Raw genomic sequence first — 56,468 nt, forward strand, 5'->3', positions numbered from 1 at the left:
ATTCCGAATTCCGGCTCCGCCGGAATCCTTGGCCAACTCCGTTGGCCAAGGCCCGAATTCGCTCCGCGATTCGGGACCGAGAGGGATTCGCTCCGCGAATCCCTCAAGCCAGCTGCGAGAAGGGGTGGCACCGGATTTGCTAACGGATTGCCAAGTCTATATAGCTCAAGGCAAGTTGCAGGTTCTCGGATTCTCCTGCTCACCCCAAAAACCTCAGCAACCTTCACTACCAACCAGCATCCCACCCTGGGTACATCCGCTCCCCCACCAGGAGAACCCGACGCCAAACAACTCGCACGCCACTGAATACCCGGCGCCGGACATCAGCCAGCCCCTGACTCTGCCTCACATCCGCACAACACCACCAGATCCCCGCGACCCGACCCCACACACCCCCGCGGCGGCCCCCGGCCGACGCGCAAACCAACGAACGAGACGCCCGATCCCCGAGGCCGCCACACCACCCGCCACCCGCCCATTCCTCACTCATCCTTCAACCAGCGCGGGAACGTGGCAACAGAGGGGATGTCAGTGATCCGACCACCTGTCCGCAGGCCGTTGACCAGGGGTTAGCCGCAAGCCGGCCGTCGGCCAGCGCAACCACCGGCGCAACACCTGACGCGACATCAGGCGCAGCCCCCCGAGCGCAACATGGTGCGCAACAGGGCTTCCATTCGCTCGGCACATCCACTATTATTTGAAGTGTTCGGAGGGGGCGACCTCCGACAACCGCAGAAGACCAACGAAGGGGAAAACGTGGAGATCCAGATCCTTGACGGCATCGTCCGCCGGGTACGTGGCGGCGTGGACGCCCCCATGGGTGGCCTTGCCATTCAGGCCCGCACCGTCGCCAACTTCCTGCCGCTCATCTGCCAGCGTGCGGGCGCGAAGATCGTGCACAACTCCGACGCCAACTACACCGGAATCCGGTTCGACACCAAGGTTGGGCCGGTGGTGCTGGAAATGCCGATGGGTGACCAGCCTTATCGGCTCGTGCACGAATTCATCGAGCCGGACGACCAGGGCCGAATGGAAGTCGAAATGCGGCGATTCCCGCAGATCTACAAGCCCCAGGGGATCGCGCACCTGACGGCCGAGTTCCTCCGTTCGCGCGGATTCCTCAACTAATCCGCTCGGGGTTGGGGGCGTTCAAAGTGAGCGCCCCCAACCCACACGGCGCACCGGAAGGGATAGGGAGCCATGGAGAGCACACGAATTGCACAGCAGGCCGAAGACGTGGGGGTACCTCTCACGGTGGCGGAGCAGGAGCAGGCGGCTTACGCGCTGCGGGAGTTGGCGCGTAGCGCGGGTGACCCGGAAGCGCTGCGGGTGCCGTCGGAGCAGTTGGAGATGGTGCAGCCGTTCTTCGAGCTGGGTTGGGCCATGGGGGTGCGCACCGGGCATACAGGGTTGGCTATGGCCGGTGTCCCTGTGGACCGCTCGACGGTCGCTCGTGCGTTCGTCCTGCTGCTGGCTGAGCGGATGGCGGACCCGATGGTGATCGCGGTCGCGCGGAGTCTGGATCCGCAGCATGTTGGGCCGGTGCTGTGGCAGAAGGTCGACTATCACGGCAGTCTGACGCAGCGGCATGGGACGTACTGGGTGTGCGCCATCCACGCGTTCGCGGACCCGTTCGGCGGGGAGGCGGAGTTGCGGTACGACCTGTGCGAGATGCACGGCGTGACCGCCGTGCCGGTGGTCACGCGGGTGCGGCGTGCAAGTCTGACGGCGTTGCCGGAGTACCGCACCACAGTCTAAGTGTGCTGGTCAGGGGTGGGTTCACACACCCCTGGAACACACTATTATTGAAGTTGTTCGGGGGGCGGTGGCCCCGCCCCCGAACCGCAGAAGCCAACAGAAGGGGAGAACACCGCATGACTCAGCAGTTCGCCGAGCGCGCCACGAACGTGGCCCCCACTGGAGCCCGTAACGCCGACCTCTCCGACCTGGTCCGCATCCTGGAGGACCAGAACCGGCGCAAGCTGGACGTGATCGCCCCCGCCGCCGCCCTGCGATTCCATGACGGCAACCTGCACGTCGAGGGCATCGAGTCCCTGATCACCGAGGACGGGGTCACGAACGTCGACGGCATCTACCGGCCCACCGGTGTGGCCGACGAGGGGATCTCCGACAAGCTCCGCATCCCCCTCGCCTACCTGCGCCGCATGCGCGCTGAGAACGTCTCGCTGCTGGACGAGAACGTCAACGCATGGCTGCGAGAGGACCCGGAGCGCCGTTTCATGCTCCGCGCGTTCCGGGGCGACAGCGGCCCCGGCATGCCGCCGGCCGAGGGCGTGGCCCGCGCGCTGCTGTCCGACAGTTACAAGCTCATGGACAACCTCGACATGCTGCTGGCCGCCCTGGACGGGGTGCGGCAGTCCGGCCACCCCACCCGCGTCACGGGGTGCGACCTGACCGACCGGCGCATGTATGTGCGCGTGGAGTCCGACGCGGTCGCCGTCCAGGCCCGCGAGCTGCTGCGCGGCTACCGCTCGCCGTTCGACGGCCGCAGCGGCGACGAACTGCCCATGATCTCCGCCGGTTTCGTCATCACTAACAGCGAGGTCGGCGCAGGGGCGTACACCATCACCCCGCGCGCCATCATCCAGGTGTGCCGCAACGGCCTGACCGAGACCAAGGACGTCATGCGCGCCGTACACCTCGGCGGCAAGCAGGACGAGGGCGTTGTGTCGTGGTCCGGCCAGACTCAGCGCAAGACGCTGGAGCTCATCACGTCCAAGACCGCCGACGCCGTCCGCACCTTCCTGTCACGCGAGTACGTCGAGGCCAAGGTACGCGCGATGGAGGCCGCCGCCGGTAAGACGCTGGCCGAGCCGACGAAGACCATCGAGCACGTCACCAAGACGCTCAGCATCGGAGTCGAAGCCAAGGACATGATCCTTTCCCACTTCGTGCGGGGCGGTCAGATGACGGCCGGGGGCGTGATGCAGGCGATCACGTCGACCGCGCAGACCCTCACGGACGCCGACCAGGCCGCCGCCCTGGAAGCGCTCGCGCTGCCCGCCCTGACGGCCGCCGCCGCGCACGGCTGACAGGCCCCCGTGCGGGCCGGGCACCTCCCCCTCCCCTGGCCCCCGGCCCGCACGGGCCCTCGCCTCCCGGCAGAGGCGAAGGCGCCAACCCGCATCAGAGCGCGGACTGCTCCCCCATCTGCGGAAGCGCGGAGCGCGCCGCCAGCTGAAGGGAGCGCGAAGCGCGCCCGCCCCCCCTCTGCCGCGTAGCGGCAGCGCGACGCGTCTGCGGAGCAGACCGCGCGCCGAGAAGAACCCCGCCACGCCACGTGCCCCCCGGTGCTCACCGCCCCCGTCGGCAAGGAGTGCTCCCCCATGCCCGCACGCTCGGAGCTCACCCGCCCCGACGACGCCGCCAAAGAGGCCGCCATGAGCCGCACCCTGGCCGCGCTCGCCGCCATGCTCCAGGCACTCGGCGACGGCGAGCACACGTTGAACCTGGTCGCCGAGCGCACCGACGACACGTTGGTCCGGGCTCAGGCAGACCTCTCCGTCGGCACCGCCCCGCTGCGCCTGGCCGTCCTGGACGAAGACGACTACTGCGCGCTAAGCACGCTGCTGGTGTTCGCGCTCGTGGGCAGCACCGTACGCAGCGCCGTCCTGGTCGCCACCACGGCAGCCGAGCCCTACTCCCGCGCGTGCGGCTGGACCGTGCGGAACGGGTGGCTGCACCCCATCGACACGGCCGAGCTCCAGCAGGCCGTCATCCCGTGCCCCGGCGCGCCCGCCGTACGCCGCGAGGTGTACGACGCACCGGTCCTGCCCCAGATCACCGATACCGACGAGGAGAGCCCTCGTGGCTGACAAGCCCGCTGTTACCGCAGACGGCTACTGCACCAACACCACCCCGGTTCCCGGCACCGTCCGCACGGTCAACGCCAAGAACGCGGGCACGAAGTTCCTCCACCTGCACGGCCGCCGGTACGGCGCCTGCCCGTGCGGCAAGGACGTGTCCCTGACCGAGCGGGACAACCTGCGCCGCCACAAGCCGCCGCAGGAGTAACCACAGCCCCCGTCCGCCGCCCCGCCCCCTCCGGCGCGGCGGACGGGCCCGGCCAGCGCGCCACTGGCCGAAGGCCTGCCGCGCCGACGCCCGCGCCCTCCCCTTCGGCGGGCGTCGGCGCGGCAGGCACCCCGCTCACCGAACTGACAACCGAGGAGCCGCAGCCCATGACCAGCCCGATCCTGACCGTGGACACGCCCGCCGGCATCGTGCGCGCCACCGCTGGTCCCCGCCAGGACGACGCAGTCGTCTTTGAGCTGGGCGGGGCGATGCGCGGCAGCGTGCACGTCACCGGAACCCACCACCCCCATCACTGGGACCAGTTCACCGCAGTACGCGCCTGCCTCGGACCCGTCAACGCGTACCAGACCATCGCCCCCGACGACGCCCTGCCTCGGCTCACCCGCAGCCGCACCCGCTACCACGGCAGCCTGACTCTCTATCCCGACCCCTACGCCGACCAGCTTGAAGCCAGCGTGTACCCGGCGACGTCCACTGCCGGGTACGAGCCGTCCGAGAGGACGTCAGTGACGCTCACCGCCGTCCTACGGGCCTGCGCCGCCCATGTCATGAGCCGCGACGACCTTCCTGTGATCCTGAACCTCTCGCTGCAGCGCGACGCTGTGGCCCTGCTGCGCTTCCTCACCTGGTCGGCCGGCCACCACCAGGCCGAAGCCGCCCGCCTGGAACGGCAGGCCCGCGCAGCGCACCACCTGCGGCGCGACGCCGTGGCCGCCTGGTGGATGATCGCCCGCTGGTTCACCGCCTGCCCGCATCCGGTCCTGCTGCTGATGCTCGCCGACCTGCCCTGCTCCGTACTTCCCAACGCGCTGGCGTGCACCGTGGCCGTACAGCGGTGGTTGGCCGCTCACAGCCTCTCCGCGGCCGGCCGCGAGCACGAGCACGCCCGCCGCGCCGAAGCCGAAGCCACCTCCCTGCGCGCCCAGCAGCACTCAGGACGCCCGGACCGCCGCCCGCAACCGCCCACGCACGCTGCCACTGCCTCGGTCGCCGCGCGCCTGGAGGAGATGTCATGACGATTGGTTGATGCCCCTTGGAGAGCGCACCCGCCCCGAGACGCCCGCTTATGCCGATTGCCCGGGCCCCAACCGAGGCCCGCGCCGTCGCCCTGGTCGACGACTGCGGCCAGGTCTTCCCCATCCTGCTGGCGTGGCGGAAGGCGTTCGGCGGCGAAGTGACTGGCTGGGCCGAGCAGATCGAGGCGACCGACGTCGAGAGCCTCCCTCAGCACGTGACCGACGGCTGGGGGCCCGGTCTGCGGCTGGACAGATGCCCGGCGGGTACGTGAAGGTCTCGGACTACCGTGACCACCAGCCGCCCAACGCGGTCACCACCGGTTCCCGCATGATCACGCGTTCATCAGCCGCAGGTGAAGGGTCGGGTTCACAACACCGATAATCAAACTATTATATGTGTTGTTGAATTGGTCGCCTCACACCGCCGCCAGTCACAGAAGGGACCGCGCATTGGCCACCTTCGGTCACATCACCCGCGATCGCTGCGGCCAGCTGGGCCGGGCCCTCACGGCCGCCGGCCTTTCCTGGACCGACAACGGCCGCCAGGACCAGCCCGCGTTTCTGACCTACACCGCCACCGACTCGCACGGCCGCGAGTGGAGTATCAGCCCAGCAACCAGATCACCCCGCCGCGGCCCGCAAATATCTGGCAGGCCCAGTGCGCCGCACGGACACATCAGACTCCGATCCTGTCCGCCCGGGCGGTCGCCGATCACATCCGAGCGTTTCCCGCATGACCGCCGCGCTGCGGCCATGGTGTCCCGACGACTTCGACGACTGGTGCGAGACGTGCGGTGCGGCGCCGGGCCAGCTGTGCAAGCCGGCGTGCGACACCGGCTACACCGCCAAGGACCTCCGCCGAGACGCCGAGCACCGCGACCAGAACACGACCACACCACCCCAATACCCCACCATGACCCCGAAGGAGTGACGGCGCCGTGCCGCAGGAGTTGACCACCCAGGACCAATTCAACGCATTCGCCGACGGCGTAGCGCAGGAGCTGGGCACGCACTGCCGGACCGCCCCGCTGACTGGGTACACCCGCGGACTGGCACGGCTGATCATCGACAGCGACGACCGCGCCCTGCGCCTGTGCCAGCCCGACGCGAAGCAGCCCAGCCGACTCAAGGTCTATGCAGCCCTCCTGGACGAGGCCCGGATGCAGACTCCGTCGATCGGGGTGACAGCGATCAGTGCCCGCCATGTGGCCCGCGAGATCTCCCGGCGCCTCTACCCGCTGCACGCCGAAGCCGCCGCACTGGCCGCCCAGCTCACCGCCCGGGAGCAGGCGGAGGCCAGCGCCCGCGCAGCAGTCGCCGGAGCCGTGGCCGGCGTACTGCCCGGCGCCCACATCGAGGAGCAGTACCGGCACACTCGGGTCACCTGGCAACACGACGCCCGCCCGCCCGGACAGCAGGGCCCATCCAGGTGGACAGCGTGGCCGTCGTCGTCGGTGCCTCGGGGAGTCGGTGACCGTCGAGGCGTGCGGCCGCCCAGACCGGGTGATCCCCATGCTGACCGCGTTCGCCCAGCCCACGCAGGAGTAAACGGCCAGGTCAGGGGCGGGTTCACACCCCTGCAAGTTCCACTATTATTAGAAATGTGACCGGGTCGCCCTCCGTGTGGCGACTCGCTTCCCCCTTCCAGCACCGGGAGTTGCCGTGTTTCGAATGCTGCGCCGCGCCCTGCGATCGGCTCACTTCCGGATTCCCGCCCGCCAGTTCAGCGCCGGGATCACAGCTCTGCCGCCCACCGCGCGCGAAGCGCTCGGCACCGACCTCACCGCCGAGGAAGCCATCGCCTACAACCGCAGCCGCGTCGCCACGGCAACCGCCGTCACCCTCTACCGCAGCCGATACCGGCTGCCGATGCGCGACCTCGACCTGGACGACGCGGTGCGCGCCCTGGACTTCCCCTACTCGTTGCCGAGCCAGGAGACCCGCGCCGCAATCCGTGCCGCGCTCGCCGTCCTGGACGCCGACTACACCGTCACCGTCACGCGCTAACCAGCCGTCCGCTTCCACCGGGCCGTCCCGTCCCGACGGCCCCTCCCCTTCCCACAAGGAGACCCGGTGTTCCTCGTCGTTCCCGACCCCGCTTACGGACTGGTCGCAGCCCCCAGGTCCTCGGCCGACCTCACGCCGGGTACAAAGGACGCCCTCACAGCCCAGGGATTCGCCTGGAACAGCGAGATCGAGGCGTTCACCCGCCCGACCGACAGCAGTGCCGCGGCCGTGGAATTGACCGCCGGCGCCCTGCGCGAGCTGGGCCACTACGTCCTCTCCTCCTACACCCCGCTGCCCACCGCCTGACCAGCGCCACTTCCGCCAGACGCTGCCGCCCCAGGCCAGCAGCCCCGTTGCATGGATGGAGTTCCGTCATGCCCCTCCGCCGTCTGCCGCCCCTCCGATACGCCGTCACCGGGCGCGAGGGAGCCCACCAGGTGGTGGACCAGCTCCGCTGCGGCGCCCGCGCGAAGGAGGCCCGGCCATGCCAGTTCCGATCCTCTGCCACCTCTGCCGCGCAGGCCGCTACGAGCCCCGGGATCCGGGCTCCTACGCCTGCCGGTCCTGCGGCAGGCGGGTCACCGAGTCGGTATTCGCCGTATACAGCGACGAACGGCTCATCGTGCTCGCGGGCGTGCTCCAGGTCCCCACTGTGCCGGACGGCCATCGGGTCCTCACCCCCCCGGCACTGCCACGCCCCGCACCTGGGCGCGAGCCTGGCCCTTGCCCTGCGGCTCAGCCGGAGCCGTCCGGTCTACCGGCACCCAGCAGACGTCACCATTGCCGAAGGCCTGCTGGCCGTCCTGGATGCCGACGAGCAGGGCCCCTACGTGCTCTCCCCCGGGCAGTTGGACGTCCTCGCCCGCGCCATGGACCTGCGCAGTGCGCTGCTCCCCTCAACTTCCCGCCAGCACCCCGAGTTCGACGCCGAGGTCCGTGCCGCCCACTTCCGCAGCCGGCATCGGACCGCCGGCTGAGCGCTCCCACTGGCGGCTAGTGCTCGCGCGCCGCCCGAACAGCCGGCTCACGCCTGCACGCCGCGCCTAGGCGCCGGTGTTTCCGCAGGTCGGGGGGATCTAGCCACCATACCAGGTCACACTATTATTTTAAGCGCAGGGTTTCACGCCTTGCCGCCGACGAGGCAAAGAGAAGGAGAGCCACATGGCCACCGCCGTCTCGACCCCGACCGACAAGCAGGCCGCCCAAGAGGAGGCCACGCCGCAGATCGTCCACCTCGATCCCTCGCTGGTGGTACGTGACGAGTGCAACGCCCGCGAACAGGACACCGAGCCGGACGAAAAGCTGATCACCTCCGTGAAGCAGCTCGGCGTCGAGGAGCCCCTCAGCGTCCGCCCCCGGCCCGACGGCACCTTCGGTGCGTTCAAGGGCTGGAGGCGCGCGCAGGCGGCGCAGATCGCCAACGCCACCGCCGAAGCGGAAGGCCGTGTGCTGCGCCCGGTGAAGGCGTACGTGCGTGAGGACCTGGTCGGCCGCGACGGCTGGACGCGGTTTTTGTCCCTGGTCGAGAACGACCACCGCGAGGGCATGAGCCAGCGGGACACCCTCAAAGCGCAGGAACTCGCCCTGATCGACATGAGCGACGTCGACCGGCGCACGGCCGCCAAGGCCCTCGGTGTGGGCCGCAACGCGGCCAAGCAGGCCAAGGCGGCACAGCAGCTCAACGACGCCACTCTGCGCCGTACGGCGGCCGCAGGCATGGACCTGGAGCAGACCGCCCAACTCGCCGAAGTCGCAGGTGTGCGCGGCGCCGAGGACCGGCTGATGCGGGCACTCGCGCGCGACCACGCGGAGGGCAAGGGCGGGCGCGGTCACTGGGACCAGGAAATGGCCCTGCTGCGCGCCGAGCAGGCCGACGCCGAGACCCGTGCCAAGGCGGAGGAGAAGCTGAGGGCGGCGAACATCCCCCTGCTGGGTCGGATGCCGTCCTACGAGAAGGACCCGTCCCGTCCCCTGACGGAGCTCACCACCGGGCTGGGCAACCCACTCACCGAGGACAACCACAAGGACTGCCCCGGCCACAGCGCTCGCCTGGACGACGAGCACCAGCCCGTTTGGTACTGCGCCGACCCGGCCGCCTACGGCCACAAGGTCCGGCCGCTGCCGAAGAAGCCCAAGACCGAGGAGGACGAGCACAAGGCTGCGGAGCGGGCCCGGATCGTGGCGTGCAACCGGGCCTGGAAGGCCGCCGCCGGACCGAGGCAGGAGTTCGTCAAGCGGCTGGTGCGTGGCAAGAGCCTGCCCGACGAGGCCCGGCTGTTCGCCCAGGAGATCCTCCTGGACCTGCCCCGCTTCTATGGCAAGTGGGCCGACAAGCAGTGCACCCAGACCGTGGCGCTGCTTGTCGGAGCGAAGGACCCCGAGAACGACTCGGCCCGCGAGACCGCCGCCGGTTTCCCCAAGAACCGTCTGGCCAATGTGCTGTTCGCCCAGGTCGCCGCCGCGTTCGAGGACACCATCCGCGAACCGAAGCAGTTCGACACCGCTCGCATGTCCCACGTCTATCTGTGGGTGTCCCCCAACCGGCTCCAGGCGGCCTACCTGCTGCTCCTGGAATCCCTCGGCCAGGCCGACGACGGCAGCTACCAGCTGTCCGAGGTCGAGCAGCAGGCCGTCGCCAGCCACCGGCCCAACGCTGGGGGCTGACCCACCGGCACCGGGCGGGTGCCGACATCCGGTGCCCGCCCCCGGCCCCATCACGAACCAGGAAAGAGGCGCACCCCATGCCCACCCTTGCCGAAATCCGTACCTTCGTCAGCGGACTGTCCGACATCGGAGCCGTGGTCGCTCTCCAGGAGGCGGCGGCCGCGCGTCTGCTCGAGCTGGACGCCGACAAGCGCCCGGTCATCCTCCCGGGCCGCACCGGGCGGATCACCACCACGATCACTCCGGCCTGCCTGGGCCGCCTGACCGGCACCGTCGGGCAGCCCAACAAGACCCGCAGTCGTTTCGACTTCCTGCTGGACGAGGACTCCACAGACCAGCTGCGCCGCGACCCGCACAACACCCGTTTCACCGTCCCCGACGGTGAGAAGCGCTACCGCATCCCGAGGGTCCCGGCCGCCTGCATCGAACTCACCGACATCCTGGCTGACTCCTAGACCGCCCCGGACGGGGACAGCGCCCGCATCCCCGTCCCCCCGTGCCGCTTTGAATGGCGCGCCTCCAGCCCCCTGCCGGGCACACCAGTGTGCCCGGCCGACCGTCCATCGCTCCACGCAGAGAGGCGAACCAGCATGCCCATCACCTTCGACGACGTTCGGGACTTCATCCGGCAGCTGCCCGATGCAGCAGCCGTCGCACAAGTGCAGGAGGCCGCCGCGCAGCGGCTCCGCGTCATCGACAAGGCCACGTTCGCTCGGATCCAGCCCGGGCGCCGGGCCCGCATCACCCCCGCCCTGCGCTCGAAGAAGCTGCGAGGCCTGACGGGCACTGTGCTCGATCGCAGCCGTAGCGGCAGCCGTGTGGCCTTCCTTCTCGACGAGGAGTCGACCGGCAAGCTGCGCGAGCAGACCCGCTACAGCACCTACCGCATCCCGGAGAACGTCCGACGCTTCCGGATCCCCGGCAACGGCGTCCCGATCTTCTGCCTTGAGCTGATCGAGGACTGACCCGCGCGCCTGCGACGCACCGCTGCGGGCGGCGCAGGCCGATCCGGACCCGCCGGGGCGGGACAACCCCGCCGGCTGTCCCGGCCCTTGACGAAAGCGACGTGTGATCCACCATGCCCACCTCCGCACAGCCCTCTGACGACAGGCCCCGGCAGGCGGTCTCGGTACTGGTCATCAGCGACCGCTTGGACGATGACCCGATCGGCCTGCTGCCCTGCCCGGTCCCTCTGAAGCACTTGCCCACGCCCCTGTTCACGTCCGAGGAGTACCGCACCGGACCGCTCGTCCTCCTGGACGACCGCAGCTACACGCCCTTCACGCTCCGGCACATGCCCCACCGGCCGGGATTGATCGTGGCCGCCGCCGACCCGGACGACGCCACCGCCTACCCCCGGGCCGTGGCCATCGGAGCCGAGGCCATCCTGCGGGCCGGGCAAGACCTGGCGTGGCTACACCTGCGCCTGCATGCCGCCACCGACTGCCACTACGCGCACTGGGAATCGCTCCTGCCCGACCCTCCCCCACCGGACGGCAGATGACAGCCGGCCCCTCCCACGATCCGAAGGATTCACCCATGCATCCGATCCCCCAGCGATGTGCGCGCCGGCCTTTGTCGGGCGGGCTGGTGGTGCCGTACGTGTCTTTGATCCACGGAGGCCACGCGGCGTTCGGGAGTCTCGACGCCGACCGGGCTCGCACCGCCTTCCTACACCACCTGTGCCAGATCTGCGGCGAGCGGCTCGACGCGCGCTGTTTTCTGATCGTCCGCCCAGCCGACGTATCCCGGGGCTGCTCTCCGGAACCCGCGCTGCACCCGGAATGCCTGCCGTACGCCGCCGCGCACTGCCCCATGCTCAACGGCACTGCCACGCACTACCGGCAGCTTCCCGTACTGGCCACCCATCCGGCCGGGCGGCCGTGCACCGATCCATGCTGTCCGTGCCCGTCCCTCTCACCCGATGAGGGCCACACCGCCCGCAGCGGCACCCCAGCCGACCGCTTCGAGGCCTGGATGATCGACACACGGACCTACCGCCTGGTCCTCCCACCGGCCCGGTCCGAAGTTCCCTCGGGCATCAGCCTCGACGTGCCGGTCCTGCGCAGGCACGTCCTGCGCACCGCCCAGCTCACGGACGAACAAGAGCGCCCGATGGGGCTGATCCGCAGCCTCCTGAACGGCGCCCCCTGACCCGTACTCCACCCCACCGTCCCTTAGCTGCTGAAGGAGCCTTCCGTGATCACGCCCGATCCGGTCACGCCCGAGGGTGCGGCCGTCATCGACCTGTACGAGCAGATGAAGGCGCTCAAGGAGCGCACCGACGAGTGGCCCGGCGCCGACACCGTGGACATTCTCGACGAGTGGCTCGCCCGCTTCGACTTCAGCGGCCCGGCGCCCCGCACGCGGCTCGTCGCGGGCAGCGTCTGGGTGCTGCGTCGCCAGGACCGTCACTAGGACGAGGTGACCCTGTGGAGTGACGAGGCCTCGGCGCGGGCCGCCCTGGCCGGCCACGTTCGCAGCAACTGGAGCAACCTGCTCGGGGACGAGGGCATCCCCAAGCGCCCGCCTCTGGACGACCGGGAGGCCATCGACCTGTACTACGGGGCGGACCAGGAACGCGGGGAGGAGCACTACTCGCTGTACGCCGAGGACATCGGCCGGCTGGTGCGGACCCTGCCTGCTCCGGACGGCTTCCGCTGACATACTTCAAAGAGCCACTATTATTTAAAATGGGAGGTGTTCGTATGGCCCCGTCGATCACGCACGTGTCTGGCACCGTCGCCAGCGACGTCGAATGCCGCTTCACCGAATCCGGCATCGCTGTCTGCCGGTTCCGTCTCACCGAGACCCCCAGCCAGTGGGATGCCACCACCCGGAAGTGGCGGGACGGGATCCCGATCTCCTACGTGTGCACAGCCTGGCGGGACCTCGCCCGCAACGCCACCGAATCGCTCACCGGCGGGGTCACCGTCCTGGTCAAGGGCCGCATCACCGAGATCAAGGACAACTCCATCTACCTGAGCGTCGACGACCTCGGCCTCAGCCTGCGCCAGCGCATCGCCTACACCGAGACCAGCCTGCCCAGCCCAGCCGCCGCCGCATCAGAAGGTCAGCCCAACCGCACTGACAGCCCACGCAGACATGCACCCAACCATCCCGATTTACCCGCCTGACCTCGCGACTGTGACATCACCGTGACCAGTGGTCGGCCCCCGTGGTCGCTCGCACGGTCGGGCCTGACCTGTTCCCTGTCACAGCCGAACCACCGGATCACCCCCCAGCACCGTCGCTGGAGCCACGGACAAGGTCCGTCCGCGGCCGGCCCGAAGCTCACGGTCGAACCGAAGCAGCAGGCCGCGCCGCCCAACCGAAGGAGTCCGCATGACGAATCAGCACAACGGCACGACCGACGAGGAACTCACCCGGAAAGCCGTCCAGGCCTACGTCCGCCTCATGGCCACACTCCAGGCCGCCATCGAGGACCCTGACCGATCCAATGAGGCGCTGTCCGCCGCAACCCGTGAGGCACACCACGCGATGAACGCCGCTGGACTTCTCCAGCTCAGGGAACCTCAGATGGCTGAGCTGGTCGCCAAGTACGTACCCGAGTTCAAGTGGTTCCGCTGAGCACCGTTCAACGACCACAAGCGTGGCTGGCCAACCTGGTCAGGGAGTGCACACCCCACGCCTGGGCGCGGTACCGGCTGAGCTGACTGCCCCTTGGACCTGTGCGCCCGCCGGGAGGCGACGAGCCACCTCGGCCAACCGACCGTCGACGCTGCCGTGACCGGCAATCGAAACGCCGCCTAGATCATCGCTGGCGCGCACGCCTTCGCCACCGCGGTCTGCGAGGAACCCGTCAGCACCACACTCGCCCACAGCGCTGCTCCTGATACTGGGGCAGCAGCCCCCGCCGAGGACGGCTCTGCCGATCCGGCACCGCGCCATCGCGGCGACGCTCAGCCTCGCTAAAACGCGCGTGGAGGCCAAGCGGGCAGGACCACCACGTCCATGCTCCGCGTACGCCCCAGCTCGCCACACCCGCCAAGGGCGCTTCCTCGCTCCAGCGCAGGGCTCGCCTGCACGCCGATCAGCACGCCGTCCTGGTCGCGCCCTGCAGCCATTCCTGCTTCCACACGCCAACCTCACCCCCTGCCCCGGCCACACACGCCCGGACACGGGACAGAGAAGAGGACTTGTTCCATGCCTGAGAAAGTCGACTTCTTCAAGGTCGTCGTCACCCCCTACCCTGACGACGCCGACCACGGCCCGCTACTGGTGGACCCTGTCCACGCGCGGGTGTCCCGCGCCGGCGACGTCGTCGAGGGCGACACGATACTCGCAGCGGTCTCCCGGCGCGGCGCCGACTACTTCAACGACCAGTACACCGCCCACCCCGAGCCCTACAACCCCGCCTGCAGGTGCGGCGTCTGTTGCCACCTCACCCATGAACCGGGACCGGTGGTCGTGCTCTCCAACGGCTACCCGTGGCCGACCTGCGACCCGTGGCTCGCCGACGCCCTGGTCCTCATCATCCCCGCCCGCCGACTGCCCGCCCGGAACGCGAAGGAGTGACGCACTGCCATGTCCCACGTCGCGTACACGCCGCAGCTGCCCGGCCTGACCGCCAATGACGATCTGGACACTGTCATCGACTGGGGATTGGGCGCGGACTCGACCGCCTACCTGGAGCGCGTGCTGACCGACGTCCGGCCTCGCGCAGCTGCAACAGTGCTGTGGACGTGCATAGCTGCACAGTCCTCCCGTCAGCACGCATGCCATGCTCCAAGGGACCCCCACTGGCGGCGAACGTCTATGCTGGCGCGCTTTCAGCCACTCTCTCGGCGTCCACTCTGATCATGGCGTTCACGCCCTGCTCACCCAGCCATTCCAGGCTGAGGAGTGTCACGTCCTCGATGCCACCATCCTGGTCGATCTTTGGCCGGCGGCCCTGCTTCCCTGTCATTGTTTGTCGGGACTCTACCGAGGGGATCGGAGCGGCCGTCATCCAGCCGTCGCGCGCATCGACCCCAAGCAGCGAAACGAGGATGCGAGGAGCGGTCCTAAGCACTACAACGAGGGGATGACCGTCTTCCTGTGTTCCAAGTGTGGCTCCGCGATCACGCCGGAGCTCGCCGAGCTTGCCAGCGTCCCTCACGTCTCAGACGACGAGCGCGACCGGGACAAGGAGACACGCCGGTCGCCTTCCACCGTTCCGCAGGGCCACTACGCGATCGATCCCGAGCCCTGGGGAGCTCCCTACGTCGTGCAGGACGATCAGGAGGACCCGAAGCCAGCGCAGCCGCGCGGACATTTGGTCTGCCGAGAAGAAGGCTTCGTCATCTCGGCCGGCAGCCGACACACAGTGCTGGTGCATCCTGATGACGCCGCCGGCCTTCAGCCACTGCCCAACTGGGAGAACAGCAGTGGATGCTGCGGACCGACAGGCGACGCGGGACTCAACCGGGCCTGCCCCTGCGGCGCTCCGGTCGCGACTCTCGCAGCCGACTGTTTCACGCCCTTTGAACTGCACCTCGATCCTGTCCGGACCTACGCGTATTCCCAGTAGGACCGCGAAGCACGTGCGGACGATGTGCACGACACGCTCGATGGAACGTCTCCAGCCAACTTCTTCACGACTACCTTCCGTGGTGAACGGCGGCTCGCATGGGCCTGCCGCCGAGCTGGGCTAGTTCGGATAAGCCTGCGTGCGGTGTCCGATGCTCCGTGTCGATCCGCAACAACGCCGACGTCTGGAAGAGATCATCCGCAACCTCGGTGACCGCATCGGGGAGGACCGCGTCAATGGCTGGCTCGGCGAGGTCCAAGGACTTCAGATCACCCTGGAAGCCGCGCGGAACAAACTCGCCTCTCTCGACCGACTCACCCGGACCCGCAAAGGCACTCCGGTTAGGTCTGCGGAGCACCCGCCCCCGGCATCGTCTGTCCGGACGACGGCCCGGAGTTCAGGGCCCTCGAGGAGCAGGTCCGCGCGGCCTTGAAGAAGAAGCCCCGCAAGGAGCCCGAGCTGGCCCGCCGGGCTCGGCGTTCGCCGTGCGCCGGCTGTGCCGGTCCGCACTGAGACTTGCCTGTCTCCCTTGACCTTTCCTGATGGGCATACTGCTGATGATGACGACGACTACCCAGCGCCTTCTCGACCTCGCCGCGGCAGCCCCGGCCAGCCGCAACGAGGATCTTGTTCTGCTCCTACGCGAGGCGAGCGAGCTGTACCAGGAGGGCTTCGACGGTATGCGCCACACAGTGGCGGCACGCTTCGCCGGGTTGTCCGCAGACGACCTGGTGGCGGCCGCGACCGCGGCCGGCATGCCGTGCGATGCCTCCCAGGACCAGGACGAGCTGCTTGCGCTGCTCGCCCTGGTCGAGTGGGAGATGACCCCGGCGGCCATGGCGTACACGCAGATGGCGCAGGACGCGGCCCGCCGTGGCGTGTGCCTGATCCCGGAGGAATAACCCCTCTTGCTGGAGGCCGTGCGGGAAAAGCTGGCCAGCGCACTGGACCCCCGCCCCATACTCCTGCCATTATGTGAGTTGTGAGCCGGGCAGGCCGGCTCACCTCCGACAGGACGGACGGGTGTGCCATGACCTCGCGCAGTGAACCTCGCTTGGTCGACGCTGCCGAGATCGCGGCTGAGCAGGGTCTGACTCCCGCGCGGATCAGCGGCCTGTACAGCAAGCGCGCAGAGAACGGCTTCCCGGAGATCGCCGACATGCGCGGCCGCGCCCGCCTGTGGGACCACGCAAAGGTCACCGAGTGGTTCGCCAACCGCCCGCCGGCTCGCCTCCGCGGACACACACCGCCCGCTCGTGACCCGCAGGACCTGCTCAACGCCGCCGAGGCCTCACGGTTCCTGGGCTACAAAAACCCCAACCAGGTCACCACCTTCGTCCGTGACCACCCCGGATACTTCCCTGATCCGGATGTCGTCGAAGAAATGGGTACTGCAGAAAACCCCTACCGACGGCAGCTGTGGCGCGTGCAGACCCTGCTGGACTGGATGGCCACTCGGCCCGGCCGCGGCAAGCACGCCGGCGCGAAGCGCACCGCCCCGGCACTTCCCGACGTGCCCGTCGACGGCGACCCCGACGAGCTCCTGGGAGCCACCCAGGCCGCGGCACTTCTGGGATTCAAAAGCCTCAACTCCTTCTCCAGCAGCCTCTCCCAGGGCAACCTTCCCTTGCTGGAAACCCCCGACGCGCTCACCGAGAAAGGCGGGCGCCGGCGGTGGACACGCCGACGGATCCTCGAGCAGGCAGCCCAGCCGCGAGGTAGAAGTCGGCGGTGAGCGCGCCTTCGCGCACGCCCCAGGACGCGGCATCCGGTTACGGGTCGTTGGTCCCTTGCGGGCCGGATGTCGCACGATGGCCGGCATGGCGTGGCTCGCCACCACGCCCCGCAGCAGCCCCGGCTGCTGCGGACCGGCCATCGCCGAACCTCTCGTGAGCGGCACCCTCTGCGTGGCTCGTTCGGCGCCCCGCTCACACACACCCCGCTGCAGGGGCGTGCTGTCCCGGCTCACCGGGAACTATCCCTGGTGGGGTCCTGGTGCCGGACCGGTGCAAGAACGCGAGGCTGATTCCTTTTCGTGACCTTGGTTGGGGCTTCCTGGTCGGGACTCTGGTCGGGGCAGGCGGGTTTCCTCGAGCAGCAACCGAAGGTCTCCGCCGGAGACCGCAGGCCGCGGAAGGAAACGTCTCATGAGCAGCGCTACACACAGTGCTCCGGCGCTGGCATTGGCCCCTAGTCCCGCTGAGCCTTTGGCCCACCAGGTGCTGGCCGGGCTCGCCCAGCATCGCATCGCCACCACCAGCCAAATGCGACGGATGCTGCGGCCGAACGGCACACGGCAGCTGATGTCCCGCGTCCTGAACAGACTGCGTTCCGACGGCTTCGTCGACTGCACGGTGCTGCCGGACGCGAAGCGCACCCGCACCCACGCCTGGTATCTCACACAGGAAGGCGCACGGCTGACCCGCGACCTGCCAGTCCTGCGAGGGCGGCCGCCCTACCCCATCACCTCCACCACGGCAGCGTCGTTGAAGACCCCGCACACGCTCTCCGTCGTACGCGCCCACCTCGCCTTCGCCGAAGACGCCCGCCGCCGCCAGGACGAACACGGTCCCTGGGACTGGACCCCGGAGGTGTCCCACGCCATCGGCGAGGGCGAACGCGTCGTCGCCGACGCTGTCATGTACTACACGCTCGTCGAGAGTGAGCAGCGCCGAAAGCTGCGTGCGTTCGTGGAAGTCGATCGCACCACCATGAGCAGCGAGCGGCTGGCGGTGAAGCTGATCGATTACGCCCGTCTGTTCCAGTACGAAACCCAGCCCGCCGGCCGGCGCAGGCAGGCCGGCGCAGGTCCTGCCTGGCTGCGCTGGTATCCGGTCTTCCCCCGCGTACTCTTCGTGCTGACCGGTGCCTCCCGAGGCAGGCTTGAGAACCGGATGCGCGATCTGCAGGCGATGGTTGCCCAGCACCCGCTCGTAGCGGCCCTCGCCCGCGACGTTCAGCTAGGCGCCGCCGTACTGGAAGACCTCGAGCAATGCGGCCCAGCGCAGCCTGTATGGTTGCCGCTGACAGGGGGAAGGCCGCGCGCTTGGTTCGAACTGTAACTTCTCGGCGGCAACCACCGCTCAACGCTCAGCCTGCAACCCCAGGACATCGGTCTCGGGACTGCAGGCTTTTGTCCACGCCGTCTGGCGCGATCGACCTTTGGTGCAGCAGGTGCGCACGCTCTGCTTGCGTAGAACTGGGGAGCTTCAGGCGATGGCTGATGAGGCTCCAAAAATCTGGGGTGGATCCGCTAGGCCGAACAGGACGCCCCCAAGCCGATGCAAGGCTCCGCCGGTTTCTCCGCCAGGACCTCGACGCCGTCACGCCGGCCTCACCCTCCCGTGGCGTTCAGGCAGCGCCGAAGGACACGGGAGCCGGGTGAAAACACTCAAGAGAGCCATGTACGGCCCGGGCGCCATTCGGACAGAAGACCGTGGCTCCGAGTAGTTGTACCGTCAGGCGCCGTGAGTACAGACATCCACGGCGGTATCGAGTTCCGCCATCCCAGCGTTGGCACGGACTACTACGAGGGCGAGCCGTGGGTCGCCGCAATGGATCTCTGGCCCTTGTACGACGAGACCGACTACGCATCCTTCGGATGCCTCTTCGGTGTGCGCAACTACGCGAGCTACCCGCCCCTGGCCGCGGGACGTGGTTTGCCCGACGACTTGTCGAGTGAGCTACGCGAGCGCCTTCAGCCTTGGGTGGCAGACGGCCGCCTGGCAGGGGCTACCTGGGTCAGTTGGGCAGAGATCGCGGGACTGGATCCAGCAACTGCTCCGGAGCACTACGTTGGCCGGCTCACATGGTCATCCCTGGCAAAGCCGTCAATCCTGCATCAGCGTCTCGTTCCGGTCGAATGGGATCCGGAGTTGGTTGCTGCAGTGGGTCCGCGCCCAGAGGAACTGGAAGGAGACGAGGATTACGTCGAGTGGAACAGCGGAGACTTGCTGTGCCGCTACGAGTCGTTGACGGCTGGTTCTATCCTGGGCCCCAGGTCCCACTGGCCACACGTGTTTGCCGTAATGAAAGCTCTGGCGGATCGTTTCGGCGACAACGCCGTTCGGCTCGTCGTGGCCTTCGACTGATCAGAACTCGTCAGCTGGTGCTGGCCGGAGCCAGCTTCAAAGAGCGCCATCAGAGTCCACAACCTCCGATGATCACGCGGTTGCTGTATCAGTGCCCGCTCCGGTCTTCAGGTGGTGCCAGGCATGCCCACACCCGTCGGCACAGAAGCGGAGCCGCCGCCGATCATCAGCGACGCCAAGAAGTGCGACCAGCAGCCGGAATGCCTTGACCCGCTCGCCCTGCGGAAGATTGATGATCTTGGCCAGTTGCTCGGTGAGGCGTCCGCGCGTGACCAGTACGGCAGGGGTATGGGTGGGCCGGATGCCAGCTCTATGGATGCTCTCCGGCCCGTCCTCGCTGGTTGCGCGGGCCTGGATACAGAACCCCGCCAGGTCGCGCAGGACTTCGAATTGCTCAGTGTCGGCGAGACCCTCGAACCAGCCGACGCCCTGGGCGAGCGGACGGATGCCTTGCGCCAACTCGTTCAGGATGACTGTGCGTCCGTTCATCCCGCCCCACCTCCACAACAAGCCCGGCTGCCTACCCCCTGCAAGGTCATCGAACCAGATCACGAAGCCGCGCTGGACTACTAGGCGGTGCCACCACACGGCTGGGGCTTGCGCATCCTGACCCGGGATCCTGTCGTTGGGCTGGGCATGAAGATCATCGCTAACGGACTCGGGCAGCGATTCAGGCGTGGGGGAATTGCGGGTGTACCAGGCCGTTGCCGGGCCACAGATTGTGTTCGCTCACGAGGCTGGTGAGGATCTTGTCGATGTCTGACAGGACCGTGGCACGCTCTGTCGGCCCGTAGGCGATGAACTCGTTGGCAGCGGCGTCGTAGGCGCGCACGTGACTGTGCGGGCCGGAGCACACGAGTGCGCGCGCAATCTCCGACAGACCGAGGCTGAGGGCATCGCAGTGCCCGGAGCGGACGAGCCGCACCAGGTCGGTGGTGACCTGCTCCCAGTCGCCGACAGTCGGCCAGTCGGCACCCCCGTTCAGTTCGTGGGTGAGGGTGGACAGCGGGATGATTTCCCCAGGCTGGCGTCCTTGGGTGAGCAGGTCATGGATCCGGGCGCCGTCGGGCTGAAGCACTTGCGGGTGGAGCAGTGAGCCGGCGGCGATGACGGTGGTGTTGATCTCCTGAGATCCGGGACCGGGGTAGTACGGCTCGTGTGCGAACAGCAAGTAGACGTTCGTGGTCCGAACAGATGGGCTGGGATCGGTCGAGGTCATCGGGTCGGTTCCTTTCGGCGGTCCGGTAGGGCACGTGTGCTGAGGTCTCGTGAGACGGACGTCCGGCGGGTGCAGGACCGGTGGCCGCACGGGTTCGCGGCGCGAGCGCGCGTCGGCTGTGCCGTGCTCTCTGGCGGCGCGTTTCAGGAGTTGGGTGACCTGGCCGGCGAGTTGGAGCATCAGCCGCTCTCGGTCGATGAGTCTGGATGAGGCTGAGTGGGTGCCAGGGGTCTGGAGCAGGTCCGCGGCGTCCCACAGCAGGTTGTGGCCGATTTCGGCTGAGCGGCGGAATTCGTAGCGGTCGCTGCCCGCAGAGGCTTGGACGAGGTAGGTCTGCAGGTCGGCGAGGCGCTTCAGGTAGCGGACGGCATCGTCGTCTTCGACGATGCGGACGTGTTCGCGGGCCCGGGCGTCGAGTCGGGCGGGTAGGTACTCGCCGAGGATCGGGGCCAGCGACATCGCCGGCTGGGCGACGTCGAAGGGAATTCCCTGGGCGATGGCGGACAGGCCGACGGCCAGGCTGATGAGGGCGACCGCAGTGGCGGAGAGCCGCAACGTGGCGGGCACGGATGCCAGGACCGGGCGCTGGGCGGGGCGCCTTGTAAGCCAGCGCAGAGCCAGACGTTGCCCGCGGGTCGCTGCCGGGGTGAGTACTCCGATCTGATGGGGGGCCTCGGGCAGGCTGCCGTCGCCGGGGATGGTCCAGGCGAACCAGCCCCAGGGGGTGCGTTCGTAGATGAGGACGGGTTCGCAGGCGTCCGAGCAGGTGCGGTCGCGGAAATGGCGGGTCCGCAGGGCGCGGGAGCGTTCCTTTTCCCATCGCCCCCGATCTCTGGGGAAGGGACGCTCGTGATGCGGGCCCGCGGTGGGTGGGGTGCGGAGGGTGTTGGTCACGGGCTGCTTCCTTCTGGGTGGTCGGTCAGGGCGGAGGCGCACGTGGTGCAGCGGCCGGCGCCGGCGGGGTGGGCGCGCCGGGGGGTCGGGCCTGGGCAGGTGCGGCACAGTGGCCAGCCGAGGCAGGCAGGGCAGAGGTCTTCGCCGGGGGCGGTGCCGGGGACGCCGCATCCGGCGCATTCGACGAGGGCCCGGTAGGTGAGGGCTTCGCTCACCGTGCGCGCGGCGGCGGAGGCGGCGGGCCGCCGGGGCGGTGGTTCGTCCCGGGAGGGTGCGTCGTGATGGTCGGCCGCGATGGCCGGGGGCGGATAGGCCTGAGCGGCACGCAGGCGGGCAGCGATGATCGCGCCGACCGTGGTTCGCACCCGGTGGGGCAAGGGCCGGTCGGCGATGACGTGCAGCAGTTGCTCGCGGCTCCAGCCGGCTTCCAGCATCACGGTCACGACGCGGCCTTGATCGGTCAGCGCCTGCCCGGTCAGCAGCAGTTCGGGGCGTTGTGCTCCGAGGTCGAGCAGGAGCCGAATGCCCGGGTGCATCTCATCAGCAGCAGGCGGCGCCGGCAGAGGCTTCGGCGTTGTCGGCCTTTCCTTCCGTCCACGTTCCTTCGCGGCGTCGCTGCCGGCGCACGGACGGAGGGGCATGGTGTTCTGCTTGTTGGTCTTCTTTCTGTTGGTGTTCTTAGTGCCGGGATCGGCCAACGTAGGCTCATCCAATCCTGGAAAACCCGATTCTGGTTGCGACCTGGGGCTTTGCAGCGCGGGCAGATCGGTGATGAAGTACAGCGCCTGGCCGAGCGTGCCGTCGGCGTTGCGCTCGCGGGTGCGGTAGAGGAAGCCGTGCCTCTCCAGCTGCTTGAGCCCTGTGGTAACCGCGTCGACTCCTTCGCGACCGCGGCGGACCAGTTCGGCGACGGTGACCTGCCAGCCGTCCCGGTGCGTGCTGACGTACCCGAAGATCCCCTTCGCCTTGAAGGACAACCGGCTATCGCGGAACAGGCCGTTGGCGATCTGGGTGAACTGATCGCCCGCCATCACTCCGCGCCGGATGCCCGCCGCGAAGCCGGCATCGTGTTCGTCAGCGATCGGGAGGGTGGGGGTGGCTTCCAGCAGGGCGATGTCGAGGGTGGCGGCGGGGCGGTCGGTGATCGCATAGACGATTTCGCCGAGTGTCCCGTTCGGACGGCGCAGGCGTTCGCGGATGAGGTAGCCGTACCGTTCCAGTTCGTTCAGGCCGGCGCGGACCGCCTCCCGCCCATCCGGGCCTACGGAGACCAGGTCAGCGACGGTTACCCGCCAGCCGTCCCGGTGCGTACTGACATACCCGAAGATCCCCTTCGCCTTGAAGGACAACCGGCTATCGCGGAACAGGCCGTTGGCGATCTGGGTGAACTGATCGCCCGCCATGACGCCTCGGCGGATCCCTGCCCCAAGTCGGCTCACCGCCGTGCTCCCGAACCGGGCCGCGCCTGGAGGCCAGGGCAACGCACCAAGCCCGCGAAGATAGGGCGGGTCTCGGGCCTGGTGGCGCGGGCGTGCGTGTGATCCATGCGGCCAGCTCAGCCGCCGACCCCGACCAGGCTGACGGCCATGAGCCCCCACCATCGGTCACGATCCGCCAACGCGACCGTCTAGTTGCCGTGGTCGGGCTCGTGGTCGGCCCTACCAGGCCCCCTCACGGACTGCTGATGCACCGTCCCGCCGTCGCAGGCCGGGGCATCAGCATGCTCGGGTCAGAAGCTCAGGCAGGGGCCGCGTGACGGGCATACAGCGGCTGTCCAGGCCGACTGCGCAGCAGCGAGCGGGCGGTGCGCAGTCGGCCTGCGCAACCGGCCGAGGATCCTGCACAGTCGGCTTGCGCGGTCAAGCTGCGCAGTCGGCCCATGATTGCCGTTCTTCCTGTGGGCGCAGATCCCCGGTGGGCGCTGCGCAGGACCTGGCGGGATCCCAGGAGCTGCCGCTGCCAGGCCGGTGGCCCGGGCGTCACGTGGTCGCCCAGGCGCTCGCCTGGACCGGGCCCTGATGTTCCGTCGTCCGCTCACAGCCGGCCGTGGTCGGGCCGACCATGACCCCAACCATGCACTTCGTGTTCCCATCGTGACCTTGGTCGGGGTCTGCTGGTAGGTGGTCGGGTCGGGGTCGACGGGTTGTCTCGAGGTCAGCAACATCCGGTTCTGACCTGGGAGTTCACCATGTCCCCTGGCAAGCAGGCCTCAGCGAGCGAGGCTGCTGCTCCGATGGCGGCGGGCGCCCGACTGGAGTCGATGCGGCGCCGGGTACGCCTGTCGCGGGCAGCGGTGCTGACCGCCATCGCGGCCGGCCCTATCGCCCTGTGCGTCACCGTTGCCTCCACCCCGACCACGGTTCAGGCGGCCACGGCGACCAAGCCCAGCACCGTGCGCACCGCGGCAGCCGCGGCCGACCCGGGCGGCTATGTGCAGCTGTTCCTCAGCGCCTGGCTGCGCAGCAGCGCCGGCGACGAGACGAGTGCGCAGGCGCGGCTTGCGCAGTCGATGGCGCCGCACGTCGACCTGCCCGACCCGGCTTCCGATGCGCACCCGGCGCCGCAATCTGTGACGGCGGTGCGCACTGCGCAGCGAGGTGGCGGTGCGTGGTCGGTGACGTTGGCTGCGCAGTACGCCGACGGCTCGGTGCGGTACTACGCCGTGCCGGTCGTCGCCGACGAGGAGGGCACCTCGTTCACGGTGACCGCCGCGCCCGGCGTGGTGGCCGGTCCGGACCGCGCCTCGGTTCCGAAGTCGCCGTACGGCGTGACCGTTCCCGAGGGGGATCTGTTCTCCGCTGTCGGGGAGTTCCTCGCCAGCTACCTGACGGGCGCCGGGGAGGTGGACCGCTACCTCGCGCCCGGCGTGATGTTGGCGCGGGTCTCCCCTGCCCCGTACACGGCGGTCGCTGTCCAGCAGGTGTCAGCCATCGAGGAGAGCGCGGCAGCCGAGAAGGTTCCAGCCGACGGCACGACGGTCCATGTCCTGGTGTCGGTGGAAGCCCATGATGCCGCCGGCCGGTGGCCGCTGGCGTACGAGCTCGCGCTCAAGGCCCGCTCTGGCCGGTGGGAAGTGGCGGCGCTTGAGTCCGGGGCTTCCCGGGACGGGGGTGCGCGGTGAACACGGTGCACAGTTTCATGCTCGCCGGGCAGCTGGACGACCTCGGCACCTCGTGGATCAACATGTTCAAGGACTGGGCGACCAAGGGTCTGCAGGCAGGTCTGATCTGCCTCGTCGTCGTGATCATGATTCAGAAGTTCAGCCTCAAGGCCGGCATCGGCGCCTTGCTGCTGATGATCATCGCGCTCGGGCTGTACAACTCCCGCGACAGCCTGGCGAACATGTTCACCGACGAGGTGAAGAACCCGGCCAAGGGTGCACCCGCCGTCCCTGGCATCGTGCAGTTGCAGCTCCCCGTATCCCGTGATCACTCGCCGGGCGTCGGAGGCTGGCTGTGAGCGCGGCCGCCGCGGCACGGACGGGCCGCTTCTACACCTCTGCCCGCCGTCACCCTTGGGTGCTGGGAAAGGTCGCTGACTGGAAGATCCCCCTCGGCCCCTACACGCCCGCCCAGATCGCTCTCGCTGTCGGTGGCGGTTTCTTGCTGGTCAAGACGATCAGCTGGTGGTCATGGATGTTTCCGCTGCCCATCGTCGCGTGGGTGGTGGCCATCTGGGCGGTGCGCCGGCCGAAGATCCGTGGCCGGGCGCCGATGCAGGCCGCGTTGGGCTGGGTGCTGCTGGGCTGGCAGCCCCGTGGAGGGCGGATCGGTGGGCGGGCCGCCCGCGACCGCGCCCCACAGGCGCTGCTCGGCGGCTTCACCATCGAGGACGCGCCCGCGCCCGGCCTCGATGCCCAGGTCGCGCCCTCCTGCGCGGTGCAGCGACCTGCAGACCGGACCTCGCACCCTGACCGCAGGCCCGCGCCCCGCCGCGAGCAGCCGGTTGCTGCTGCGGTGGCCTCGGGGCCGGTGTCGGGTGTGCAGCAGCTGCTCGCGCTCGCCCAGCACGGGGGTGCGCGATGAGGGTGCCGATCCGTCACATCGCCGGGCACCTGGTGTGGTCGACACAGGGCAGCGTGTGGGCCGTGTACCGGCTGCATCCCGGCCCCGATGCGCAGGGACAGCGTGAGGAGACCGTCCAGGGCACGTACGTGCCGGCGGCGGTCCGCGACGAACAGCTCGCCAAGATCACCCATCTGGTGCGGTCGCTGTCCGGGGCGCCCCGGTTGTTCGGTCTGTGCGCGCAGGTCGACCCGGGTGAGATCGCCCTGAAGATGATCGAGGGCATCGAGCCGGCCGAGCAGGCGCCCGGTGCGGGCCGGCACCCGTGGGTGGAGAACGTCGAGGCCACCCTGGACCTGCTGGACGACCAGGAGATGCACCGCAGCACCCTGTGGCTGGCCGTGCCTCTGCAGACCGAGACGGGCGGCCTGCAGGTCGCGGCCACGTTCGGTGCGGCGTGGGCGGAGATCGCGCCGATGCTGGGGATGCGCCCAGCACTGGTGGCACGGCGCGAGGTGACCGCCTACCGCGAGCAGGCCTCCCGGGTGGAGGCCGCGCTCGCCGGCGGGATCGCCTTCCGCCCGGCCCGCCCGGCGGAGATCGTGTGGATGATCCAGCATGCCCTCCACCGCGGCCTGGTGGAGCCGCTGCTGACCGAGGCGGAGACCAGCGAGCTGTACGGCGGGCAGATCCGGGACGGCGTGCTGCGCTCCCCCAGCTACGCCGACCTCGGCCAGGTCCGCCTGCAGGAAGGCGGCATCGACCCCGAGCTTGACGACGTCGACGAACTCAAGAGCGCGGGCAGCGTCACACGGTCGGGCCGCAAGGCCTGGTGGCGAGTCAATACCAGCTCGCCGCTCGGCCGGCGCTGGTTGCAGGTCGAGTCGGACGCAGGGGTGGGCTACCAGGCTCAGCTGGCGCTGGCCGAGTGCCCGCCCGCCGTCAGACGGGATGCCGCTGATCTGTTCGCCCAACTGGAAATACTCGACTTCCCCGTCGACTACACGGTTGACCTCACGCTCGTACCGGCGGAGAAGGCCCGCGATCAGGTGCGGCGCAAAAAGAACGAGCTGATCGACCAGGCCGAGCAGTACGACGCGCGCCCGACCGGCATGCCGGCGTCGCTCACCGAGGCCGCACGGGACCTGGGCGAGCTGGATGCCCGCCTGTCCCGCACCTCGGTGGAGGTGGAGGTGCAGTCGGTGACCGTGCTGACGGTGTGGGGGCCGACCGCGGCCGTCTGCGACGCGAGGGCGCGGGCCCTGGCCGCGCTGCTGGCGGGTGCCGACCACCGTGCCGTGCGCCCGGCCGGCCTGCAGGAGGCCTTGTTCACCCTGGGCCTGCCTGGCACCGTACGCCCGGGTGTAGTGCGGGAGTTCACCCAGCACCAGGTCAGCGAGGACTGGGCACTGTCCGGGGCCTTCACTGCAGCCGAGGTCGGCGACCCGAACGGGATGTTCCTCGGCATCGACCTGGACTGCGGCACCACCCGCCCCGTCATGATCAACGTGGCAGATGCCCCCAAGGTCGACGCGTCCGCCTCGATGGGGATCGTGGGAGACCTCGGCGCAGGCAAGAGCGTGCTGCAGAAGCTGATCGCGGAGGCGGTGTGGGCGCGCGGCGGCTGCGCGATCTGCATCGACCGCACCCCGGTCCGTGAATGGGCCACCTTCGCCCGCACCGCCGCCAGAGGTCGCGTCCAGGTCATCGACGCCGCCCAGGCCGAGGTGTCCATCGACCCCTTGCGGATGTTCGACGGGCCCGAGGGCCGCCACTACGCCCTGTCCTACCTCACCCTGCAACTGGGCCTTGGCCCGATGAGCACCAGCGGCGAAGTCCTCCACCACGCCGTCGAGCAGGCCGCCCTCAGCGACGCCCCCTCCATGCACCGCGTCCTGGAAGTCCTCGAAGAGATGGCCACGCGCGAGACGGGCAAACGGCAGGATGCGGCCGCCACCCTTGCCGGTCTCATTCGCGTCGTCGCCACCAACACCCTGGCCCGGATGGTCTTCGACCCGAGCCTGCCGCCGGTCAGGTTGGACGCCTCCAGCACCTCCGACATGATCGTGATCACCACGACCGGTCTGAAGCTCCCGCCCAAGGCGGCGTTCGACAAGCCCGAGGTCCTGCACCAGCAACCGCTGGAGGCCCTGATCGGCCGCGCGGTGCTCTACCTGATCGCCGCGATCGCCCGGCAGACCGCGTTCGAGGACCCCGAGCGGTTCACCGCCGTGGTGCTGGACGAGCTGTACTGGCTCACCAGCTCGGCCGAAGGCACCGCCCTGGTCCACGAGATCCTCCACGACGGCCGCAAGCACGGCGCCGGCCTCATCGCCGGATCCCACGACGCCGACGAACTCGGCCCGGACCGCGGGCTGATGGCCTACCGGGCACTGGCCCGCACCGCCGACCGCGAGCGCGCTCGCCGCGGACTTGAGTTCATCGGGCTCGACCCGAACGACGACGAGCTGGTGCGGCTGGTGACCACCGGCCTGTCCCCGGTCGGCCACAAGGGCCGGGAGGGCGAGTTCCTGCTGACCTGCCCGCGGCAGAACACCGGCCGCATCAAGGTCTCCATCCCCCGCATCCCGCGCATCACCGCCTCCATCACCACCACGCCCGGACGCCGCCCGGGCACCACCTCGCCCCCTCTTCCTGAACCGCTCGTCGGTGAGACCGCGGAGGCACCTCCGAAGGAGCACACCTGATGACCACATCTTCCTGGAACCGCTCCCGAAGCGTCGCCGCAGCCGCGAGCGCCCTCACGGTGATCGCCGTTGTCGTCGGCGCGGGCATCCTCGCTCTCGGCGTGGGCGTGCCGGAGACGTGGTGGCCGCACACCGGACAGGCCTTCGCCGCCGACACCCACACTGGGCACCAGGACCCCTGCGCCCGGATCAGCGGACCGGCCAAGGCGTACTGCAAGAAGGGCACTACGACCACCGCGGCTGCCCAGCGGAACGTGGCCGGTGGAGTGTGGAGGCTGGGGACGGCCGGTGCCGGTGTGGCTGCCCTGGTGGTGTGGCGTCGGCGGTCGACCGCTGGGCAAGGGCGGCGCTGAAGTGTTCCGTCCAGACCGCGCGACCTGGCGTTCGGCCGGCTTCGTCGTGCTTCTCACCGGCGTGTTCCTTCTGGTGAACACACAGGTGGTGTACGCGGCTGGCAGCAACAGCGACACCGGAGACCTGCTCGCCCCGCTGAACCTCACCTCCTCGGAAGGTGTGCCGATCGACGGATACGACCTGAATGCTTCAGGTGGCTCCATCGTCGCCTTCAAGACCCAGGCCCTGGCCTTCGCCCTGTCGGGCCTGTTCACCCTGATCCGGCTCCTGGTCGGGCTGGCAGGTTGGGCGATCGAGGTTGCTTTCCGGTTCCCGTTGCTGAAGATCCTCACCCGCCCGGCGCAGAAGGTCGCCGACACCTACGACAACGTGGTGGTCGACGCCCTCGGGCTGAAAGGGCTGCTGTTGGCCTGGGCGTTCGTCTTCGCGGGATTCATGATCGTGCGCGGGCGGGTCGGCCGCGGTCTGGGCGAAATCTTCCTCACCCTGCTCATCGGGGCAATCGCCGCCTCAGCTCTGATCCGCCCCGACACCCTGCTCGGCCCTGACGGCCCGTTGGGGCAGTCCCAGCAGGTGGCTGCCGAGGTCGCCCAGCGGAGCGTGAACTCCTATGACTGGGGCGGCAAGGTCGCCAGCAAGGCTCCCTGTGACGGCATGGCCGGCCATCAGGAAACCAAGTGCATGGAGCGCGGCGGGCAAGGCCTTGCTTCTGCTCAGGAGGTGGCCCGTCCCCTCCAGAATTCGATCACCAACGCTCTCGTTGTGAAGCCTTACATGTTGCTGCAGTACGGGCGCATCCTCGACCCGGCCAAGGAATCCGACCGCAAGGCGTATGCCGTCCACCTCAAGTGGATCACCGGCGGATTCAAGGCGGGCAATGTCACGGTCTCAGACCACGGTAAGGACGTCTGCCGCAAGATCCGAGGCCCGGGACGGAAGTACTGCGAACAGGGCTTTCAGGAGGGCGTACCGAGCAAGAAGGACCTCGAGGACGGGCCGCCTCTTTCTGCGGCCGACGAGCTCTTGGCGCCCACGGACGAGGAACGGGAGTTCAACTCCTTCCTGGAGCAGATGCGGCAGGCCGGCTCGGTCGGTGAGTCCTGCGCAGACTACGCCGAGAAGCCCACCTGGTGGCGGGTCGGCGGCGCTGCCCTGCTGCTGATCGCCGCGCTGTTCATTTGCGGCATGCTCCTGTCCAGCGCCATCGTTCTGCTCGGCACCCAGGGTGTCTGCGCGGCCGCGGCGGCCGCCGGCGGCGTCACGTTCATCGCGGGCATGCTGCCCGGGCCCGCACGCCAGAGCGTGTGGAAGTGGCTGTCCCTGTGGGGCATCGCGGTCCTGGCCGTCGTCGGGATCTGCGCGTTCATCCCGTTCTTCGGCATCGCTGTCGACGCCGTCATCACCAACGGTCCCCAGCTGATGGTGGAGCGGATCCTCCTCATCGACGTCCTCGCCATCGCCGGCGCGGCCGGGCACCGCAGGCTCCTGACGGCCATCACCTCCTTCGGCCGGCGCATGGCCATGCGTATGCGGTACGCCAAGGTCGGCGGCACCCACATGCCGGGCGACACCTCCGAGCTCGGTGCCGCACTCGCCATGAACTCCCCCACGGGTGGAAACGGCGCAGGGCTGCGTGCCTTCACCGGCGGCGGTGGCGGCCGGTTCGGAATGCTCGGCACCCGCCAGCGGCTGATGGGCGCGCTCAACTCTCTGGTCGACGGCGCAGGCATGCCGGTGGACAGCGGCGGGATCCTCGCCGATGCCACCGCCGAAGCCAGCCGTGGTCTGGCCCCGCTCACCGCGGCCGCGGCCGTGGGCGGGATGGGCGCACGACTTGGAGCCAAGAGCGCCCATTGGCTGCTGGTCGGCCGCCGCCCGGACAAGGAGCAGCTGGCCAAGTGGCGCAAGCCCACCGCCGACGGCGACCCGGGCGCGGACGGGCCATCGGACGGGGACGGTGGCTCAGGCGGCGCAGGTCCTCACCGGCCCTCCGGGCCGCCCGACCGGTACCGCAACGACCAAGGCCAGATCGTCGACCGCAACACCGGTCAGGTGCTGCACGACCAGAACAGCGACCGCACCCTGCTGTCGACGCGTGCCCATAACCGGCTGGTGCGCTTTAGGGGTTACCGGATCCTGCACCGTGGCGGCCGGGCCGCGTACGGGGCCACGGTCGGCCTGCCCGCCAACGTGCGCCGGGCACGTTCGGGGGGCTCGCGCTACTCCCAGGACGTCCGCCAGCAGGTGCGGGTGTGGGGCAACACCGTGCGCGAGGATGGCCGTGCCTGGACCGACGCGGGGCGGCATGTCTCCCGCGTCATGCGGGAGCAGACCGACGACCGCGGCGGGCCCGGTCCCTTTTCCAGCCGACGCCTGCCCACCGCAGCCACTCCGGCGGCTCCTCCCCGCCCGGCCACGTCTGCCCGGCCTGCGCCGTCCGGGCGTCCTGCGGGTCGCCCGGCCTCCGGTCCCGCGCGGCCGACCTCGCCCGCAGCCGGCCCGTCGGCACCGCTGGCCCCGGCACCGTCCCCGCGCCGGGACGGCGCCACGTCTCGGCCTCGCGCCGATCTCGGCGGTCCGGTTCTTCCCGGAGGCAGGGCTGTCCGCAACCGCGCCAGCGACGAAGCGCGGGCCCGGATGCAGGAGCTGATGCGCAGGACTGCCCCCGAGGCCGAACGTCTGCGCCAGGAGCGGTCTCGGCGGCGGCCCGAGGACGGTGAGGACGAGTGAGATCACCGGGACGTCGCGTGAGGCGGTGGGGATGCATGGTGGGTCTGCTGATGTTCGCCGCCGTGTGCTGCGCCGCACCGGTAGGAAACGCGATCAGCGCGTACGTCGCGCTGCAGGCGGGCGCACAGGGCGACGGCGGAATCGCCGAAGGCGGCAGCGCCGCGGACATTCCCGCTCGGATGCTGACCGCCTACAAGAAGGCCGTACTGCAGGTCGGGAAGTACGCCCCAAAATGCCAGGGCATGCGGTGGCCGATCCTCGCCGGGATCGCCAAGGTCGAGTCCAACCACGCCATCGGACGCAACATCGCTGCAGGCGGCGACATCCGCCCGAAGATCTACGGGGTGCTCCTCAACGGCTCCGGCCAGGGCGGCAACACCACCGTCTTCCCCGACACCGACGGCGGCAAGTGGGACGGCACCGCGAACGGGGAGCGCGCAGTGGGCCCCTTCCAGTTCCTGCCCTCCACCTGGGAGTCGATCGGCAAGGACGCAAACGGCGATCGTGTCGCCGACCCGCACAACGCCGACGACGCAGCCCTCGGCGCCGCGATCTACCTGTGCGGAGGCGGCCGTGACCTGACGCAACGATCGCAGCTGAAGACCGCGATCTTGCAGTACAACCACTCCGACGAGTACGTGGCGAACGTGCTGGGATGGATCGACCAATACACGGCGGCCGCCAAGGGCCCCGACCTGAAGAACGTCTCCGGGACCGTGCGCACCGTCATCGATGCCGCGCTCTCCCAGCGGGGCGTGCCCTACTCGTGGGGAGGCGGCAACGCGAGCGGCCCGTCGTACGGGATCTGCTGCTCGCCCAGCGGCAAGAGCGGCACGACGATCAAGGGCTTCGACTGTTCGGGTCTGACCACCTACGCATACGCCCAGGCCGGCATCAGCCTGCCGCGCACCGCGGCCGCGCAGGCCGGTCGTGGCCAGCGGATCCCCGCCAGCCTCGGCACGGGCGCCCTCAGGCCGGGCGACCTCGTCTTCTACGCCTACGCGCCCGGACGCGATTCCACGATCTATCACGTCGGCATTTACCTCGGCGGCGGTCAAATGATCAACGCCCCCCGCCCTGGCAGCGTCGTGCGGATGGACTCGGTGAACGCCATGTCCGGGTATGCGGGGGGAGCGAGGCTGCTGTGACCACGACCCCGCGCTCTCCGCGGCTGCTGGTGCTGAGCACCGTCGTCCTGGCCGTCGTCGGTGGCGTCACCCTGTCGGGCGTGCCTCACGGCCAGCGGCAGCCAGCCCCGACGATGGCCTCACCCGCAGCCACGGACCCGTCAACGACTGCTCTGCGTCCCCCCAGCCGGCCGGACGTCGCCACGCCGCCTCCCCCGGCTCCGGCTCCATCCTCCGTATCGACGCCGCTGGCCCTCGAACCTGCGCTTCCGCCTCATGGCGAGGGCCCGGCCGGCGATGGGGCCATCCAACACTCCCTTGAGACGGCCTGGCCCGCCGACCTTCCCGCAGGCGACGCACAGCAGCTGCTCGCTGCGGGCCGTGCCCTGCTGCGCGCGGACGCCACCGGCGTCGGCCGCGGGAGATGGCCGCAGGTGTTTCCCGCCTCCAACCAGGCAGTGGCGCCGGCGTTCGCCACCGCGCGCTTCCGGATCCAGGCTGCGATCGCACGCCGGGACGGCAGCCCGCACAGAGCGGTGGTCCACCTGGTGTGGGCCGGCATGGACCGGGGCGGCACCTTCACCGACCTCCGCGTCAGCGACTGGCACTTCACCCGAACGACCTCGAAGAAGGGAACAGCCACATGGACTCCGCAGCCCCATACCTGACTCACGGCTCCGATGACACGGCTGCGGGCCAGGTACTCAGCCTGGTCACCGGCCTCGTTGAGGCCGCCGACTGGGTCTACGGCCACTGGTACCTGCTCGCGCTGGTCATCGCCGTGTGCTGGGGCACCGGCGAGTGGGGACTACGCCGACTCGCCGCCAAGGCCTCCACCCAGCGGATGGCTTTGGAGCTCGTCACCACCCGGCATTTCGACCCGAGTCTGGAGGAGATCTTCCGGCGCGGTGTCCAGCTCGCCCGCGCCTCCACAGCCATGCCGTGGTGGGCGCCCCGCCGGGCGAAGGCCGTGCAGATCCGGCTGCGTGCGGACGGCAGTGCGCCGCTGCGCTACCGGATCGAGGGCCCGGCGGGCGGCGAGCGGTTGCTGTCGATCACGCCGTTCGGGCCGGACGTCACCATCCAGCGGGCTCGGCCGATCGTCGACACGCCGCGGGTGCACACGGTGCGGGCCGAGTTCATCCTGCGGGGCAAGCTCATCGCTCCGCTGCGCGAGGTGCCGCTCGCCCCCGATCCGTTGCAGCCGCTGGTCGATGCCGTGGCTGACCTGCGTGCCGAGCTGGGCGACCTTGCCGAGATCCGGCTCGACATCCAGCGGGCCCCGAAGTGGGCACTGCGGGCGCGCCGCCTGCAGCTGATGGGCGCCGCGCGCCGCTCAGAGCGCCGGGAAGCCCAGCGGGCTGCGCGCTGGCTGCGGCAGGACGCCTCCGGTATTGAGGACTCCCTCGGCTGGCAGCTGCAGCAACTGCTCACGGACAAGCCCGGATCTGGCACCGGGCGGCGGCTGGTGATGCCGCCGGCGCCGCGGCGGGTGGAGCCGGCCGAGGCGCTCGGCAAGCTTGCCGAGGACGACCACCTGGTGCGCGTGCAGCTGCTGGTGATGTGTGCCTCGAACACCGAAGGCCGTGCCGAGGCCCGGCTCGCTCAGGTGCAGGCCGCGTTGGACGTGTTCGGCGGCCGCTCGAGGTGGGCGATGCGCGGATGGCGGCTGGGGCCGTGGCGGATCGGCGCCGACCACTGGCCCACCCGGAAAGGCTTCCAGCGGCGCTGGGACCTGGGGCACTGCCAGCCGCCCCGCGCGAACTGGGTCAGGCTGGAGGAGCTGACGGGCCTGCTCAAACCCCCGACCGTGCACTGCCGCCTGCCGGTGCTCGCCGGTGACCTGCCAACCTTCACCTTCGGCGATCCTCAGTTGCTGCTGCAGGGCATCTACCGGGGACCGGACGGCCGCGAGCGGCTGGTCGCCACCTACGCCGAGGAGACCCTGTTCGAGGTGGGGGTCGGCAAGGCCGGCGGCGGTAAGACGGAGCGCGCCCTGGCGCAGGCGATCGGCTGGGCGCACGCCGGCGGCGGGCTGGTCTTCGTCGACCCGCACCGCGACTCGTGGCCGCGCGCCCTGCCGTTCCTGGCCCACGACTACCTGATGCCGAGGATCGCGCTGATCGACCTCAACGGGCTGGGCGCCCATCCGAAGGTGAGTTCGTGGAATCCGCTCGGCATGCATCACGGGCAGGCGCCGCACGAGGTCGTCGAGGCGATCGCCGACGCCTACGCCTCCGCACTGTCCTGGGACGATGCGACCGCTCCGCGCGCGCTGACCATCCTCACCGCCGCGCTCACCGTGCTGGTCGCCATCAACCAGGCGGCCTGCCAGGCCGGACAGCCCGAGGCTCAGGCCACGATCTTCCACGTGCGGGCTCTGCTCACCGACACCGGCTTCCGCGCGGCCGCGCTCGCCGCGGTGGCGGACCGGCTGGACGAGGAGTCCCGGGCGTGGTGGCAGTCGGTGTTTCCGACCCTCCCGCCCGACGCATTCGCCGTCGTCCTCAACCCGATCGCCCGCCTGGCCGCCAACCCGGTCACCCGTGCCTTCCTCGGCCAGCCGGCCGGCGTCTACAACATCCGCGCGGCGATGGACTCCCGGATGATCGTGTGGGTGTGCCCGGGCGGCAACGGGCCCACCGACCGCCTGCTGACCGCGCTCCTCGCCCGGGATCTGCTGCGGGCCGCCCGCTCCAGGCGTGACACCCCGGAGCACAAGCGGATGCCGTTCCGGCCGTACTTCGACGAGCTGATCACCCTGACTGGTGCAGCCCCGGAAACGATCGCCGCGATGTTCGAGGACCTGCGCAAATACAAGTGCCACGTCCACGGCATGACGCAGCTGCTGTCCCGCCTTCCCACGCCGGTACGTCTGTCCCTGGTGCAGAACGCGTCCACGCTCGCCACCACAGCAGGATCGAAGTCCGCGATCACACCCATCACCGCCGAATGGGGCGATGACCCCAGCCCCGAACGGGTCGCCACCATGGAACGCTTCGAGCACTACGTCTCCATGAACGTCCACGGCCGCCGCGTCGGGCCCGTCCGACTGCGCGGGCCCCATCTCGACGACGTCTTCGCCGCCCAGGCCCGCCCCCAGCGAGTTCGTGCGCTGGAGCGGGCCGCCCAGGCCAACGCCCAGGCGTTCCCGCTGGAAACACTCACCGACCGCGCCACCAAGCAGCTCAGCCAGGTCGCCGCCTTCCTCACCGCTCACACCCCTGCCGGCGCGGCCGCTGTCCGCCTGTCGAAGGAGAACGAATGGAACTGACCACCGCCCCGTCCGTCGAACGTGTCGCGGCGGATTTCACACCCAGCCCCATCGAGCCCCTCAAGCATCAGCTCCTGGCCACACTCGTTCAACACGGCATGGCCTCGACCAGCCATCTGCATGTGCTGCTGCGGCCCGGCCGCTCCCGGCACTCGGTCTCTGAACGGCTGGCTTCGCTGCACAGCTCGATTCACATACACAAATGCACAGAAGCACGTATCGATCTTCAGGTGCAGAAGTGGCTGAATACATCCAGAGATGACAAACAAGTGACCTATCGCGTTGGGAAGTTGGCTGGCATTTGCGTAGCCTGGCGACTACACATAGCGCATCAGTGCAGCTCGACCAGGGTGGTGGCTCGAAGCGGAAGCGCTCGACAGGCCAGCCCCGGTCCGAAGCGCTGAACGGGGAGGAAAATGTGACACGCCATCGCCGGATCGCCCATCGTGCCGTTCGCGTCCGAAATCTCTTCGCTGCCTCTATGGTGCTGGGCGCAGCCCTCGCCACCGCCGCCTGCGAGGCATCTGTAGGCGACAGCAAGGACTCTGCACAGAAGTCCTCGTCAGCGTCATCCACACCCGCCCCTTCACCACGCTCGGACCCGGAAGCGGTCGAGAAGAAGGCTGTGTTGACGACGTACGACCGCATGTGGGCGGAGCAGACCAAGGCGTATAAGAAGGCGAATGCCACGGATACCGATCTGGACCGATACGCCGCCGCGTTGGCCCTATCCAGCGTCGAGAGCGACCTGAAGGACCTGAAGAGCAAGGGCATCATCGCCTCAGGCGAGCCCTCGCACCAGGTCTCCATCACCCAGCTCGACATGGCCGGCAAGGTGCCCAAGGCCCGGCTCACGGACTGCCTCGATGTCTCGCACTGGAAGCTCATCTACGCGCAATCAGGCAAGCCAGTCGCGATGCCAGCCAACCGTCTCACCCGTTACGTGAACGAGATCAAAGCTGAGAAGTGGGGGAAGCAGTGGAAGATCCTCGACGTCACACCAGAGCAGCAGGCCTGCTAGGCGTCGTCGTCCTTGCTTCGACGCTTCTCAACGCAATCCTGAGCGCAGGCCCTGCCCAGGCGGCTGCCCCGACCGGGGGCAGTTGCACCGGGACGGGCAAGTGGTGGGTGGTCTGCAGTGCCGAAGACGACTCATCCAAACCCGGACACGGCGGGAGCAGCACGCACGGCAATCCGGGCGGAGAGGCAAGCAAGAAGCCTCCGGTCTGCACGTACGAAAAAATGAACCCACAGCCGCCCGCCGGCAGTGAATACCGTCTCGGTCACGGCGACTCGGAGAAAGGCGCCATCTACATCCGGACGTGCACTCTGACCAACGTCAACGGCCCAAGTTCATCTGTGGACCAAACGCTGGTATGGCTTGCCGACGGTGAGAAGGCGCCACCGGTGGACCCCGAAGCCGTGGCACAGCAGGCGCTTGCCAAGATGCAACTGCTCGGCCCCAAGATCGGGAGTCCTCGCGCCGGCGGACGCTACGTCGTAGGCATGCCCGTATGGATGTGGGTGGATCCGTCTCCGACGACCTTCGGGCCGCAGCAGGCCAGTGCCACGGCTGGCGGAGTGACCGTCACCGCCAGGGCCACCGTCACCTCAGTCAGCTGGGACATGGGCGATGGCACCGAACCGGCCGTCTGCAACGGCCCCGGCACGAAATACCAGCCGTCGATGGGCAAGACGCCCTCCCCTGACTGCGGACACACCTACACGCACCCCTCCACCAGGGCAGGCGGAAAGTTCCACGGAACGGCGACAGCCACTTGGACTGTGGACTGGGCCGTGAACGGAGGCGGTCAGACCGGCACGTTCACCGAGGTGCGCCAGTCCGCGTTCGAGGTCGGCGTCCGGGAAGTTCAAGTTCTCAACTGACATCGGGCACCACTACGAGACCAACCGCCAGGTCCCCGACCGTCGTCGGGTCGCCTCCGGAAGGACGAAGAACGTTGAGTAAGACCACAGTACGAACAAGCACGACGACTGCGAACGGGCTTCCCACACAAGGTCCGACGGCTGGTCCAGTAGCGCCGCCCCGGGTCTCGGCACGTAGGCGTCGGCCGGGTGTCATCGCGCTGTCCTTGGCGCTGATCGCGGCCGGCGGGACGGGCGTTGCGGTTCTCCTCCTGCAGGTGAGCGATCGCACGCAGGTGGTGACCGTGGTCCGCGACGTCCAGGTCGGACAGGTCCTCACTGAGCAGGACCTCGGCAGGGCCTCCATGGCTTTGGACCCAACGGTGAAGGCTGTGCGCGCCGATGATTTGAAGTCGGTGGTGGGTAAGCGGGCCGCGGTGGAACTTAAGCCCGGCTCTCTGTTGTCGCCGTCGCAGGTGACTAAGGATTCGCTGGTCAAGCCGGGTGAGCAGCTTGTGCCGATCGGGCTGAGGCCCGAGCAGGTGCCCGCGACCGCCCTGGTTCCGGGCCAGAAGGTGCAGCTGGTGCACGTGCCCGGGCAGGGTACAGGCGACACCGGCCAGGCAGGGAAGCCGTCCGACACCTCCCAAGAAACCATCGCCGGACGCGTTGTCAAGGCCTCCCAGGCGGCGCCTGGCACCGGTGTCGTCGTCGATGTAGCCACCGCTGCCACCGACGGCCCGAAAGCGGCGGCATGGATGTCGGCCGACACCCTGCGTCTGGTCCTCGACGCTCCGGACGGCAGCTGATGGGTGTGATCGCGCTGGCCGGGTGCCGCGGGGCGCCCGGCGTAACCACTAGCGCTCTGGCTCTGCTGCTGGCCTGGCCGCTGGAGCCGGGACGCAGGATGATCCTCGCTGAGTGCGACCCGGACGGCGGCGCAGTCCTGCACGGCCTACTGCAGGGATCCCTCGGGGATCGATATGGGCTGCGCAACCTTTCCATCGCGGCGCGCAAGAACGAGTTCAGTGACGCGTTCTGGCGGCAGCTGATCGACCTGAGCAGCGAGGACGGCAGGAAGGAATCACCGCGCGACCGGCTGCTTCTGCCCGGCATCGCCGATCCTGCCGAAGCGGCCGGTCTCGGGCCGGTGTGGAAGGCGCTGGCGCTGATGTTTCGGGGTATCGAGGCGGACTACGGCCACGACGTCCTGATCGACCTCGGACGTAGCGGAGGCGTGGGCCCCTCGGCGGTGCTCGCCGAGCAGGCGGATGCCGTGTTCGTCGTGGTCCGGAACACGCTGCGCTGTCTGCATGCTGCCCAGTCCCGCGTCCGCGTTCTGCAGGAGCATGTCGGCGAGGTCGGCCTGGTGATGATCGAGGAGGGCCCCTACGCCGCCGGCGAAGTGCAGCGGGTCCTTCAAGTCCCCGTGGTGGCCACCTTGCCGTTCGTACCCAAGGACGCCGCGGTGCTGTCCGACGGCGTGGAGCAGCCGCGGCACTTCACCAAGTCAGCCCTGATGAAAGCGGCGCGTACGGCCAGCTCTTCACTCATGCAGAGGGCAGCCCTGCGCCGTTCCCGCCTGGCACCGCGCCCGCCGGCTTCAGGGGAGGTGACGCATGCTGCGCGGTAGGCCTTTGCACGCAGATCCGACGGTGACGCCTCCTCCTGGACCGCCGCGGCAGGCACGACAGGGACACAGCACTCCTGCGGGTTCGGCTTCGAGCGCTCAGCCCCTGGGCACGTCCGTGCCTCGGGTGATGGTGGACTACAAGGTGGCCCGTCACATTGCCACGCAAGTCGCCCGGCAACGCGAGGAACTGCTGAAGACGACGCCAGAGGTCGATCGCGCCACCGAGGAACAGCACTGCCTGCACTGGATCAACGAGGCCGTCGCGCTGTGGGCCCATGCCCAGGGTGCGGAGCGCGGGGTGAGCACCACGCCGCAGGAAGAGGACGCCCTGCGCCGGGCGGTCTATGACCTGCTGTACCGGGCCGGCCGCCTGCAGCCGTACCTCGATGACGAGCGCGTCGAGGACATCTTCATCCAGGGGCCGGACGAGGTGTGGCTCGACTACGGTGACGGCGAGCGGAAGATGGTCGGCCCGATCGCGGACTCCGAGGACGAGCTGCTGGAGCTTCTTCGCGAGCTGGCCCGGGACTCGGGCCTGAGTGAGCGCACCATCTCCACCGCGAACCCGACCCTGGCCTTGTCGCTGAAGGACGGCTCCCGTCTGCAGGCCATCACCGGGCTGGGCCCGAAGACGTATGCCGTCATCCGCCGCCACCGGGTTTCCCAGGCTGGCCTGGACGACCTGGTGGGGCTGGGCACCATCGACCCGATTCTCCGGGACTTCCTGGGCGCCTGCGTGCGGGCTGAGAAGAACGTGATGATCGCGGGCAAGCAGAAGGCCGGCAAGACCACACTGCTGCGGGCGATGCTCAAGGAGTTCGACCCCGAGTGCCGCTTTGCCACCATCCAGACCGAGGACGAACTGTTCGCCCACACCAATGGTTATCACCGGCAGGTCGTCTCCTTGGTGGCGCGCGAGTCCAATGGAGAGAAGGACGCCGCCGGCCGTGGCGCAGGTGAGGTCACGCTGTTGGACCTGATGCACCCGGCGCTGCGGATGTCGCTGGAGCGGATCGTCGTCGGTGAGGTCCGCGGCCCTGAGGTTGTGGCGATGATGCAGGCCCTGACGAACGGCGCCGGCGGCAATCTGTGCACCATTCACGCGCGCCGCCCGGACATTGTCTTCGACCGGATCGCCGAGCTGTATGCGCTGGCTCAGGAGAACTTGTCCGAGCAGCTCGCCTACCGGCAGATCGCGAACGGCTTGGATTTCATCGTCTACGTGTCCATGACGGACGAGACGCAGATCGGCGGCCGCCGCCACCGCTACGTCTCTCACGTCCTGGAGGTCACCGGCATCGGCGAGTCCGGTCGGCCGGCCACGAACGCGGTGTTCGCCCCTGGCCTGGACGTCGGGGAGGTGCGGGCGGTGCCACAGATGGATCCGGCCTGTATAGACGACCTGCGCCGTGTCGGCTTCGACTCCAGTCTGCTGCAACAGCGCCGGGGGCTGTGGAAGGAGCCGCTGCCGCTGCTCGTGGAGGTGAGCCGATGACCCTGTTGCTGGCCTGGCTGAGCGGCATGGCCGTCATGGCCGGCTTGATCGGCATGGTGATCGGAGTCATGGGTACGACCGTGCCGCGTCGTGCCCCGCTGCTCCAGCGATGGTTCGCCCGGGGCGGTGGTCGGATGCCCAGCGAGGAGGTCCGGCTACGGCGAGGGACGCTGACGGTAGCGGCGGTCGTGGTGTTTCTGGGGGTGTGGCTGGCCTCGGGCAACTTCGTAGGCGGCGCCCTGCTGGGGGCGGCCGTCGTCGGCGTGCCCTGGCTGATCACCCCCGCGCAGATCGCCGCGGAGCGCATCAATCAGCTGGAGGCACTCAGCGAGTGGACGCAGCGGCTCGCCGGGCTGCTGCGGCTGGGCATGGGGCTGGAACAGGCGATGATCACCAGTCGCAAGAGTGCCCCCGACGCGCTCGCGGAACAGATCACTGGCCTGTCCGAGCGGCTCCGTCTGGGGTGGCGGCCCGAGGAGGCGCTGCGCTCCTTTGCTGATGAACTGGACGACGTCACCGCCGACAAGGTCACCGCCGCGCTGATCCTTTCCGTCAACGACCGGGGCCCGGGACTAGCGCAGGCGCTGGAGGACCTGTCAGGAACCGTGCGCGAGGAGGTCGCCAAGAAGCGCAGTATCGAGGCGGACCGTGCCAAGCCGCGCACCACGGTCCGGTGGATGACCGTCATCACCCTCGGCGTGGTGGTGGCCGGGTTCTTCGTGCCGTCCTACACCAAGCCGTACTCCACTCTCCTCGGGCAGCTCGTGCTGGGCTTCTTGACCGCCGGTTTCATCGCCACGCTCGCGCTGATGCGGCAGCTGGGGGTCTTTCGCCGCATCCCGCGCTTCCTGATCGCAGACGCCCGCAGCACCGTCCGCCTGCCGGCCCCGGCGACCATCACGCCGGGCGAGGCGCCCCTCGAGCACGAGGTGGAAGGAGCCGTGTCGTGAACCTTTTTCCCGTGGTGCTCTGCGGGGGCACGGTCGGCGCCGGCGTCGCCCTGCTGGTCCGGGAGATGCTGCGCGCGCAGCCTGCCCTGGCGCCAGCTCTGCAGCGCACGTCACCCGGCAGTTTGACCTTGCCAGAGCCCGACTTGGACCGCGACGAAGTCTGGGGCCGCTGGCTGCTGGCCCGACTCGAGCGCGTTCCCGGCGTGCGCGTGCCCGCCACGAACCTCGCCCTGCTCGGCCAGGGACCGGGGCAGTTCATGCTGAAGAAGGTCGCGCTCGCCGCGCTCGGCCTGCTCTGCCCGGTGCTGGTGACCATCCCGTGGATCATCGCGGGGATCTCCCTTCCCTTCTACGTGCCGGCCGTGGTCGGGTTCGTGGTGGCCGGGCTGCTGTTCATCACCCCCGACCTCGCGGTACGTGACCAGGCGAAACGAGCCCGGGAGGAGTTCGCCCACGCCCTGGTCGCCTACCTCGACCTGGTGGCTTTGAAGCGAGCCGCGGACGCCGGCCCTACGGAGGCTTTGGAGAAGGCGGCCGCGGTCGGCCGGGGCTGGCCGTTTCTGTACCTGCAAGGAGCTTTGCGGCGGGCCCGGTTGGAGAAGATCCCGCCGTATCAGGCGCTGACTGAACTCGCCGCCCAGTACGAGCTGCCCGCGTTGGATGATGTCGCGGACATCATGCGCGGCTCGGCCACCGATGGCGCCGCCGTCTACAAGGCACTTCGGGCTCGCACCGCTGCTTTGAGCGCCGAACTGCTCGCCGATCAGGCGGCTGAGGCCAATACCGCCAGCGAGAAGATGACCGCTCCAGGCGCCCTGCTGGCCGTACTGGTCATGCTGCTGATGGCCTTCCCCGCAGTGATCCGCATGCTCACCGTCTAGAAGACCGAACGACTCTCATCAGCACATTCGGAGGGGAACCACCCATGAAGCACACCGCTCTTCGCTCCTACCGGGCCGCGCGCTGGTTGGCCTCGCGGCTCGAGGCAGCCGAAGCCAGCATGCGGCGCCGCCCGGACGGCGGTGACATCAGCATCACCACCGTCATCATCTGGGTCGCCGCCGTCACCGGCGCACTGGTCATCGCCGGCACCATCGCCGCCGTGATCGCCAAGTACAACGGGAACCTGAGCGGCATCTGATGTTCGAGCACGCCCGACTTGCATCCTGGTGGCGCGGGCGAAGATGGGCAGACGATCGCGGGGACGCATCCATCCAGATGGCGATCGTCTACCCGTTCGTGCTGCTTGCGACGATCGCCGTCATCCAGGCCTCCATGTGGTACTACGCCCGCCAGATCGCTCTGACCGCCGCCCGTGAGGGCGTCAGCGCAGCGCGCGCCTACCAGGCGAGCCCAAGCGAGGGCGCGGCCCGGGCCCACGAGGTCCTGAATCGCACCGCGGGGGACAGTCTGCGCTTCGCAAGCGTCAGTGCCGGCAGTGACGGTCAACGGGTGCATATCGCGGTCTCTGGCTTCGCCCAGTCCATGATCCCAGGTGTCCCAGGTCTGGCCATCACACAGCGGGCGTCCGCGCCAGTAGAGAGATGGACGGTGCCAGGAGAGTGAACACCCTGTCGACAAGCGCGTTCCGGCGCAGGCGGATGCGGGGCGATGCGGGCAGTGTCGCCATCGAGGCCGCCATCATCCTGCCACCGTTGATCATGTTTGTGTGTCTGGCCATCGCCGGCGGCCGCCTCGTCACCTCCGGCGCGAAGATCGATGCTGCAGCGCAGGACGCGGCCCGGGAGGCATCCATCCACCGCACAGCGGCCTCGGCCCAGGGCGCCGCCCAATCGGCAGCCGCCGAATCCCTGGATGATCAGGGCATCAGCTGCGCATCGACCAGCGTCGACATCAACACCGGCGGGCTGAACGTGCCGGTCGGCCAAGTCGGCACCGTCACGGTGACCGTCTCGTGCACCGTCAACCTGTCCGACCTCCTGCTGCCCGGCGTGCCCGGTGCGCGCACGCTCACGTCGACCGCGACGTCGGTCGTGGACGCCTACCGGCAGCGGGGAGCGTGATGAACCTCCATCACGGCGAAGGGCGCCCTGCCTTTGACGACCGCGGCGGCGTCACCGTGTTCGTCGCGGTGTGCGTGGTGGCGTTGATCGGCATCATCGGTGTGGCCGTCGACGGCGGCGGCAAGATGCGCGCCACCGAACGGGCCGACTACATCGCGGGGGAAGCAGCCCGGGCCGGCGGGCAGGCCATCGACCCGGCCAAGGCCATCACCGGTGAAGCAGTCGTCGTCAACCCGCACGACGCCGTCGCGGCCGCGCAGGCCTATCTGCGTGCCGCCGGCGCCAGGGGCACGGTGAGCGTCTCCGGTGACGGCAAGACCCTCACGGTCGACGTGTCCGGCGCTTACGACACGAAGTTCCTGCCCGTTGTCGGGATCGGCTCCATGCCGGTCACCGGCCACGGCACCGCAACCCTCCTGACCGGCATCACCAACCCCGACTAAGGAAACCCCCGCATGCGCACCCCGCACGCCTCCGTCACGGCCAGCCGCACCTTGGGCCGGGTGTTCAAGGCCATCGTGAGCCTGCTCGTCCTGGCCGGCGCACTAGCCGGGCTGCCGCTGCTCCTCGGGTGGGCGACACCAGTCATCTGGGCGGCCAGCCACGACGACTTGGCACATCTCCTCGACCGGCAGGACACCGGAGCGGCATTCCTGATGCTCCTCGTCGTGGTCGGGTGGGCCGGATGGGCCCAGTTCGCCTTCTGCGCCGCCCGCGAACTCATCGCCCAGGTACGCGGCCGCACCTGGCACGCACCCCGCGGCCTCGGAGCCTCACAGCGTGCGGCTGCCGCCCTCATCGGCAGCATCCTGGTACTCCTGCCCGCCAGTTCAGCCCTCGCCTCGGAGGCACAAGCCGCCCCGTCCGCCACCGCCGCCCGCCTGCCCGGCCAGATGCATGCCACCAGCACCGAGCACTCATCGGTGTCCACGACAGACACGTCGGCTGCCCCCACCTACACGGTGAGCCAGGCCCGCCCGGCGGAGAGCCTGTGGAGCATCGCCGAGCGCGAGCTGGGGGACGGTGAGCGCTGGCGGGAGATCGCCGACCTGAACGAGGGCCGGACCATGAACGACGGAACGGTCTTCCGCGCGAACAGCTTTCTGCAACCCGGCTGGCAGCTGCAGATGCCAAAGACCCCCACTGCAGGAGGCGTTCGCACCCAGTTCGGCGAGAGCGCACCCGCTACCGAGGACAAGCCCGGCCGCGTCATCACGGTCCACTCGGGCGACTACCTGTCGAAGATCGCAGAGAAGGAACTCGGCGACGGCGACGACTGGCCCCAGTTGTTCGAGGCCAGCAAGGGCAAACCGCAGCCGCACGGCCTGCCAGAGATCACCGATCCCGACGTCATCTACGTAGGCCAGCAGGTCACGGTGCCCGAGGCCCAGCCCCACCACCCGGCCCAGGACCGGCAGGAGGACCACGAGCCGGGCCAGGCCACTCCCCCGGCCGGCCAGGACCCCGACGGCCAGCAGAATCCGGGAGACGGCGGCAAGACGCCATCGCCCGCGCCCAGCCAGACCACAGCGCCGGCACCCCAGTCGTCGGCACCCAGCGCACCGGCCAGTCCCCCTACCGCGCAGCCGCGGCAGGATCAGCCCTCGGCGGCCGCCTCAACGTCAACGGCGCCCGAGCCCGCCGTCAGCGCCTCGCCCTCTGGTGCCTCTGCGTCAGCGGCGCCGCCGGAATCGTCCGCCCCTTCTGCTGCCCCCGCCCCGGCGGCGGCTCCGGCCGGCACCAGTCCGCTGAATCTGCGGATCGTGCTCGGCGCCGGCGCACTGCTGGCCGCCGCCATCACTGGCGCCCTCGCCCTGCGCAGGACGCTGCAGCGCCGCCGCCGCAAGCCCGGCGAGAAGATCACCATCGCCTCGGAAACCTCCGCCGCAGAGGCCCAGCTGGCGGCGGCCGCCGAACCGGCAGGCGCAGCCCGCCTGGACGTGGCCCTGCGGACGATGGCCCACCACGCAGCCCAGCAGCAGGAGGGCCCCGTTCTGCCGCCTCTGCGGGCCGCCCGGATCGGGACCAAAACGGTGGAGGTGCTGCCCGAGGACCTCGCCCGGGAACCGGTGGCGCCCTTCACCACCGGGCAGGGCGGCTGGTGGACTCTGCCCGCCGACGCCGCCCTCCTGGAAGAGGAAGCCGCCCGCGAGGTATCGGCGCCGTATCCGGGCCTGGTCACGATCGGCAGCACCAAGGCCGGCGACCTGCTGCTGCTGAACCTCGCAGCCCTTCGCGCTCTGCTGCTGGACGGCAACCCGGTCCACATCACCGAGGTGTGCACCTCCCTAGCCCTGGAATACGGGATGAGTCCGTGGGCGGCCGAGATCGAAGTCGTCACCGTGGGGTTCGGCGAGGACCTGCCCCAGCTCCTGCCCACCGCTCGCATCGCCCACATGCGGCAGGCCACGCATGCACTGCGTGACCTGAGCGAACGCCTGCTCGAAGCCCACCAGATGCCTGAGAACCAGCATCAGCCCTACGTGCTGCTGTGCGCATCCTCGCTCGACGAGGACACGGCCTGGCAGTTCGCCGACGTCATCGACCGGGCGGGACAGGTGCCCGTCACCCTGATCGCCCCGGCCAGTACGGCAGCCGCTCACTTCCCCCAGGCGGAGATCCTCAACGCCTCTCTCAGCGAGCCGCAGAGCCTCGACCATGCGGGCACCGACATCACGGTGCAGCGTCTGGAGCACGGCGCCTACCTGCAGATCACTACCACGTTGAAGGTGTCCGGGCAGCCGCCCCACCCGGCCGAGGGGCCCTGGCAGGACGTTCCGCAGGAACTTGAGGGCGTGCCGCAGCCAGAGCAGCCGACGCCTGAGGAGTCCGTCGCCCCCGACCACGCGACGCCGGCCGCGGCAGCGGATGTGAGCGGCGAGGTCTACCCGGCCCTGCTCGCCGCCAGCACCGATCCGTCCGCACTCCGCCTCCTCTCCCCCACCACACCGCCGGTGGAGACGGACGACGAAAACAACCCGGACACCAAACCAACAGCACCTTCCGCTCCACAGTCCCGACCTGGTACGGACTCCCCCGACACCACACACGCGCAGGCCGACGTGGCTGCGACCGCCGCCGAGGAGCCCACGACGCCAGCGACGGAAGGACGCGAAGCGCACGATCTGCACGCCCCCGAGATCCGCGTCCTGGGGCCGGTCGAGGTGACGGGCGTGGACAGCAGCGGGCACGGCCCGCGGATGGCTCAACTGGCCGCCCTGCTGTATTTCCGCCCCGGCCGCAGCGCGGATGTCCTGTGTGCCGACATGGACCCGGTCAGCCCGTGGTCGACGAGCACCCTCAACGCACGCATGCAGGGCCTGCGCAGCTGCCTGGGCAGCGACTCATCCGGCAACCTGTACGTACCACGCCGCAAGACGGGCGACGACCCCTACCGGCTCGCACCCGGCGTGCGCTGTGACTGGACACGATTCCTGCAACTCGTCGAACACGCCCTGCCCCTGGGCCCCACGGGCCTGCCCGACCTGGAAAAGGCACTGACGCTGGTACGGGGCAAACCCTTCGGCGGCCGGCCACTGCCCTGGGCCGAACCCCACGCACAAGAAATGATCACGAGAATCATCGACGTCGCACACACCGCGGCCACCTACCGCATCCCTCCCGGCCCCCACCACGACCTGAACGCCGCACGGCAAGCCGTCTTAACCGGACTCGACGTAGACGACACCGCAGAACTCCTCTACCGCGACTGGATGCGAATCGAACACACAGCCAGCAACCGCTCCGGACTCCACACCGCCATCACCCGCGTCCAGCAAATCAACCACACACTCGACTGCTCCCTGGAACCCGAAACCGAACAACTCATCAACAACCTGCTCGGCCAGCAGGGCGGCGCGGCACGCCGCCTCCCGTAACGTGCCAGGACATCCTGACCCGTCAGCAAAGCAGGTGCTTTCTGCGCAATCCAGTCGCATTCGGCATGTGCGGCGGGCTGCGTCACGCACCGAGAGAGTCAATCAGGTGGTCGTCGAAGGCCGCGAACCAATCCTCGCGCCGCCAGGGTTTCAGCTCTCGCCGAGCGCGGCGTAGTCGTATCGCAGCAACCCGGCCCCCGGTGAGCGAGACAGCGTCAATGCAGTCATGCAGCAGCGCAGCTGCCGACTCCGGCTCATCGAGCCTGATTCGGGCCAGGGCCTGATCAGTCGCGACGATCGCCCGCTGCACCCGCTCACGTGGCGTGGTCAAGGTGGCTGCCGCACGGGCGAAGTAGTCGTGCGCTTCGCTGGCCGTGCCGACGTACAACGAAGTGACGCCTTCGAACCCACGCAGGTGCGCGGCCGAGAACGATGACGGGGCCGGGTCGTCGTCGCGGTCGCTGTCCATGTCGTACCAAGCCAGCGCGAGCGCTGCCTGTGCGTGGCTGGCCGCGCGTCGACGCGCGGCCAGATCCGCGTGGGGCTCGGCACCCATACGGGCCGCGATCTCTGCCTGCAGGGCGTGCGCCCGTGCCCGGACGGTGACGCTGCCCCCGGCTCGCGCGTCCCGTACCGCCGCGTCGACAAGGCTCTGTGCTGCGTGGAGACCAGGCCTCGAGTACAGGGTAACCAGGGCGTGACTCATGTGGACGACTGCGCGGCGCCACGGCTGCCCGCTACGGCCTGCCGCCGCGGTCGCCTCGGCGTACAACGCCCTGGAGGCGATGTCGTCACGGGTCTCGAATGCGGCCCGCCCGGCAAGGGTGTATGCCTGTGCGGCGATCGCCTGCAGGCCAGGCAGCAGCGGCTCTGGTACCCCCGTGTCGAGCAGCCGGCGGCAGGCGGCGACGATGGGCGCGAGTAGTAACTGCACCCGTACGAAGGGCACGCTGCCGACCTGTCCATTGACATCACGTACGGCGATCCGCAGCGCGTCGAGCAGCGCATCATCGACGCGCGCAGGATTGGCGAGAGCTTCCGTCAGGGCGAGTTGCGTGGGCGAGCCAAGCAGCGCGATCAGTCCGCCGCTCCGGTCCGTTGCGGTGCGTACGAGCAGGGTGCGCAGCTCGTCGATGCGGCGTTCGCTCTCGCCAAGGTGAGCGAGCGCGTCGAGAAGTTCGCTGAAATCCGAGCCAGCGCCGAGCGACATCTGCCTGTCCCTGTCGTGCGCGTACAGGTGGGCGAGCAGCAGTTGATACCGCTCGCCAGGCAGGATCGGCGCCTTACCGGACTCCCAGCGTGCAACGGACCGCTGCACACTTGCGAGGTTCGCATCGAGCGGCTGACCGAGGTCAGTTGCGGTGCCGATGATGGCTCGGGCGAGGTCGGCGAGGGACCAACCTCGAGCCTTCCGCAGCCGCTTGAGCGTGGCAGCGCCGACGGCTCGGTCATGCGTGCTCATACCCTCATGATGCACTCTACGTCGGCTAGACAGGCACGATCAGTCGTGGTTTCCCCTGCGCAGCGCCATAGTTCAGCGTCTGCCATGTACCCGACTGCCCCTCGGGGCCAGCGAGCGGGAACCCGATCACGAGCTGGGCGTGGTCGACCATGTACCGGTTACGTGAGTGGAATGCAGGCGTGTGCAGCTCTGCCGCGCCGAGCTCAATGATCTCGCCGATTCGTTCGCGGCACCGCTCGATGGCCTGCCGCGCCTCGGCCGGCTGCTCAGCTACGGTACCTGGCGCCACGATGGTGATGTGTGACGTCGTATTGCCTGCGAGCCACAGCAGCGAGAGTGAATCGATGCCGCGCGCTCCGCCGATGTAGAAGTGCGCATCCGGCGTCGCCCATGGGCGCAGGTAGGTGCCGAACAGGTCGGCGAACCACGCGTAGTCGCGGTGATCCGTCTGGCGGGTTCCGGTAATCGCCACAGTGAGGGACATTGATCAACTCCGTGTCATAGGTTGTCAGATCCCTTGTTTTAGGGCCGCGTGGTGTGATCACAGCATGGACGCGATGACCGCCTCGACCATTTTGGCCGCCCAGTGCACGGTTCGTGGATTGCCCATCAGGAATCTCCGCGATAGTGCACTTGTCGTGACCAGCTCGGTGCAGCAAGGTGTCGACGGGATCAGCACCGAGCAGTTCGGCCACTGCCTGGCCGAATTCGGTTCCGAGACCCGTACGCACGGCGAGGAGCCTGCCACGGCCGCCGCCCGCATCGCTTCGGCGTCAGGTCTGCCTCGCCGTCCCTCACGGTCGGCAGCGAAGGAAGCGCAGGCCGTACAGTGAGCGCGACCGGTCAGCCGTTGGACGCCGACACGGCCAAGTGCCTGATCGCCGAGGCGCTTGACGTGACCGGCCTACTGCCGTCTCGCGAGCGGCTCGCCGAGCTCGACGCGCTGCTGCGCGCGGAGATGGCGCGAGTGATTTCGGCCCTCAAAGCCGATGAATGTCTGGTCGAGCCGGTCGGGGCCGCGATCGCGCAAGCCGAATCGGTCCTCGCGTATCCGGTTCCGATCGGCCGACTCATAACTGCAATCCATGTACGCAGCCTGGCCAAGGCCCTGTGCGTGCTGAGGCGGGCGGTGGATGCCGCGCGATGAGTGCCCTACCGCGCTGCCGCGTATGTGCAGCAACCGAGAACCTCCTGCGGCAGCTTGTGCCGAGCAACTCGGGCCCGGGCTGGGTGGAGTTCCTGTGCGCCATCTGCGTCGACTTGCCTGCCGACCCGGACGGCGTCTCCGACTCGATGACCAGGATCCTGATGCGCATCGCGGGGGTGGACAAGTGAGCCACACGATGACGACCGCTTCTCCCACGGCCGGGCTGATGGCATCTTCGGGTGTTCCGTCGGTGGCTCGACCAAATCACCCGCGGACAACATCCAAACCGCCCGCGGGCAGCGTTTGGTGAGCCTGTATTCATCACTGCCTCGCCTTCGCGCGCAACCTCGTCTCCGTCATCGGCTCTCCCTGACCCGCCCCGCGGCCCGGCAGTAGCCGAAGAGGATCTGCCCCTCACCCGGTGCATATCCGTGCCTGCCCTCGAACGATCAGCCCCAGCCCTCGGCGCTGCAAAGCCGGAGAAAGAGACCCGACGTGAATACCGTCCCCGACATGACGACCGACAACCCTCAGAGCGTTCCTGCCTCCGAGCAGGAGTTGCGCGACGCCATGGTGCAGGCGCTCATCGACATCGGTGCGCTGCGCAGCTCGCGTGCGGTTGCAGCGTTCCGCGCGGTGCCCCGCCACCTGGCCGTGCCCGACCTTCCGCTGTCGAGCTGCTACGAGCCGGAGGCCCCGCTGATCACGAAGACCGATGCGAGCGGCGTGGACGTCAGCTCGGTGTCCGCACCGCGGATTCAGGCCATGCAGATCGAGCAGGCCGACATCCAGCCCGGCCACAACATCCTGGAGATCGGCTCGGGCGGGGTGAACGCGGCCTACCTCGCTGAGATGGTCGGAGATCAGGGACGCGTCGTCACCGTGGACATCGACCCCGATGTCACCCAGCGCGCCAGGGACTTCCTAAAGACCACCGGTCACCGGAACGTCACCGTCATCACCGGCGACGGCGGAAGCGGCGCGATCGACTACCAGCCCTTCGACCGCATCATCGTCACGGTGCAGGCCACCGATATCCCGTCCGCCTGGGTTCACCAGCTCAAGCTCGGTGGCCGGCTCGTCGTCCCGCTGCGGATGCGCGGCATGACCCGCACGGTCGCGTTCATCCGCGACGAAGACCGCCTGATCAGCGACGGCTTCGAGCTGTGCGGCTTCGTCCCGATGCAGGGCGCCGGCGAAGACCGCATGCGCGTAGCCCTCATCCACGAGGCTAAGGGCGAGGAGATCGGTCTGCGTCTGGACGGCCACCCGGAGCCGGACACCAAGGCCCTCGCGCACGCCCTGGCGATGCCGCGCTGCGAGGTGTGGTCGGCCGTGATGCTCGCCGGCGATGAGTCGAACGAGCACCTGGACCTGTGGCTGACCACGGCCCTGGACAACCTGCCCCTCATGGCCGCGAAGCCGGCCGCCCGCGAGCGCGGGCTGGTCGCCTCCGCCTCCCCCCTCGGCATCCCCACGCTCGTGGACGGCGACAGCTTCGCCTACCGCACCGTGCGGCGCACCGAGGACCCCGACCGGTTCGAGCTTGGCGCGATCGGTCACGGACCGCGCGGCCGGGAGGCCGCCGAGCGGTTGGTGCAGGAGATTCAGACGTGGAACCGCGAACACCGCGGCGATCGCGCGCACATCGACGTCTACCCGGCGGGAACCTCCAACGACCGGCTCGGCGCAGCCCGTGTCATCGACCGTCCGCACTCGCGGATCACGATCTCCTGGCCGTAGCGCTGCCAGCGCTGCGACCAGGTCGGCACAGCACGTCCGCCCCTTCAACACGAGGAGTACGAGATGGCACCGCAGACCACCAGCACCCTTAAGGCCTCGACCGACTTCACGGCCGAGAGCAGGTCGGAGTTCGACCTGAACATCGAGACCGTCGCCTGCGCGCCCGTTGCCGGGGCGCTGCTGAACGACACCGGTGACGGCTGCGGCGCGACCTGCCAGTCCGCCTGCTCCAACAGCACCTGCATCGGCGGCTGACGCCCGCCACCGTCTCCCGGGGTGGGCCGTGCAGCGACCGTCCCACCCCGGTCACCAGCCATGATCTTGAAGGAGGCACGGCCATGTATCACGTAGTTGATGCGGGCATGATCAGAGTGTCTGCTTTTCCGCTCGCGGCCGCGCTGCCCTCCTGGCCTCCCCTCTCCGACGACGGCAGCGCCGACGCTGCGGCTCTGCGTACGTGGATCGAGAGGGTGTGGGAGGACGACGCCCGCGCCGCCACCATCGAACTCGCCGCCCCCGTCCTCGCCGACGGCGTCGAGCGGACCCTGTCCCACAGCGGTGGCGGAGCCCGTACGATCCGTACCGCGACATCGCTGATGCGCTACCTGCTGCGCATGCAGTACCGCGCGACGCCGTTCGGACTCTTCGCCGGCCCTGCCCCGCTCCGCCTCGGCACCGCCACCAGCGTGCGCTTCGGCACGCACCACCGAGCCTTCGCCGGCGCGGACGCCGTGTGGCTGCACGACATCATCACCGCCCTGGAAAGCGACCCGAACGTACTGTCCCGCCTGCGGGTCATCGCCGATCCCACCTGCACGGTGCGCGGAGCCCGCATCGAGATAGCTCACCAGCCGGGCCTTGCCGGGCCTACTCAGACCCGGCTACGCCGGACCCGCACGGTGGAGAAGGCCCTCGCCCTCGCACAGTCTCCGGTCACCGTCGCCGACATCGTGGACAAGCTGCACGCCGAGTACCCGGAAGCCCCCGTCGAGACGATCACCGCCATGGTGGCCGAGCTGGTCGCGCACCGCGTGCTCCTGACGAATCTCCACGCGCCGATGACGAGTACCGACCCTCTCGGGCACCTCCTGGAGCAGCTCGAAGCGATCGGCGCCGCCCCGCTGGTTGCCACCTTCCCGACGCTTCAGCGCGCCCACCGTCTCCTGCAACGGCACGACCAGGCGGCACCCGCCGAGCAGCGGGCCCTGCGGCGTGAGGCGACAAGCGTGATGACGGCGCTGACGGGGGTTGCGGAGGGCAGCCTGGCCGTGAACCTGCGCCCCGACTGCGATGTCGTCCTGCCGGAGATCGTCGCCCGGGAGGCCGCTGCCGCCCTGGAGGCCATTGCCCGCATCACGCCTTTCCCGAACGGCGCACCGGCCTGGACGGACTACCGCACCCGGTTCCTGGAGCGCTACAGCATGGGCACCGTCGTGCCGGTGCGCGAACTCACCGACCCCGACACCGGTCTCGGCTTCCCCGTCGGCTACCGCGGCACCATCCTCAAGCGCCCGGTCCTGGCCACGACTCCTCGCGACGAGTACCTGCTGACCCTCGCGCAGAACGCGGCGATCAGCGATCAGCGCGTGATCAGCCTGACCGAGGACGACATTGCGGCGCTCTGTGTGGGCGAGCCGGCGCAGGTGCCCGCCCACGTCGAGCTGTGCTTCACCGTGCTCGCCCGCAGCTCGCGCGAGCTGGTCGAGGGGCGCTTCAACCTCTCCGTCATCGGGCTCTCGCTCGCGGCCGGCACCCTCACAGGACGCTTCCTCCCCCTCCTGGAGCCCGCCGACCGCGCCCGGGTCGCCGCCGCATATGCCACGCTTCCCACGCTCACGGAAGGCGCCGAACGGGTCCAGGTCTCCGGACCGCCCCTGAAGATTCCCACCTGCAACGTCAGCCGCGCGCCGGCCGTCGTTGCCCGGCTGCTGTCCGTGGGCGAGCACAACCCCGACGCCACCCTTGACCTCGACGACCTGGGCGTCGTCGCTGACGCGCGGCGCTTGTCCCTGGTGACGCTCTCCACCGGCCAGCTCCTCGAACCATCGGTGATGAACGCCGTCGAGCTGACCAACGCCACCCACCCCCTGGTGCGGTTCGTGTGCGAACTGCACCGCTCCCACAGCGCCGTCCTCATCCCCTTCCCCTGGGGGGCCGCCAGCCGCCTGCCGTTCCTGCCCGAGATCCGCGTCGGGCGCACCATCCTGGCCCCCGCCTGCTGGCGGCTCGCTCGCCGCGACCTGGGCGACGGGCCCGACTGGCGACGCAACCTCACCGACTGGCGCATGCACTACGGCCTCCCGGACACCGTCCACATGGGCTCCGACGACCGGCGCCTGCGCCTGGACCTGAATGTGCCCGCCCACCAGTACCTGCTGCGCACCGAGCTCAAGCGGCGCGGCACTCTCGTCCTGCACGAAGCGCCTCCCGAGAGCAGCTTCGACTGGATCGGGCGCGCGCACGAGGTGACCATGGTGTTCGCCTCCGACCAGCCCAAAGCCGCCCCCGCTCACCCGACGGCTCTCTACAGCCGCGGCACCGCCCGGCTGCCCGGCGCCTCCCCCTGGGCGTACCTGAAGCTGTACGGCACCACCGACCGGGCCACCGAGGTGCTGACCGTCCACCTGCCGCGGCTGCTGCTCGACTTCGGCGCCAATGCTCCCGATGCCTGGTTCATCCGGTACGCCGACCCCGACAGCCACCTGCGGCTGCGCCTGCGTCTGGCCTCCGCCAACGCCTTCGGTGACGCAGCGAGCCGCATCGCGGCGTGGGCTGCCGAGCTGCGCCACGAGGGATTGATCCAGCGCGTGCAGTGGGACACCGACGAGCCGGAGACCGGCCGCTACGGCAGCGGCGCCGTCCTTCAGGCGGCCGAGCGCTACTTCGCCGCCGACTCCGCCGCCGCCATCGCCCAGCTCGTGATGCCCACCGACCAGGGCACCCGCCTCGCCGTCACCGCCGCCAGCATGGTGGACATCGCCACCGGCTTCCTCGGCTCACCCGAAGCCGGCTGGACGTGGCTGACGGAGAACTTCCTGAAGAACGAGGGCGAAACCTGCCCCCGCGACGTGCAGGCCCTCGCCCTGCGCCTGGCCGACCCGGGCGCGAGCGCCGCCACCTTGCGCGGCCTGCCCCGAGGTGCGCACGTCGCCGGCGTGTGGGCACTGCGGCGCAGGCACCTGGCCGCCTACCAGCAGGCTCTCAGCCTCGACGAAGGTGGCCGCGACCCGGCCGACGTGCTGCCGTCCCTGCTGCACATGCACCACAACCGGATTGCGGGCATCGACCCGAGCGCCGAGGCGACCTGCCGCCGGCTCGCCCGCACCGCCGCACTGTCCTGGACCACCCGCGCACAGGGAGATCCGCGGTGACCACCGCTGCGCCCGCACACAACCTCGCCACCCGGCAGTCCCTCGCGCACGGCCCGCTGGGTACCGCGCTCCTCGACATCGAGCGCGCCCACCTCGGCCTGGCCGACTGGCACACCGCGCACCGCAAGCTCGCCCAGGCGGGACCGCTCATCGACGGGGACGAGGCCAGCCTGTTCCTCGGCGCCCCGGCGATGGCCTACGTCCTGCACATGGCCAGCGCCCAAACCCCCCGGTACGCCGGGGCACTGCGCACCCTGGACCAGGTGGTCGCCGCGCACACCCGGCGCCGCCTGGCCGCCGCCCACGCCCGCATCGATCAGGGCGAGTACACGACCTTCGCCGAGTACGACCTGTTCCGCGGCCTCACCGGCATCGGGGCCCTCCTCCTGCGACGCCAGCCCGGCGGGCCGGAGCTGCGGCGCGTGCTGGAGTACCTGGTCCGCCTCACCGAGCCGGTGGCCGGCCCCGACCGGCGACCGCGCCCCGGGTGGTGGGTCGGCCACGCCCCCGCCGGCAACCAGACCCTCACGCCCGGCGGCCACGCCAACGCCGGCCTGGCCCACGGCATCACCGGCCCCCTCGCCCTGCTGGCCCTGGCCAAGCACCACAACATCACCGTGGACGGCCACGAGGACGCCATGCAGCGCATCCTGCGCTGGCTGGACGGCATCCGCCGCAGCGACCAACACGGAGTGCGCTGGCCCCGCTGGATCAGCGCCACCGGCCCGGCGGACACCCACACCGGCGCACCGTCCTGGTGCTACGGCACCCCCGGCCTCGTCCGCGCGCAGCAGCTCGCCGCCATCGCCCTCGGCGACGACGACCGCAAACGCATGGCGGAACGCGCCCTGCTGTACTGCCTGGCCGACCCCCGGCAACTCGACCAGCTCCACAGCCGCGGCCTGTGCCACGGCATCGCAGGACTGATCCGCACCGTCCAACGCGTCGCCGACGACGCAGAGACACCCGGGCCATTCCACAACTGGCTCAAGGAAGCACACCCGCGCTTCCTGGCGGCACCACCACCCCGGGACCCCGGCTTCCTGGAGGGCGCCGCCGGGGCCGCCCTCGCCTTCCGCAGCGCCGAGCCCGGCGCCACGAGCGCCACCGACTGGGACGCCTGCCTCCTTCTGAACTAAAGGAGCCCTACAGTGCAGCAGCACGACATCGCGCCGACCGAGGACACCGTCCTGGCCGTCCTCGGCGGCACGCCCATCGAAGA

The 56,468-nt window shown here is 69.4% G+C and carries 61 protein-coding genes (1 of these 61 running past the window's edge); 56 read left to right on the forward strand and 5 right to left on the reverse strand.

The annotated features are described in order from the left end of the window. Positions 1–756 precede the first annotated feature (756 nt). The 27 genes from ACF1AL_RS37690 (at position 757) to ACF1AL_RS37820 (ending at position 19,367) form a co-directional block, all read left to right on the forward strand. Positions 757–1,128, forward strand: coding sequence for a hypothetical protein (locus ACF1AL_RS37690; protein ID WP_391781034.1), 372 nt, complete (start codon positions 757–759; stop codon positions 1,126–1,128). A gap of 72 nt (positions 1,129–1,200) precedes the next feature. Further along, the gene (locus tag ACF1AL_RS37695) at positions 1,201–1,758 is read left to right on the forward strand and encodes a hypothetical protein (protein ID WP_391781033.1); all 558 of its coding nucleotides are present in this window, start codon (positions 1,201–1,203) and stop codon (positions 1,756–1,758) included. Positions 1,759–1,874: 116 nt separating this feature from the next. Beyond that, positions 1,875–3,053: a DUF932 domain-containing protein gene (locus ACF1AL_RS37700; RefSeq protein WP_391781032.1), complete on the forward strand. Its 1,179-nt coding sequence runs from the start codon at positions 1,875–1,877 to the stop codon at positions 3,051–3,053. 294 nt (positions 3,054–3,347) lie between these two features. Next, positions 3,348–3,836 carry a hypothetical protein gene (locus tag ACF1AL_RS37705; protein WP_391781031.1) on the forward strand — a complete coding sequence of 163 codons (489 nt, stop codon included), beginning with the start codon at positions 3,348–3,350 and terminating at the stop codon, positions 3,834–3,836. Next, positions 3,829–4,035 (forward strand): hypothetical protein, encoded by a 207-nt coding sequence (locus tag ACF1AL_RS37710; RefSeq protein WP_391781030.1) that lies wholly within the window; start codon positions 3,829–3,831, stop codon positions 4,033–4,035. Before ACF1AL_RS37705 ends, ACF1AL_RS37710 begins: the two co-directional genes overlap by 8 nt. 167 nt (positions 4,036–4,202) lie before the next feature. Further along, positions 4,203–5,072 (forward strand): hypothetical protein, encoded by an 870-nt coding sequence (locus tag ACF1AL_RS37715; protein ID WP_391781029.1) that lies wholly within the window; start codon positions 4,203–4,205, stop codon positions 5,070–5,072. Positions 5,073–5,122: 50 nt separating this feature from the next. Next, positions 5,123–5,344, forward strand: coding sequence for a hypothetical protein (locus ACF1AL_RS37720; RefSeq protein WP_391781028.1), 222 nt, complete (start codon positions 5,123–5,125; stop codon positions 5,342–5,344). Between the two features lie 461 nt (positions 5,345–5,805). Beyond that, the gene (locus tag ACF1AL_RS37725) at positions 5,806–6,003 is read left to right on the forward strand and encodes a hypothetical protein (RefSeq protein ID WP_391781027.1); all 198 of its coding nucleotides are present in this window, start codon (positions 5,806–5,808) and stop codon (positions 6,001–6,003) included. Positions 6,004–6,010: 7 nt separating this feature from the next. Next, the gene (locus ACF1AL_RS37730; RefSeq protein ID WP_391781026.1) at positions 6,011–6,679 is read left to right on the forward strand and encodes a hypothetical protein; all 669 of its coding nucleotides are present in this window, start codon (positions 6,011–6,013) and stop codon (positions 6,677–6,679) included. Between the two features lie 64 nt (positions 6,680–6,743). Continuing rightward, the gene (locus ACF1AL_RS37735) at positions 6,744–7,079 is read left to right on the forward strand and encodes a hypothetical protein (RefSeq protein ID WP_391781044.1); all 336 of its coding nucleotides are present in this window, start codon (positions 6,744–6,746) and stop codon (positions 7,077–7,079) included. Between the two features lie 66 nt (positions 7,080–7,145). Then, positions 7,146–7,385, forward strand: coding sequence for a hypothetical protein (locus tag ACF1AL_RS37740; RefSeq protein WP_391781025.1), 240 nt, complete (start codon positions 7,146–7,148; stop codon positions 7,383–7,385). A gap of 524 nt (positions 7,386–7,909) precedes the next feature. Continuing rightward, on the forward strand, positions 7,910–8,056 hold the full coding sequence (locus tag ACF1AL_RS37745; protein ID WP_391781024.1) for a hypothetical protein: 147 nt from the start codon (positions 7,910–7,912) through the stop codon (positions 8,054–8,056). A gap of 184 nt (positions 8,057–8,240) precedes the next feature. Continuing rightward, positions 8,241–9,743: a ParB/RepB/Spo0J family partition protein gene (locus ACF1AL_RS37750; RefSeq protein WP_391781023.1), complete on the forward strand. Its 1,503-nt coding sequence runs from the start codon at positions 8,241–8,243 to the stop codon at positions 9,741–9,743. Between the two features lie 77 nt (positions 9,744–9,820). Beyond that, entirely contained in the window at positions 9,821–10,198 is a 378-nt protein-coding gene (locus tag ACF1AL_RS37755; protein WP_391781022.1) for a hypothetical protein, read from the forward strand. 135 nt (positions 10,199–10,333) lie between these two features. Beyond that, a complete protein-coding gene (locus tag ACF1AL_RS37760) occupies positions 10,334–10,708 on the forward strand; it encodes a hypothetical protein (protein WP_391781021.1) in 375 nt (124 codons plus the stop codon). Positions 10,709–10,893: 185 nt separating this feature from the next. Beyond that, positions 10,894–11,247, forward strand: a complete 354-nt coding sequence (locus tag ACF1AL_RS37765; RefSeq protein ID WP_391781020.1) for a hypothetical protein — start codon at positions 10,894–10,896, stop codon at positions 11,245–11,247. Between the two features lie 35 nt (positions 11,248–11,282). After that, the gene (locus ACF1AL_RS37770) at positions 11,283–11,897 is read left to right on the forward strand and encodes a cell envelope biogenesis protein OmpA (RefSeq protein ID WP_391781043.1); all 615 of its coding nucleotides are present in this window, start codon (positions 11,283–11,285) and stop codon (positions 11,895–11,897) included. A gap of 45 nt (positions 11,898–11,942) precedes the next feature. Next, complete coding sequence (locus ACF1AL_RS37775) at positions 11,943–12,161, forward strand: hypothetical protein (RefSeq protein ID WP_391781019.1); 219 nt, start codon at positions 11,943–11,945, stop codon at positions 12,159–12,161. Between the two features lie 6 nt (positions 12,162–12,167). Then, a complete protein-coding gene (locus tag ACF1AL_RS37780) occupies positions 12,168–12,407 on the forward strand; it encodes a hypothetical protein (RefSeq protein WP_391781018.1) in 240 nt (79 codons plus the stop codon). Between the two features lie 44 nt (positions 12,408–12,451). Next, on the forward strand, positions 12,452–12,880 hold the full coding sequence (locus ACF1AL_RS37785) for a single-stranded DNA-binding protein (RefSeq protein ID WP_391781017.1): 429 nt from the start codon (positions 12,452–12,454) through the stop codon (positions 12,878–12,880). Positions 12,881–13,088: 208 nt separating this feature from the next. Continuing rightward, entirely contained in the window at positions 13,089–13,334 is a 246-nt protein-coding gene (locus ACF1AL_RS37790; RefSeq protein ID WP_391781016.1) for a hypothetical protein, read from the forward strand. Between the two features lie 576 nt (positions 13,335–13,910). Next, positions 13,911–14,282 (forward strand): hypothetical protein, encoded by a 372-nt coding sequence (locus ACF1AL_RS37795; protein WP_391781015.1) that lies wholly within the window; start codon positions 13,911–13,913, stop codon positions 14,280–14,282. Between the two features lie 508 nt (positions 14,283–14,790). Continuing rightward, positions 14,791–15,276, forward strand: coding sequence for a hypothetical protein (locus tag ACF1AL_RS37800; RefSeq protein ID WP_391781013.1), 486 nt, complete (start codon positions 14,791–14,793; stop codon positions 15,274–15,276). A 560-nt stretch (positions 15,277–15,836) separates the two neighbouring features. Continuing rightward, on the forward strand, positions 15,837–16,178 hold the full coding sequence (locus ACF1AL_RS37805; RefSeq protein ID WP_391781012.1) for a hypothetical protein: 342 nt from the start codon (positions 15,837–15,839) through the stop codon (positions 16,176–16,178). A 128-nt stretch (positions 16,179–16,306) separates the two neighbouring features. Next, complete coding sequence (locus ACF1AL_RS37810; RefSeq protein WP_391781011.1) at positions 16,307–17,011, forward strand: hypothetical protein; 705 nt, start codon at positions 16,307–16,309, stop codon at positions 17,009–17,011. Positions 17,012–17,423: 412 nt separating this feature from the next. Continuing rightward, positions 17,424–18,338 carry a replication-relaxation family protein gene (locus tag ACF1AL_RS37815; protein WP_391781010.1) on the forward strand — a complete coding sequence of 305 codons (915 nt, stop codon included), beginning with the start codon at positions 17,424–17,426 and terminating at the stop codon, positions 18,336–18,338. Between the two features lie 405 nt (positions 18,339–18,743). Then, positions 18,744–19,367, forward strand: a complete 624-nt coding sequence (locus ACF1AL_RS37820) for a hypothetical protein (RefSeq protein ID WP_391781009.1) — start codon at positions 18,744–18,746, stop codon at positions 19,365–19,367. A 72-nt stretch (positions 19,368–19,439) separates the two neighbouring features. Here ACF1AL_RS37820 and ACF1AL_RS37825 read toward each other — a convergent pair whose 3' ends face one another. From ACF1AL_RS37825 to ACF1AL_RS37835, 3 genes are all read right to left on the reverse strand, one after another. Next, positions 19,440–19,856, reverse strand: a complete 417-nt coding sequence (locus ACF1AL_RS37825; RefSeq protein ID WP_391781008.1) for a DUF5958 family protein — start codon at positions 19,854–19,856, stop codon at positions 19,440–19,442. Positions 19,857–20,037: 181 nt separating this feature from the next. Beyond that, positions 20,038–21,480: a hypothetical protein gene (locus ACF1AL_RS37830; protein WP_391781007.1), complete on the reverse strand. Its 1,443-nt coding sequence runs from the start codon at positions 21,478–21,480 to the stop codon at positions 20,038–20,040. Beyond that, positions 21,477–22,919: a hypothetical protein gene (locus tag ACF1AL_RS37835; protein WP_391781006.1), complete on the reverse strand. Its 1,443-nt coding sequence runs from the start codon at positions 22,917–22,919 to the stop codon at positions 21,477–21,479. Before ACF1AL_RS37835 ends, ACF1AL_RS37830 begins: the two co-directional genes overlap by 4 nt. A gap of 749 nt (positions 22,920–23,668) precedes the next feature. Between ACF1AL_RS37835 and ACF1AL_RS37840 the strand changes: the two genes are divergently transcribed. From ACF1AL_RS37840 to ACF1AL_RS37940, 21 genes are all read left to right on the forward strand, one after another. Next, the gene (locus ACF1AL_RS37840) at positions 23,669–24,601 is read left to right on the forward strand and encodes a conjugal transfer protein (protein ID WP_391781005.1); all 933 of its coding nucleotides are present in this window, start codon (positions 23,669–23,671) and stop codon (positions 24,599–24,601) included. Continuing rightward, complete coding sequence (locus ACF1AL_RS37845) at positions 24,598–24,939, forward strand: hypothetical protein (RefSeq protein WP_391781004.1); 342 nt, start codon at positions 24,598–24,600, stop codon at positions 24,937–24,939. The genes ACF1AL_RS37840 and ACF1AL_RS37845 overlap by 4 nt, the downstream gene beginning before the upstream one ends. Further along, a complete protein-coding gene (locus tag ACF1AL_RS37850; protein ID WP_391781003.1) occupies positions 24,936–25,505 on the forward strand; it encodes a hypothetical protein in 570 nt (189 codons plus the stop codon). Before ACF1AL_RS37845 ends, ACF1AL_RS37850 begins: the two co-directional genes overlap by 4 nt. Beyond that, the gene (locus tag ACF1AL_RS37855; RefSeq protein WP_391781002.1) at positions 25,502–28,192 is read left to right on the forward strand and encodes an ATP-binding protein; all 2,691 of its coding nucleotides are present in this window, start codon (positions 25,502–25,504) and stop codon (positions 28,190–28,192) included. Before ACF1AL_RS37850 ends, ACF1AL_RS37855 begins: the two co-directional genes overlap by 4 nt. Then, positions 28,192–28,545: a hypothetical protein gene (locus ACF1AL_RS37860; RefSeq protein WP_391781001.1), complete on the forward strand. Its 354-nt coding sequence runs from the start codon at positions 28,192–28,194 to the stop codon at positions 28,543–28,545. The genes ACF1AL_RS37855 and ACF1AL_RS37860 overlap by 1 nt, the downstream gene beginning before the upstream one ends. A 1-nt stretch (position 28,546) precedes the next feature. Continuing rightward, on the forward strand, positions 28,547–31,276 hold the full coding sequence (locus ACF1AL_RS37865; protein WP_391781042.1) for a hypothetical protein: 2,730 nt from the start codon (positions 28,547–28,549) through the stop codon (positions 31,274–31,276). Between the two features lie 35 nt (positions 31,277–31,311). After that, positions 31,312–32,424 carry a C40 family peptidase gene (locus tag ACF1AL_RS37870; protein WP_391781000.1) on the forward strand — a complete coding sequence of 371 codons (1,113 nt, stop codon included), beginning with the start codon at positions 31,312–31,314 and terminating at the stop codon, positions 32,422–32,424. Then, positions 32,421–33,071, forward strand: coding sequence for a hypothetical protein (locus ACF1AL_RS37875; RefSeq protein ID WP_391780999.1), 651 nt, complete (start codon positions 32,421–32,423; stop codon positions 33,069–33,071). The genes ACF1AL_RS37870 and ACF1AL_RS37875 overlap by 4 nt, the downstream gene beginning before the upstream one ends. Then, positions 33,047–35,677, forward strand: coding sequence for an ATP/GTP-binding protein (locus tag ACF1AL_RS37880; RefSeq protein WP_391780998.1), 2,631 nt, complete (start codon positions 33,047–33,049; stop codon positions 35,675–35,677). Before ACF1AL_RS37875 ends, ACF1AL_RS37880 begins: the two co-directional genes overlap by 25 nt. Before the next feature lie 334 nt (positions 35,678–36,011). Next, on the forward strand, positions 36,012–36,698 hold the full coding sequence (locus ACF1AL_RS37885) for a hypothetical protein (RefSeq protein WP_391780997.1): 687 nt from the start codon (positions 36,012–36,014) through the stop codon (positions 36,696–36,698). 221 nt (positions 36,699–36,919) lie between these two features. Then, positions 36,920–37,564 carry an ATP/GTP-binding protein gene (locus ACF1AL_RS37890; protein ID WP_391780996.1) on the forward strand — a complete coding sequence of 215 codons (645 nt, stop codon included), beginning with the start codon at positions 36,920–36,922 and terminating at the stop codon, positions 37,562–37,564. Between the two features lie 74 nt (positions 37,565–37,638). Next, the gene (locus ACF1AL_RS37895; RefSeq protein WP_391780995.1) at positions 37,639–38,352 is read left to right on the forward strand and encodes an SAF domain-containing protein; all 714 of its coding nucleotides are present in this window, start codon (positions 37,639–37,641) and stop codon (positions 38,350–38,352) included. Further along, positions 38,352–39,176, forward strand: a complete 825-nt coding sequence (locus tag ACF1AL_RS37900; protein WP_391780994.1) for a hypothetical protein — start codon at positions 38,352–38,354, stop codon at positions 39,174–39,176. The genes ACF1AL_RS37895 and ACF1AL_RS37900 overlap by 1 nt, the downstream gene beginning before the upstream one ends. After that, positions 39,163–40,671, forward strand: a complete 1,509-nt coding sequence (locus ACF1AL_RS37905) for a CpaF family protein (protein ID WP_391780993.1) — start codon at positions 39,163–39,165, stop codon at positions 40,669–40,671. The genes ACF1AL_RS37900 and ACF1AL_RS37905 overlap by 14 nt, the downstream gene beginning before the upstream one ends. Then, complete coding sequence (locus ACF1AL_RS37910) at positions 40,668–41,621, forward strand: type II secretion system F family protein (protein ID WP_391780992.1); 954 nt, start codon at positions 40,668–40,670, stop codon at positions 41,619–41,621. Before ACF1AL_RS37905 ends, ACF1AL_RS37910 begins: the two co-directional genes overlap by 4 nt. Continuing rightward, a complete protein-coding gene (locus tag ACF1AL_RS37915; RefSeq protein WP_391780991.1) occupies positions 41,618–42,502 on the forward strand; it encodes a type II secretion system F family protein in 885 nt (294 codons plus the stop codon). The genes ACF1AL_RS37910 and ACF1AL_RS37915 overlap by 4 nt, the downstream gene beginning before the upstream one ends. A gap of 44 nt (positions 42,503–42,546) precedes the next feature. Beyond that, complete coding sequence (locus ACF1AL_RS37920; RefSeq protein ID WP_391780990.1) at positions 42,547–42,762, forward strand: hypothetical protein; 216 nt, start codon at positions 42,547–42,549, stop codon at positions 42,760–42,762. Then, positions 42,762–43,187, forward strand: coding sequence for a TadE/TadG family type IV pilus assembly protein (locus tag ACF1AL_RS37925; protein WP_386416309.1), 426 nt, complete (start codon positions 42,762–42,764; stop codon positions 43,185–43,187). Before ACF1AL_RS37920 ends, ACF1AL_RS37925 begins: the two co-directional genes overlap by 1 nt. Before the next feature lie 35 nt (positions 43,188–43,222). Then, complete coding sequence (locus tag ACF1AL_RS37930) at positions 43,223–43,645, forward strand: TadE family protein (RefSeq protein ID WP_391781041.1); 423 nt, start codon at positions 43,223–43,225, stop codon at positions 43,643–43,645. Then, positions 43,645–44,088: a pilus assembly protein TadG-related protein gene (locus ACF1AL_RS37935; protein WP_391780989.1), complete on the forward strand. Its 444-nt coding sequence runs from the start codon at positions 43,645–43,647 to the stop codon at positions 44,086–44,088. The genes ACF1AL_RS37930 and ACF1AL_RS37935 overlap by 1 nt, the downstream gene beginning before the upstream one ends. Positions 44,089–44,100: 12 nt before the next feature. Continuing rightward, positions 44,101–47,523 carry a hypothetical protein gene (locus ACF1AL_RS37940; protein ID WP_391780988.1) on the forward strand — a complete coding sequence of 1,141 codons (3,423 nt, stop codon included), beginning with the start codon at positions 44,101–44,103 and terminating at the stop codon, positions 47,521–47,523. A gap of 82 nt (positions 47,524–47,605) precedes the next feature. Here ACF1AL_RS37940 and ACF1AL_RS37945 read toward each other — a convergent pair whose 3' ends face one another. Beyond that, entirely contained in the window at positions 47,606–48,985 is a 1,380-nt protein-coding gene (locus tag ACF1AL_RS37945; RefSeq protein WP_391780987.1) for a hypothetical protein, read from the reverse strand. 25 nt (positions 48,986–49,010) lie between these two features. Further along, on the reverse strand, positions 49,011–49,469 hold the full coding sequence (locus tag ACF1AL_RS37950) for a hypothetical protein (protein ID WP_391780986.1): 459 nt from the start codon (positions 49,467–49,469) through the stop codon (positions 49,011–49,013). A 64-nt stretch (positions 49,470–49,533) separates the two neighbouring features. Between ACF1AL_RS37950 and ACF1AL_RS37955 the strand changes: the two genes are divergently transcribed. From ACF1AL_RS37955 to ACF1AL_RS37990, 8 genes are all read left to right on the forward strand, one after another. After that, on the forward strand, positions 49,534–49,818 hold the full coding sequence (locus ACF1AL_RS37955) for a hypothetical protein (RefSeq protein WP_391780985.1): 285 nt from the start codon (positions 49,534–49,536) through the stop codon (positions 49,816–49,818). Further along, positions 49,815–50,132 carry a hypothetical protein gene (locus ACF1AL_RS37960; protein ID WP_391780984.1) on the forward strand — a complete coding sequence of 106 codons (318 nt, stop codon included), beginning with the start codon at positions 49,815–49,817 and terminating at the stop codon, positions 50,130–50,132. Before ACF1AL_RS37955 ends, ACF1AL_RS37960 begins: the two co-directional genes overlap by 4 nt. A gap of 56 nt (positions 50,133–50,188) precedes the next feature. After that, positions 50,189–50,320, forward strand: a complete 132-nt coding sequence (locus ACF1AL_RS37965) for a hypothetical protein (RefSeq protein ID WP_391780983.1) — start codon at positions 50,189–50,191, stop codon at positions 50,318–50,320. Between the two features lie 325 nt (positions 50,321–50,645). After that, positions 50,646–51,875 (forward strand): methyltransferase, FxLD system, encoded by a 1,230-nt coding sequence (gene fxlM / locus ACF1AL_RS37970; protein WP_391780982.1) that lies wholly within the window; start codon positions 50,646–50,648, stop codon positions 51,873–51,875. 63 nt (positions 51,876–51,938) lie between these two features. After that, complete coding sequence (locus ACF1AL_RS37975; protein WP_391780981.1) at positions 51,939–52,130, forward strand: FxLD family lanthipeptide; 192 nt, start codon at positions 51,939–51,941, stop codon at positions 52,128–52,130. Positions 52,131–52,237: 107 nt separating this feature from the next. Continuing rightward, positions 52,238–55,246, forward strand: a complete 3,009-nt coding sequence (locus ACF1AL_RS37980) for a lantibiotic dehydratase (RefSeq protein ID WP_391780980.1) — start codon at positions 52,238–52,240, stop codon at positions 55,244–55,246. After that, positions 55,243–56,385: a lanthionine synthetase C family protein gene (locus tag ACF1AL_RS37985; protein ID WP_391780979.1), complete on the forward strand. Its 1,143-nt coding sequence runs from the start codon at positions 55,243–55,245 to the stop codon at positions 56,383–56,385. The genes ACF1AL_RS37980 and ACF1AL_RS37985 overlap by 4 nt, the downstream gene beginning before the upstream one ends. 12 nt (positions 56,386–56,397) lie before the next feature. Continuing rightward, positions 56,398–56,468, forward strand: partial view of a thiopeptide-type bacteriocin biosynthesis protein gene (locus ACF1AL_RS37990; RefSeq protein WP_391780978.1) — the 5' end (the start) only. The gene runs 886 nt beyond the window's last position; 71 of the gene's 957 nt are visible here — the first part of the coding sequence; its start codon is at positions 56,398–56,400; the stop codon falls past the right edge of the window.

The organism is Streptomyces sp. NPDC014801 (genome assembly GCF_043082085.1).
Lineage (GTDB): Bacteria > Actinomycetota > Actinomycetes > Streptomycetales > Streptomycetaceae > Streptomyces.

What these genes read in the sequence shown, in the direction of transcription:
- ACF1AL_RS37955 (WP_391780985.1), top strand. Translation starts at nt 49,534, where the DNA reads ATGGACGCGATGACCGCCTCGACCATTTTGGCCGCCCAGTGCACGGTT.
- ACF1AL_RS37815 (WP_391781010.1), top strand. Translation starts at nt 17,424, where the DNA reads ATGAGCAGCGCTACACACAGTGCTCCGGCGCTGGCATTGGCCCCTAGT.
- ACF1AL_RS37880 (WP_391780998.1), top strand. Translation starts at nt 33,047, where the DNA reads ATGGACTCCGCAGCCCCATACCTGACTCACGGCTCCGATGACACGGCT.
- ACF1AL_RS37870 (WP_391781000.1), top strand. Translation starts at nt 31,312, where the DNA reads ATGGTGGGTCTGCTGATGTTCGCCGCCGTGTGCTGCGCCGCACCGGTA.
- ACF1AL_RS37735 (WP_391781044.1), top strand. Translation starts at nt 6,744, where the DNA reads ATGCTGCGCCGCGCCCTGCGATCGGCTCACTTCCGGATTCCCGCCCGC.
- ACF1AL_RS37800 (WP_391781013.1), top strand. Translation starts at nt 14,791, where the DNA reads ATGACCGTCTTCCTGTGTTCCAAGTGTGGCTCCGCGATCACGCCGGAG.
- ACF1AL_RS37975 (WP_391780981.1), top strand. Translation starts at nt 51,939, where the DNA reads ATGGCACCGCAGACCACCAGCACCCTTAAGGCCTCGACCGACTTCACG.
- fxlM (WP_391780982.1), top strand. Translation starts at nt 50,646, where the DNA reads ATGACGACCGACAACCCTCAGAGCGTTCCTGCCTCCGAGCAGGAGTTG.
- ACF1AL_RS37755 (WP_391781022.1), top strand. Translation starts at nt 9,821, where the DNA reads ATGCCCACCCTTGCCGAAATCCGTACCTTCGTCAGCGGACTGTCCGAC.
- ACF1AL_RS37720 (WP_391781028.1), top strand. Translation starts at nt 5,123, where the DNA reads ATGCCGATTGCCCGGGCCCCAACCGAGGCCCGCGCCGTCGCCCTGGTC.
- ACF1AL_RS37840 (WP_391781005.1), top strand. Translation starts at nt 23,669, where the DNA reads ATGTCCCCTGGCAAGCAGGCCTCAGCGAGCGAGGCTGCTGCTCCGATG.
- ACF1AL_RS37860 (WP_391781001.1), top strand. Translation starts at nt 28,192, where the DNA reads ATGACCACATCTTCCTGGAACCGCTCCCGAAGCGTCGCCGCAGCCGCG.
- ACF1AL_RS37945 (WP_391780987.1), bottom strand. Translation starts at nt 48,985, where the DNA reads ATGAGCACGCATGACCGAGCCGTCGGCGCTGCCACGCTCAAGCGGCTG.
- ACF1AL_RS37700 (WP_391781032.1), top strand. Translation starts at nt 1,875, where the DNA reads ATGACTCAGCAGTTCGCCGAGCGCGCCACGAACGTGGCCCCCACTGGA.
- ACF1AL_RS37695 (WP_391781033.1), top strand. Translation starts at nt 1,201, where the DNA reads ATGGAGAGCACACGAATTGCACAGCAGGCCGAAGACGTGGGGGTACCT.
- ACF1AL_RS37930 (WP_391781041.1), top strand. Translation starts at nt 43,223, where the DNA reads ATGCGGGGCGATGCGGGCAGTGTCGCCATCGAGGCCGCCATCATCCTG.
- ACF1AL_RS37905 (WP_391780993.1), top strand. Translation starts at nt 39,163, where the DNA reads ATGCTGCGCGGTAGGCCTTTGCACGCAGATCCGACGGTGACGCCTCCT.
- ACF1AL_RS37920 (WP_391780990.1), top strand. Translation starts at nt 42,547, where the DNA reads ATGAAGCACACCGCTCTTCGCTCCTACCGGGCCGCGCGCTGGTTGGCC.
- ACF1AL_RS37795 (WP_391781015.1), top strand. Translation starts at nt 13,911, where the DNA reads ATGCCTGAGAAAGTCGACTTCTTCAAGGTCGTCGTCACCCCCTACCCT.
- ACF1AL_RS37910 (WP_391780992.1), top strand. Translation starts at nt 40,668, where the DNA reads ATGACCCTGTTGCTGGCCTGGCTGAGCGGCATGGCCGTCATGGCCGGC.
- ACF1AL_RS37925 (WP_386416309.1), top strand. Translation starts at nt 42,762, where the DNA reads ATGTTCGAGCACGCCCGACTTGCATCCTGGTGGCGCGGGCGAAGATGG.
- ACF1AL_RS37935 (WP_391780989.1), top strand. Translation starts at nt 43,645, where the DNA reads ATGAACCTCCATCACGGCGAAGGGCGCCCTGCCTTTGACGACCGCGGC.
- ACF1AL_RS37790 (WP_391781016.1), top strand. Translation starts at nt 13,089, where the DNA reads ATGACGAATCAGCACAACGGCACGACCGACGAGGAACTCACCCGGAAA.
- ACF1AL_RS37950 (WP_391780986.1), bottom strand. Translation starts at nt 49,469, where the DNA reads ATGTCCCTCACTGTGGCGATTACCGGAACCCGCCAGACGGATCACCGC.
- ACF1AL_RS37750 (WP_391781023.1), top strand. Translation starts at nt 8,241, where the DNA reads ATGGCCACCGCCGTCTCGACCCCGACCGACAAGCAGGCCGCCCAAGAG.
- ACF1AL_RS37715 (WP_391781029.1), top strand. Translation starts at nt 4,203, where the DNA reads ATGACCAGCCCGATCCTGACCGTGGACACGCCCGCCGGCATCGTGCGC.
- ACF1AL_RS37940 (WP_391780988.1), top strand. Translation starts at nt 44,101, where the DNA reads ATGCGCACCCCGCACGCCTCCGTCACGGCCAGCCGCACCTTGGGCCGG.
- ACF1AL_RS37770 (WP_391781043.1), top strand. Translation starts at nt 11,283, where the DNA reads ATGCATCCGATCCCCCAGCGATGTGCGCGCCGGCCTTTGTCGGGCGGG.
- ACF1AL_RS37805 (WP_391781012.1), top strand. Translation starts at nt 15,837, where the DNA reads ATGACGACGACTACCCAGCGCCTTCTCGACCTCGCCGCGGCAGCCCCG.
- ACF1AL_RS37810 (WP_391781011.1), top strand. Translation starts at nt 16,307, where the DNA reads ATGACCTCGCGCAGTGAACCTCGCTTGGTCGACGCTGCCGAGATCGCG.
- ACF1AL_RS37890 (WP_391780996.1), top strand. Translation starts at nt 36,920, where the DNA reads ATGAACCCACAGCCGCCCGCCGGCAGTGAATACCGTCTCGGTCACGGC.
- ACF1AL_RS37900 (WP_391780994.1), top strand. Translation starts at nt 38,352, where the DNA reads ATGGGTGTGATCGCGCTGGCCGGGTGCCGCGGGGCGCCCGGCGTAACC.
- ACF1AL_RS37855 (WP_391781002.1), top strand. Translation starts at nt 25,502, where the DNA reads ATGAGGGTGCCGATCCGTCACATCGCCGGGCACCTGGTGTGGTCGACA.
- ACF1AL_RS37760 (WP_391781021.1), top strand. Translation starts at nt 10,334, where the DNA reads ATGCCCATCACCTTCGACGACGTTCGGGACTTCATCCGGCAGCTGCCC.
- ACF1AL_RS37825 (WP_391781008.1), bottom strand. Translation starts at nt 19,856, where the DNA reads ATGAACGGACGCACAGTCATCCTGAACGAGTTGGCGCAAGGCATCCGT.
- ACF1AL_RS37980 (WP_391780980.1), top strand. Translation starts at nt 52,238, where the DNA reads ATGATCAGAGTGTCTGCTTTTCCGCTCGCGGCCGCGCTGCCCTCCTGG.
- ACF1AL_RS37725 (WP_391781027.1), top strand. Translation starts at nt 5,806, where the DNA reads ATGACCGCCGCGCTGCGGCCATGGTGTCCCGACGACTTCGACGACTGG.
- ACF1AL_RS37705 (WP_391781031.1), top strand. Translation starts at nt 3,348, where the DNA reads ATGCCCGCACGCTCGGAGCTCACCCGCCCCGACGACGCCGCCAAAGAG.
- ACF1AL_RS37785 (WP_391781017.1), top strand. Translation starts at nt 12,452, where the DNA reads ATGGCCCCGTCGATCACGCACGTGTCTGGCACCGTCGCCAGCGACGTC.